The sequence below is a fragment of the Rhodococcus sp. IEGM 1307 genome (genome assembly GCF_030056915.1).
Lineage (GTDB): Bacteria > Actinomycetota > Actinomycetes > Mycobacteriales > Mycobacteriaceae > Rhodococcus_F > Rhodococcus_F opacus_D.
Genome location: NZ_JASHKW010000038.1, coordinates 1 through 42565, shown reverse-complemented (window position 1 = coordinate 42565; position 42565 = coordinate 1). Strand labels below are relative to the sequence as shown.

Genomic DNA, 42565 nt, shown 5'->3' with positions numbered 1-42565 from the left:
AGGCGGCGCCGAAATCGAAGGACGCCTCTCCCGAGATGCCGAACGTCTTGGCCTCTTTTGTGAAGAGATGCGCAAGTTCGGCATTGCGGAGAAGTGCCTTGGAGGGGATGCAGCCGACGTTCAGGCACACACCGCCCCAGTACTTCTGCTCGATGATGGCGGTGCTCAATCCCAGCTGTGCCGCGCGGATAGCAGCGACGTACCCACCGGGACCGGCTCCGAGGACAACGACGTCATAGTGTGAGGTCACGGTTGTTCAGGGTAGTCCCGTCCGGAATCGCTGTCTCCACGCGGTCGTATTACCCACGAGTAGCCTCATCTGTCACACCTTTGCCGCCGCGACCAGGCACGACACCGCCTGCAAGAATGGCGCCATGACGGATCCCTTCCTCTGGCTCGAAGATGTCACCGCGGACCGGTCACTCGACTGGGTGCGGGAGCGCAACGCCCGCACTCTCGCCGAGTACACCGAGACCGCCGAGTTCTCCGCGCTCGAGAGCCGGATCCTGGACGTGCTCGACACGGACGACCGGATCCCCTACGCCGGCATGCGCGGCGAGTACCTGTACAACTTCTGGCGCGACGGCGACCACAAGCGCGGCATCTGGCGGCGCACCACGCTCGAGCAGTACCGCACGGAGAACCCCGAGTGGGACGTCCTGCTCGACGTCGACGCCCTCGCCGAACGGGAGGGCGAGAACTGGGTGTGGGCCGGGGCCAGCGTGCTGCGACCCGAGCAGTCGCGTGCCCTGCTGTCGTTCTCGCGTGGTGGCGCCGACGCGTCCGTGGTGCGCGAATTCGACATCGAGAAGCGCGAGTTCGTCGGCGGCGACCACGCATTCGACGTCCCCGAGGCGAAGACCAGCATCAGCTGGATCGACACGGACACCGTGTACGTCGGGACCGACTTCGGCGAAGGCTCGATGACCGATTCCGGCTACCCGAGAATCGCGAAGCGCTGGCATCGCGGCACCCCGCTCACCGAGGCGGTCACCGTCTTCGAGGGCGAGACCACCGACGTGTCCGTCGGCGCCTCGTACGACGACACACCCGGATACGAGCGGCACTTCGTCGGCCGGTCCATGGACTTCTACAATTCCGAGCGCTACCAGCTGCTCCCGGACGGCTCGAAGGTCCGGATCGACACACCCGACGACGCGGGCTCGTCCGTGTACCGCGACTGGCTGACCATCCGTCCGCGCACCGACTGGGACGTGGACGGCACCGTCTACCCGGCCGGGTCGCTGCTCGCCGCGAACTACGCCGACTTCCTCGCCGGGTCACGCGAGCTGACGCCACTGTTCACCCCGGACGAGCACACGTCCCTCGAGCAGGGAACGTGGACCCGGAACCACCTCCTCCTCGTGCGACTGTCGGACGTGCAGACCAAGCTGTCGGTGCTCACACCGAACGACACCGGGTGGGAGGAGAAGCCTCTCGACGGCGTACCGGAACTCACGGCGAGCGGGATCATCAGCACCGACCCCCGCAACAGCGACAGCTTCTTCGTCAACTCCAGCGGATTCACGACACCGGCGACACTGCTGTACGGCACGGTCGGCGGACCGCTCGAACCCGTCAAGCAGGCGCCGTCGTTCTTCGACGCGGACGGCATGTCGGTGGCGCAGCACTTCGCGGTGTCCGACGACGGAACCGAGATCCCCTACTTCGTAGTGCGCCGTGACGACGTCACCGGACCCTGCCCCACCATGCTGTACGGATACGGCGGCTTCGAGAATTCGATGGTCCCGGGCTACAGCGGTTCGGTCGGGTTCGCGTGGCTCGAACGCGGTGGCGCGTACGTGGTGGCGAACATCCGCGGCGGCGGCGAGTACGGCCCGTCGTGGCACACCCAGGCGGTGCGGGAGGGTCGCCACAAGGCGTTCGAGGACTTCGCCGCGGTCGCTCGCGACCTGGTGGCCCGGGGCATCACGACGTCGAAGCAGCTCGGGATCCAGGGCGGCAGCAACGGCGGGCTCCTCATGGGTGTCATGCTCACCCGCTACCCGGAACTGTTCGGGGCGATCGTGTGCCAGGTTCCGCTCCTCGACATGAAGCGGTACCACCTGCTGCTCGCCGGGGCGTCGTGGATGGCCGAGTACGGCGATCCGGACAACCCGGACGACTGGAAGTTCATCAGCGAGTACTCGCCGTATCAGAACACCGACGCGACCGCGGACTACCCGCCGATCCTCGTCACCACGTCCACCCGCGACGACCGCGTCCACCCCGGCCACGCCCGCAAGATGACGGCACTGCTCGAGGAGCAGGGCCACGAGGTCTGGTATTACGAGAACATCGAGGGCGGGCACGGCGGGGCCGCGGACAACGCACAGGCCGCATTCAAATCGGCGCTCACGTTCACGTTCCTGTGGGAGCAGCTCACCCGCCCGTGAGTACTTATTAACCGCGGGCGGTTAATAAGTACTCACGGATCAGGTGTGGTCGTGGATCCACTCGACGATCCGGTCGACGGTGCCGGCCGGGTCGCGGATCCAGCCGTTGTGGCCCAGCGGCTTCGGCTGGTGCCACAGCGTGACGTCGGCGTTCGGGAGCTTCGCGAGGAGGTTTTTCGCCGAGGACTCCGGCGCCAGATCGTCTCCTTCGACGGTCACGGACAGCACCGGCAATTTCAGCCGGGCGATGCGTTCCTCGTAGTCGATGTCGGCGCCGTCGGGTTCGATCCTGCCGGTGCGGGCGAATCGCGACCAGTCGGTGATCAGCGCCTTCGACTGCCGCCCGAACCCGCCGATGTCGAGTTTGTCGCCGGGCCAGAACCCCGCCAGGTTGGCCGTCATCGACATCGCCGCGGCGCCCACCAGCATCCGCGGGGCGTGTATCCCGGGGAATCCCCGGTGATACGGCGACCCGGACGCGACGAGCACGATCCCACCGAGCCGGCCGCGGATCCGGGCCGCGTACATCACACCGAGCTGACCCCCCATGCTATGTCCCAGCAGGAAGGGCGTCGCGGCGGGAAAACGCTCCCGCACCACCTCGAAGATCGCGGGGAAGTCGAGGGCCACCAGTTCGTGGTAGCCGTACGTGCTGGCGCTGCTCGGACGGGGACGACTGTCGCCCTGCCCGCGAAGCTCGCCGATCGCCGCGTTGAACCCTCGGGACACGAGCTCCTCGGCGAAGGGTTCGTAGTAGCCGGCGGGAATTCCCAGGCCGGGAAACACCACGATGACGGGGGCCTCGTCCGGGCCGGGAAACAGGCGAACCGGAGTGGTGGTTCCGTCGGGCATCTGGATCGGTACTGTCTCCACGTCGTCAGACTAGACGGCTCGACCCCCGCAGATCCGGGATCTGCGGGGGTCGAGTCTCATCCGAGACCGGTGTTTACAGGCCGATCGACGCAGCGAGCATCGGCCACGACTTGTGCAGGTCTTCTTCCCAGTAGGACCACGAATGCGTGCCGACGGGCCGGAAGTCGAACGTTGCGGGAATCTGCAGTTCGTTCAGCTTGTCCGCGAGGGCGTGGGTGCACTGGTTGGTGGCCGCCTCGATGGCGCCGCCGAGGAGGATCTGGTTGGCGAGCGTTCCGACGTCGCCGTTGATCCCGGGTCCGTTCAGCTGGTCGCCGGGCCCGGGCAGTCCGGATCCGTTGCTGACGTAGATGTCGAGTCCGCGCAGCTTCTCCGCGTTGACGTACGGGTCGTTGGCCGTCCAGCCGGGGCCGTCTTCCGGCCCCCACATGTTGGAGGTGTCGCCGCCGCCGCGGCCCTCGACGACCAGCTGTACGTACGTGCGGCCGGGGTCCGTGCTGGTCATCGCGCAGCCGCTGTAGGCGCCGACGCTCTCGTACAGGTCCGGAGCCGACTGTGCCAGGCTCAGCACCGAACTACCCGCCATCGAGATACCGGCGATCGAGTTGACGCCGTTGGTGCCGAGCGCGGAGTCGACGATCGGCGGAAGTTCCTGCGTGAGGAACGTCGTCCACTTGTTGTTGCCCAGTTCCGGGTCGGTCTGCTCCCAGTCCGTGTAGTAACTGAACGCGCCCTCCATGGGCGTGACCACGTTGACGTTCTTGTCGGCGAAGAAATCGACGACATCGGTCCTGGCCTGCCACGTGGCGGAGTCCTCGCCGCCGCCCGCCCCGTTGAGCAGGTACAGCGTGGGCCTCGGCTCGCTCGTGTCCGCGGGGGTGATGACCCGCAGCGGAATCTCCCGGTCCATGGAGGCCGAGTACACCTGCATGGTCAACTGCCGGTCGTCGATCTCGTCGGTGCTCACCAGGTGGGAACCATTGTCCGCGACAGTGGCGTCTCCGGTCGGATCGGCGGAAGCGGACGCCTGGACTCCGAGGCACGGAATCGCCGCCGTCAGGGCGACCGCGAGCGCAAGCCGCACCCCGTACCTACCCGCTGCAGTGCGGTTGACCATCGTTCTCCTTCGCTGCGACGTCACCTGCCCGACTCCGAAGAGGCGAGAGCTGGAGCCCACATGATGTCATGTGGGCTCCAGCTCTCGTCGAGAAGTGGGGTCGAAACGGGGGTGTCCCTATTCCGCGACGGACCCGATGAAGTCGATCAGTGTGGTGAGCGCTTCGAGCAGAGTCAGAAAGCTGTCGGACATAGTATTACTCCTTTTCGACGCAGTGGATTTCGAACTTCCCCCCGCGATCAGGGGCTCCGTCATTTGTACCCGAGTTTGCTCCTCAAATAAGCACAAAGTGGTAAACATTTGCGATCGTTGACTTAACGACGAACCCGCAAATCAGTACTGGCTACTTCTCAATTATCTGCAGAACATGCCTATCTAGCTGGGGATATGCGATGGATACGATCTCCGAATCCACGTTCTCGTAATCGAATAGCGACGGAACATACCTCACTGCATTGTTTCCGGACTTTTTCTTGTCGCCGCACTTGAATTCCCCCGCGGAGTAACGAGGCGTGAACGAATTCGAACATCCCTTCTTTGCCCCGGTGAGCGCATCGATTTGTCTCGAATTAACAATTCGATGGCAAAAGTTTCTATTGTCACATCGAATTGACACGAAGTGTGGGATATCGAGTTTTTCGGCGCGGCGCGCCACGGGAGACGCCGAACCGACGCGCGGCCTCCGGCGGTATGGAGCGGGCACTCAGGGTCGAAGACCAGGGTCGAGATCGGGGAACATCCCGATGTGCCGGCAGATGCCGCCGAACAGAATGGACGCATGACATTCGACAGCAACACTCCCCGCCAGTTCACCCGTTCCGACAACCAGAAGATGCTCGCAGGCGTCTGCGGCGGCATCGCCGAATACTTCTCGGTGGACGTCAACCTCGTCCGACTGCTCACCGTGGTCGCCACGCTGGTCACCGGCGGCACCGCGGCCCTCGTCTACCTCGCCGCATGGATGCTGATGCCGGCCGGACACTGACACAGGCGGCAGCAGCCGAAAGCACTGTGGCCGTGGAACGAATCCACGGCCACAGCCGACACGAGATCTACCGACGCGCACACGGGAAGGGGCGGGTCACCGACAAGAAAGAGCCCGGGACACCAGATGGTGTCCCGGGCTCTTTGAGCACTTCGTGCCCGTGAGTGGCGGGCGAGTCCGAGGACTCCTCAACCACTCACGGGAGGCGTAACCGCCTTTAGAAGTCCATACCGCCCATGCCGCCGGTCGGGTCGCCCACGGGCGCTCCGGCCTTCTCCGGCTTGTCGGCGACGACGGCCTCGGTCGTCAGGAACAGAGCCGCGATGGACGCTGCGTTCTGCAGCGCGGAGCGGGTGACCTTGACCGGGTCGTTGATGCCGGCTTCGAGCAGGTCGCCGTACTCGTTGGTCGAGGCGTTGAGGCCGTGACCTGCGGGCAGGTTGCGAACCTTCTCGGCAACGACGCCGGGCTCGAGGCCCGCGTTGAAGGCGATCTGCTTCAGCGGTGCTTCGAGGGCGACGCGAACGATGTTCGCACCGGTGGCCTCGTCACCTTCGAGCTTCAGGTCGTCGAGCGCGGGAGCCGACTGCAGCAGAGCCACGCCACCACCGGCGACGATGCCCTCTTCGACGGCAGCCTTGGCGTTACGCACGGCATCTTCGATGCGGTGCTTGCGCTCCTTGAGCTCCACCTCGGTGGCAGCGCCGGCCTTGATGACTGCAACGCCACCGGCCAGCTTGGCCAGGCGCTCCTGCAGCTTCTCGCGGTCGTAGTCGGAGTCGCTGTTCTCGATCTCGGCGCGGATCTGCGACACGCGACCGGCGATGGCCTCGGGGTCTCCCGCGCCTTCGACGATGGTGGTCTCGTCCTTGGTGATGACGACCTTGCGTGCCTGGCCGAGCAGCTCGAGTCCAGCGGTCTCCAGGGAGAGGCCGACCTCTTCGCTGATGACCTCGCCACCGGTGAGGATGGCGATGTCGGCGAGCTGAGCCTTGCGACGGTCACCGAAGCCGGGAGCCTTGACGGCCACGGACTTGAAGGTGCCACGGATCTTGTTGACCACCAGGGTGGACAGGGCTTCGCCCTCGACGTCCTCGGCGATGATGACCAACGGCTTGCCGGACTGGATGACCTTCTCCAGCAGCGGCAGCAGGTCCTTGACCGTGGAGATCTTGGAGCTCACGAGCAGGATGTACGCGTCCTCGAGGACGGCTTCCTGACGCTCCGGGTCGGTGGCGAAGTACGCCGAGATGTAGCCCTTGTCGAAGCGCATACCCTCGGTGAGCTCGAGCTGCAGGCCGAAGGTGTTGGACTCCTCGACCGTGATGACGCCTTCCTTGCCGACCTTGTCCATGGCCTCGGCGATGAGCTCGCCGATGGACGGGTCGCCTGCGGAGATACCAGCGGTAGCAGCGATCTGCTCCTTGGTGTCGATCTCCTTGGCGGTCTCGAGCAGACGCACGGTGACGGCCTCGACGGCCTTCTCGATGCCGCGCTTCAGACCCAGCGGGTTGGCGCCGGCAGCGACATTGCGGAGACCCTCACGGACGAGAGCCTGGGCGAGAACGGTAGCGGTGGTGGTTCCGTCGCCGGCGACGTCGTCAGTCTTCTTGGCGACCTCCTTGACCAGCTCGGCACCGATCTTCTCGTAGGGGTCCTCGAGCTCGATCTCCTTGGCGATGGAAACACCATCGTTGGTGATCGTGGGGGCGCCCCACTTCTTCTCGAGCACGACGTTGCGACCCTTGGGGCCCAACGTCACCTTGACTGCGTCGGCGAGGGCGTTGAGTCCCCGCTCGAGGCCGCGACGGGCCTCTTCGTCGAACGCGATGATCTTGGCCATTGCGAAGTGATCCTCCGGATTGGGGGTGACACACAAGGCGACCGCTAGTCGGGTCGCCTCATTTACGCCTTCGGCCGAGTTCGGTGCCCGCGACGGACGACCAGGGGTGTCTTTGGTTCCCGGTCTCACCGTCCCGACCTGGCACTCACGCGTCGTGAGTGCCAAGTGCATTTTTAGCACTCGGACAGGGTGAGTGCAAGGTCGGGACGGAACCGGTGAGCCCGCGCGATCAGCGCATCGCGCAGACCTGGCCGGTGTTCACGTTGAACGCGAGGGACAGGGCACCGACGCAGTCGACGCCGTTCGCGTCGGCAGTCGCGCCCGAACCCCAGCCGGCGATCGCGACGGTGGTGGTGCCGTCGGCCGCACCGGAGCGAGCGATGCCGCCGCCGAGCGCGAGCGCGTAGGCCTGACCCGAGCCGGTCGACGCACCGAGCGACGTTCCGTATCCATTGGCGTACGTGGTGGCGCCGCTGCGTCCGTTGGCGACACTCACCGCGGTGCCGCTGTCCGCGGCCATCGCGTGGGCGACGCCGGCCTCGGACGCCTTGGCGCCGCAACTCGCGGTGTCCGACACCTGGACGTCGTTGGCCGACGGCGGGGAGACACAGTTGACGGGGGCGGCACCGGCGACGCCTGCACCAGCCACCGAGATTCCCGCCGCGACGCCCAGACCCACGGCCATCGCCGCTCCCACACGTGCCAGCCGTCGGCCGAACAGAGACGAGATACGAGTACGAGATGCCGAGGCGGTCGAGGTGACGGGCGTGGAGACAGCGAGCATGGAAGCTCCTTCTGGGAACGACGAATTGGAGGATTCGCCGCGAGAGTACCCGCTCACGGCCGGTTAGTCCCGGACCGCGGTCAGGCGAGTTCGTCGAGGAGCTTCGGCAGCTGCGCGACCGAGTCGACGACGTGGTCCGGTCGCTGCGGGGCGAGGTCCAGAATCGACTGGCGGAACTTGCCCGTCCGCACCAGCACGCCGGTCAGTCCCACCCGCTGTGCGGCCAGGACGTCATTCGTCAGGTCGTCACCGACCATGACCGTCACGTCCGGTTCCGTGCCCATCAGATCGGTGGCGGTGAGGAACGCCGCGAGCGACGGCTTGCCCACCGAGACGACGTTGGTCCCCGCGACCTCCTCCATACCGGGGAGGTAGGTGCCCGTGTCGATGCGCAGCCCGTCATGGGTGGCCCATGTGGTGCCCCGGTGCATCGCGACGACGGGGACGCCGTCGAGCATCAGCTCGACCACGCGGCTCAGAGCGTCGTGGGTGAATTCCGGCCCGGCGCCACCGAGGATCACCACCTCGGGGTCCTCGTCGTCCAGTTCGATCCCGGACAGATCGGCCGTGATGTCGCCGCTGTTGAGGACCCAGGCCCGCGACCCGGGGTAGGTCGACCGGACGTATTCGGCGGTGAGCCGGGCCGCCGTGACGATCTCGCCGGAGTCGGCCTCGATGCCCGCCGACCGCAGGGCGTCGGCGATCTCGTCGCACGTCCGGGACGTCGTGTTGGTGAGGTAGGCGCACGCGAGTCCGCGCTCGCGCACCTCCCGCACCGCGGCGACGGCACCGTCGATCGGATGCCACGAAGTAACCAGCACCCCGTCGATATCGAGCAGGACACCCTCGACCCCAGCCATGACAGGAGCCTATCCGCGCGGCTCGGACGGTGTCACTGCCGAGCACGGCTCGGACGGTGTCACTGCCGAGCCCGGCAGACGAGGACGGGGCAGGGTGCGTGGTGCACCAGATTCTGGCTGACGGATCCGAGCAGGGCACCCATCACTTTGCCCCGGCCGTGGCTTCCGACCACCAGCAGCTGCGCCGTCGTCGCGTGCCGCAGAAGGACGTCGGCGGACACCCCCTGTGTCGTCACCTCGTTCACCGGCACGTCCGGGTACTCGTCCCGGATGCCGGCGAGGCATTCGGACACGACGGCCTTCTCCCCTTCCTCGTAGGCGGTCCAGTCCACGTACTTCGACGCATGGGCGAGGCCGTGCTGCTTCTCGCCGCTCCACGCGTGCACCACGTCCAGACCGACGCCGAACGCGGACGCGAGCGCGAACGCCTCCTCGACGGCCTTCTCGCTGACCTGGCTGCCGTCGACGCCGACGACGATCGGGCGGGTGTCCGGTGAGGATGCCGTCGTGGACGCTCCCCGGACGACCGCGACCGGGCTGTGCGCGTGGTTGACCGTCCGGAGCACCGTGGACCCGAGGAGGTAGTCGGTGACCGCGCCGGCACCCTGCGCGCCGAGCGCCACCATCCGCGCCGCCCTCGACAACTCGATCAGGTGGGACGCCGCCGTCCCGGATCGGACGTCGCGCTCGACGGCGAGTCCGGGGTGGTCCTGCAGGACGGCGGCGGTGGTGGCGTCGAGCATCGAGTTGCCGTCCTCGCGCAGTTCCTGGATGAACTGGGCGTCGATCATCATCGCGGTGCCGTTGTAGAACGTGGCCTCGTCCGGGTAGGTGTGGGCGAGCAGGAGTGGGGCGTCGAGCCGGACCGCCGCGCCCGCGGCCCAGCGCGCCGCGTCGAGCGCGGCGCGTGAACCATCGATACCGACGACCACGGGCGCCCCTGCATGTTCGCTCATATCTCTCTCCCTCTACGGCTCGAGAACTGCTGCACCGCTGAACTTTCCGCCGGCCAGGTCGCGCAGGGCCCGGTCGGCACGGTCGAGTGGGTACGGGTGGATGTCGATACTCAGCCGGTGTTCCGCTGCGATGCGCAGGAATTCGACGGAATCCGAACGGGTATTGGCGGTGACGCTGCGGATCTGCCGTTCCCGGAACAGATGCCTCTGGTACTCGAGCGCGGGAATGTCGGTGAGGTGGATCCCCGCGACGGCGAGGGTGCCGCCGTCGGCGAGCGCCTCCATCGCGACGGGCACCAGATCGCCGACCGGCGCGAACAGAATCGCGGAGTCGAGGGGTTCGGGCGGCACGTCGCGCACACCCTGCACGGACGTCGCCCCGAGTCGCTGCGCCAGCGCACGGGCCTCCGCCCCACGCGTCATGACGTGCACGCGGGCGCCGCGGATCGACGCGACCTGGGCGGTGAGGTGCGCGCTGCCGCCGAACCCGTAGAGGCCCAGTGCGCCGCCGTCGGGGACCGCGGCACGTTCGAGTGCCCGGTAGCCGATGATCCCGGCGCACAGCAGGGGTGCGAGTTCGGTGTCCGAGTAGCCCTCCGGCAGGTGCAGCGCGTAGTCGGCCGGGACCGTCGCGAATTCGGCGTATCCGCCGTCCGCATCCCAACCCGTGTACTGCGACTGCCTGCACAGGTTCTCCGCGCCGCGCAGGCAGGCCGCGCAACGTCCGCAGGTGTGACGCAGCCAGGCGATTCCCACCCGGTCGCCGACAGCGAAGGAACCCGACACCGAATCACCCAGTGCGGCAACCTCCCCCACCACCTCGTGGCCGGGAATCACCCGGGGCCGGTGCACGGGCAGATCCCCTTCGGTCACGTGCAGGTCGGTGCGGCACACTCCGCACGCCAGCACCTTCACGAGAAGTTCGCCCGGTCCCGGCCCGGGAACGGTCTCGCGTCCGAGTTCCAGCGGGTGGCCCGCGACGGGGCCCGGCGCGACCACGCGCCACGCGGCCATCGTTCCGGTTCCGCCCTGCGCCGCCGCCATACCCCCCACAATGCCCGTGTGGGGTGGCCACCGCCAGGACCCGGAGGCCCGTGTCTCGAGGACACGGTGTCGCGGCGAAGACCGGGCCGGACCGTTCCCGGCAACTAGGCTCCCAGACATGGACCTGCGCGGTGAAGACCTGTTCACGGTGGCGGGGTCGCTGGCCGAGCTGATCGGTGCGCCGATCACGATCGAGGACGAGAACTCGACGGTTCTGGCCTATTCGAGCGGCGAGCAGGCCGTGGACCAAGCCCGCATCGAGACCATTCTGGGACGGCAGGTGCCCGGGAAGTACCGGCAACTCCTCGCGGACGCCGGTGTCTTCGAGCGCCTGCACCGCGACACCGACGTCTTCTACGTGGACATGCGGATGCCGAACATGACTCCCCGAGCGGTGATCGCGGTGCGGGACGCGGGACGGTCGGTCGGGTCCATTTGGGCGGCGATGACGTCCGCCCCCACTCCGGAACAGGAATCGATCCTGCGGTCCGCGGTGCCGGTTGTCGCCGAACACATCGCGGCGGAGCGCGAACGCGTGGACGTGACGCGCCGGATGCAGGTGGATCGGGTGGGTGCGCTGATCAACGGCGGCGAGCCCGCCTTCCGCGCCGCCGACGATCTCCGGCTGGAGGGAAGGCTGACCGTCGCGGCGGCCGCCCCGGTCGCGATCGGGCGCTCGCTGCCATCCGGTTTGCTCGCTTCCCTCGGCCTGTACCTCGACACGTTGGCGGTCGATTCGGTCGCCGCCCAGCTCGACGACGTCATCTATGTGGTCATCGCCGCGTCGGAGAAGGACGTCCGGCGCCTCGCCGAGAATTTCCTCGGTCGCGCCCGCAGCGGGGCGGCGTTCGTGGTCGCCGTCGGACGCGAAGTGACCACGGCCAGCCAGGCTCACCTGTCGCGAGGGGACGCCGACCGGGTTCTCACCGTCCTGCAGCACGCCCGGTCCGGCGGTGTCGTCGGGACGATGCGGGACAGTCTCGCGTCCGTGCTGGCGTTGCGTGTGGCAGACATCTTCGACGGCCTCGGCGAGCTCACCCCACTCGCCGCGCTCACCCGGCACGACGAGCAGCACGGGACCGATCTCGTGGCTACGGCCCGCGCCTTCCTCGCCTACGGCGGCGACGTCGCCGATGCGGCCGCCGCGCTGCACGTGCACCCCAACACGCTGAGGAACCGGCTGCGACGCTGCGTCGATTCGTGCGACGTGGACCTGTCCGACGCGGACACCCGGCTCATCCTGATGTTGCATCTGAAGCTGACGGGGCTGCGGGGCATGTGACCCCTGGCCGATTGCACAGGGGGCACTGTCGGGGACTGGCCGAACGGCTACTCCCCCGGCGCCGTCGCCGACCCATGATGGAGTCATGAGCACAGTGCAGCGCCCTGACCATGTCGCGATCGTCGGAGCAGGCGTCGTCGGATTGTCCACGGCGTGGTTCCTCCAGGAGCGCGGCGTGCGCGTCACGGTCGTCGATCGTGAGAGTGTCGCGTCGGACGCGTCCTGGGGCAACGCGGGTTGGCTCGCACCGGCATTGACGCTGCCGCTGCCCGAGCCCGCCGTGTTGAAGTACGGGCTGCGCGCGATGCTGAATCCGTCGTCGCCGGTCTACGTTCCCTTCACGACCGATCTGCGCCTGGTGCGTTTCCTCGTCGGCTTCGCCCGGCACTGCACGCCCTCCCGGTGGGAGGACGCGATGAAGGTGTACGCCGAGGTCAACCGGATCTCCCTGGGCGCCTACGACGAACTCGCGGACGGCGGCGTGCGGGAGCACACGCATCTCGCCGACCCGTTCCTCACCGCGTTCAAGTCGGACGAGGACCGCGAAGCGCTCGTCGACGAGTTCCGTCACGTCGAGGCCGCGGGCGGCGAGGTCGAGTACGACCGCGTCGACAGGGACGAGATCCACTCTCTCGAGCCGAGTCTCGGCAATGGCGTGCACTCCGGTCTGAGGCTGCGCAACCAGCGCTTCATCGACCCGCCGCGCTTCGTGCACTCACTCGCCGACGCCGTCCGGGCCCGTGGCGGCGACATCAGGTCCGGTTTCGACGTGGCCGCTGTGCAGGATCGGGGACAGTCCGGGGCCAGCCTGGTCTCGGTCACCGGCGACGCTGTCGCCGCCGATGCCGTCGTCATCGCCAGCGGCGCACGCCTCAATGCTCTCGCCCGCCCGTTCGGTGTCCGCGCCCTGGTGCAGGCCGGCCGCGGCTACAGCTTCAGCGTCCAGCCCGAGCAGATGCCGAAGAACCCGATCTACTTCCCCACGCAGCGAGTGGCGTGCACCCCGCTGCACGACCGTTTCCGTGTCGCCGGGATGATGGAATTCCGCAGTCCCGACGCGCCTCTCGACCCGCGTCGGGTCCGGGCGATCATCGAGGCCGCGACTCCCATGTTCACCGGCATCGACTGGGAATCGCGTCAGGAGGAGTGGGTCGGATCCCGGCCCTGCACCACCGACGGACTTCCGCTCGTCGGCGCCACCCGCTCCCCCCGCGTGCACGTGGCGGGCGGTCACGGAATGTGGGGCATCGCCCTGGGCCCGCTCACCGGGCGCATGATGGCCGACTCCATGACCGGCGGCGAGGTTCCCGGCGTCATGCGGCATTTCGACCCGCTGCGCTGAGCGCGGCTCACGAACGGGCTGCCCAGAATCTGCGCAGTTCGACGACCAGCTCGCGCGCACGTTCGTCGGGGAAGAACAACTTGCCACCCCGGATCTCCACGACTTCCCGTGCTCCCGGGATGAGGTCGCGCAGCCAGTAGGCCCACTTCGTCCGGAAGAACATGTCTCCGGTGCCCCACACGACGAGTGTGGGGACCTCGAGTGCCGCGAGGTCCGGCTCGACCGCGAGTAGGTCGCGTGGATGGAGGGACCCGATCCAGCGCTGGAAGAGCAACGCTCGGTCGTGGGTGCCGAGCAGCGGCTGGACGTACGACGCCACGACTTCCTCCGGCAGTGATCGCACGTTCTGATACCCACTGCCGTACAACAACTTACGAGCCCTCGACACATTCCTCGCCAGCGGTCGCGCAATCCGGGCGAGCAGTCCCGCCCGGGCGAGCAGCACGGCGGGAAGGAATGCCTTCGGCGGCACGTTGTCATGGGTCTCGCAGTTCGTCAACGTCAGCGACGACAACCTGTCGGGGTGCCGGGCCGCGAAGATCTGCGCGACCGCTCCGCCGGTGTCGTTGGCAACCACGTCGACCTCGAGCAGCCCGAGGGCGTCGCACGTGGCCGCGACGACGTCGGCGAGCGCGCCCAGCGTGAAGTCCTGATCGGGCGCGGCGGGGGTATGACCGTGCAGCGGAAGGTCGAGGGCGACGCACCGTCTTTCGCCCTCGAGCTGACGGATCACGTTGCGCCAGAGGTAGCCGGAGGTCCCGACGCCGTGGATGAAGAACGCCACACGGCCGGTGCCGGAATCGAGGTAGCTGACCGGACCACGGTCCGTGTCGACGGTCTTCCTGCGTGTGTCGAACTCCGCGAGAGTCATGAGGACCATCTCCTGCATTCCACGGTAGTTCGCAAGCCTCGAGACATCAACGCGGCCGTCGAGCGCCCCGGTCAGTCCAGCTTTCCCACCACCGACTCCGCGCTCGCGACCAGCGCGCCGGACGAGGCGAGGATGACCGCGGCCTCGATCTCCGGCGCGAGGTGACGATCGGCCCCCGGTCCGGCGACGTGCTCGCGGATCGTGTCCCGCACCGCACCCGTCGCCGGCGACGGCGCCAGCGGGGCACGCAGGTCGAGCGCACGAGCGGCCGTCAACGCCTCGATCGCGAGCACCCGGGTCAGTCCGTCGATCGCCCGGCGCAGCTTCCGGGCCGCCGACCAACCCATCGACACGTGATCCTCCTGCATCGCCGACGACGGAATCGAGTCCACACTCGCCGGCGCCGCCAGCCGCTTCAGCTCCGAGACGATCGCCGCCTGGGTGTACTGGGCGATCATGTGGCCGCTGTCCACCCCGGGATCGTCGGCCAAAAACGGGGGCAGCCCGTGATTGCGGGCCACGTCGAGGAAGCGGTCGGTGCGGCGCTCACTCATGCTCGCCACATCCGCGACGACGATCGCCAGGAAGTCCAGCACGTACCCGACCGGCGCCCCGTGGAAATTGCCGTTCGACTCCACCCGCCCGTCCAACGTGACCACCGGATTGTCGATTGCGCTCGCCAGTTCCCAGGACGCCACCCGCTCGGCGTGCGCGAGCGTGTCCCGCGCCGCCCCGGCGACCTGCGGGGCGCACCGCAACGAATAGGCGTCCTGCACCACGGTGCAGCTGGGATTGGCGTGACTCTTGACGATCTCCGAGCCGGCGAGCAACCGAACCATGTTCGCAGCAGCGCGGGCCTGACCGGGGTGCGGCCGCAGCGCCTGCAGGTCCGGGGCGAACACCCGGTCGGTGCCCAGCAGCGCCTCCACGCTCATCGCCGCGGTGACGTCGGCCAGTCGGAGGAGCCCGTGGAGGTCCGCGCACGCCAGCAGCAGCATGCCGAGCATGCCGTCCGTGCCGTTGATCAAGGCCAGCCCCTCCTTCTCCTCGAGGATCACCGGTGCGATACCGGCGGCGGACATCGCCTCTCGCGCCTGCATCTGCGCCCCGTCCGCATCCCGCACCGTGCCCTCACCGATCACCGCGAGCGCGACATGGGCCAGCGGCGCCAGATCACCCGAGCACCCGAGGCTCCCGTATTCGTGGACTACCGGCGTGATGCCGGCCGACAGGAGCGACGCGTAAACCTGCGCGACTTCCGGCCGCGCGCCGGTCCTGCCGGTGGCCAGGGTCGACAACCGCAGCAGCATCAGCGCACGCACGACCTCGCGTTCCACCTCGGGGCCGTTTCCGGCGGCATGCGAGCGCACCAGACTGCGCTGCAGCTGCGTCCGGAGCGCAGAGGGGATGTGCCGGGTGGCGAGGGCCCCGAAACCCGTCGAGATCCCGTACACGGGCTTCGGGTCCTCGGCCAGCGCCTCGATGCGCTTCCGGGTTTCCGCCATGGCCGACATCGCGTCCCGCGAGATCCGCACCGGCGCGCCGAGACGCGCCACCCGGATCACTTCTTCGGCGGAGACCGCTCCGGTTCCGACCACGACAGACTCTTCGGCTCCCACAACCCCCAGTCTCCCCCGGGGCCGGGCGGAGAGTGACGGGATTGCGGGAGCGACGACGGCGTCTACAACCGGCCGCGGAGAGCTTCCTCGATTTCGCGTGGCGTCATCAGACGTTCGAGTTTTTCACTCGGCCACGAGGACGGACGTCCTTGCAATCGGGCTGATTCGAGTAGAGGGAGAGGGCTGCGGTCCCACCGCAGGATCGAATGAACATTCACTACCGATCACTTCCGAACACCGACTCGACAACTTTCCATTTGCGCCATTGCACCGGCGACATTTCGTCGCGCTCTTGACTCATCGCCCATCGTGCCCCTTTGGTTACACGGTTTCGATGAGGCGCGCGGAAGTGCTGGAAAACTGCGGTCGGGACGAGAATTCAGTGACCTACCGCACACCTCTCCGGCACGAGCGCCTACCATGACGTCAAAGTAATTGTTACCTTACGTACCACCTTCCCTGACTGGAGACAGCCGATGGCAAACACCCTCGAAGCAAGCATCGACATCGACGCGACCCCGCAAGACGTGTGGGCCGTCGTGTCGGATCTGAATCGGATGGGCGAATGGAGCCCCCAGTGCCGCACGATGCGCGTCCTCGGCGGCGTCGTCGAAGAGGGCACCAAAACCGTCAACATCAACCGCAAGGGCTTCCTCGTGTGGCCGACCACGTCGAAGGTCGTGAAGTTCCAGCCGAACAAGACCATCGCGTTCCGGATCCTCGAGAACCGCACCATCTGGTCGTACGAACTCGAGCCGACGGCAGGCGGAACCAAGGTCACCGAGCGCCGTGAAGCCCCGACCGGGACGTCGAAGGTGTCACAGTTCCTGGTCAAGACCGTTCTCGGCGGCAACGAGGACTTCGAGGTCGACCTCGTGAACGGCATGAACACCACTCTCGCCCGCATCAAGTCGGCCGCCGAACGCACGTAGTCCGGTTGACCCTCGACCTGGTCGAGGCCCCAGCGTGGTCCGCATGGACACACCGGACGCCGTCATGGCGAGGATCGCGCAGGGACAGGAACTGGCAGTAGCGGGTGACCGGGAGGGCGCCCGACGCATCTTCGAGGAGGTGTGGGACGCCCTCGCCGGTCCCGGCGACGACACACCGGACCCGCTGCACGTCGCCACGCTGGCCCACTACATGGCGGACGTCCAGACCGACCCCGCCGAGGAACTGCGCTGGGATCTGCGAGCCCTCACCGCCGCCGACTCGCTGACCGACGACCGAGCCCGGCAGCATCACTCCTCGCTCCGGGTCGCGGGGTTCTACCCGTCGCTGCACCTCAACGTCGCGGCCGCTCATCACGCGCTCGGCCAGTCGTCCGAGGCACGCGACCATCTCGATCGGGCCACGCAGAGCTGCGAACACCTCACCGACAACGGATATGGCCGGATGATCCGCGGGGCCGTCGAGCGGCTCCGCGCAGAACTCGACGCCGAGGCTGTCGGACCGCAAGGGCAGAGTGAGCACCGTGCTCAGCATCGGTGAACTCGCCCGGGCGTCCGGTCTGTCGGTCAGCGCGCTGCGGTTCTACGACAAGGCGGGTGTGCTCACCCCACACGTGGTCGACCCGCGCACGGGTTACCGCTGGTATGCCGACCGGCACGTGGGCGCAGCGGTCCTCGTCGCCGCGATGCGCCGGGTGGGTGTGCCGGTGAAGGACATGGCGGCCGTGCTGAGCGGGACGGATGCCCACGGGCTCCTCGACCGACATCTCGGCCGGCTCGAGAAGGGGCTCGACGACGCCCGGCGCGAACTGGCAAGGATTCACCGCCTGCTCGACGCGCGAGCGGCGCGGGAGTGCACAGTCGTCCTCCGCACCACCGACCTCCTCACCGCGTTCGGCTCGGTGCGGTTCGCCGCCGACCCGGACTCGGCGTTCCCGGTGTTGCGCGGCTGCCTCCTGGAAACGGACCACAACGTGCTGCGGCTCGTCACCACCGACCGCTACCGGCTGGCGGTGGGAACGGTGCCCCTCCTCGAACCGCCGGACGCACCGATCTCCGCCGTCGTCCCGTGCACGTTCCTGGACGACGCGGCCGGGCTGCTGGGTCGCCACGACACGGTGACCGTCGTCCTCGGCGCCGACAGCATCACCCTCCGCTGCGGCGCCGAACAGCTCGGCACCCGCCTCGTCGACGGTGCGTTTCCCGACCATCGCAGTCTGTCGCCCCTCGACCGCGGAATCGAACACACCTTCTCCTCGGCGGACCTGCGTGCACTCCTCGCCGACGCCGGCGACCGAGTGGATCTCGGCGTTCTCGAGTCGGGCGAGATCGTCGTCAGCAGGCAGGGGACGGAGCAGCCCGTGCGCTTCCAGGTGCAGGTGAACACCGGTTTTCTCCTCGAAGCCGTCGACGCGCTGCCGGGTGAGCAGTTGACGTTCCAGGTGGGTGGACCCATCACCCCGCTCGCCATCCGGCCACGATCCGTTCACACATCGGACCCCGCGAGTGCGTACTCTCTCCTGATGCCGTTGCAGCCGGTAGTGCTCACGTAATCTGTGGGTGCGGCGCGATGGCGCGCAGGCAGCACGTCCGTCCGACACAGTTAGAGGAGCCCGTGGCACGCAAGCCCACACCCCCCGGAACCCCGCAATCCACGAGCGTCGGGCACATCGTCGACCTCGTCCGCGGAGCAGTTCCGCCCCTGCACCCGGCCGGGCTGCCCTTCGTCCTCGCGCCACTCGGTGTGGCCGTCCTCGGCCGCAAGCGCAAGTGGGTCCGGCGTGGAGCGCTGACCTCCGCCGCAGCGTGCGCCGCGTTCTTCCGGCATCCGCACCGTGTTCCGCCGAACCGTGTCGGCGTCGTGGTCGCACCCGCCGACGGCGAGGTCGCGCTCGTCGACTCCGCGGTCCCGCCGTCCGAACTCGACATGGGCACCGAGCCGCTCCCCCGGGTCAGCATCTTCCTGTCCGTGCTCGACGTGCACGTCCAGCGCAGTCCTGTCGGCGGTGAGGTCACGAAGGTCGTCCACCGGCCGGGTCAGTTCCTCTCCGCCGACCTCGCCGACGCCAGCGAGGTCAACGAACGCAACAGCATGCTGCTGCACACCCCGGAGGGCCACGACGTCGCCGTCGTGCAGATCGCCGGTCTGCTCGCTCGCCGGATCGTCTGCGACGCCAAGGTCGGCGACACCCTCCCGATCGGTGACACGTACGGCCTGATCCGGTTCGGCTCCCGCGTCGACACGTACTTCCCGGCGGGCACCACGTTGCTCGCCGAGCGAGGACAGCGGACGATCGGTGCCGAGACCGTCATCGCTCAACTGCCGTGATCGCCAACGCGAAGCAGCAGCGGAGGGGTCGACCCCAGCAGGCGGTCCGGCTCCTGCCGAGCGTGGTCACGATCCTCGCGCTGTGTGCGGGGCTGTCCGCCGTCAAGTTCGCGCTCGACGGCGACCTGGGAACGGCGTTGGCCATGATCGGTGCGGCCGCGGTCCTCGACTCGCTCGACGGCCGGATCGCGCGCATGCTCGACGCCACCAGCAAGATGGGTGCCGAACTGGATTCGCTCGCCGATTCCATCTCGTTCGGCGTCGCCCCGGCCCTGGTCCTCTACGTCACGCTGCTGGACGGCCAGAGTTTCGGCTGGATCATCGCCCTGATCTACGCGGTGAGCATCGTGCTGCGGCTGGCCCGGTTCAACACGCTCCTCGACGAGGACGACATGCCGGGTTACGCCAACGAGTACTTCACGGGTGTCCCGGCGCCCGCGGGTGCCCTGGTCGCGCTGACCCCGCTGGCTGCCGCGGCGCAGTGGGGCGACGGCTGGTGGTCGTCGTATCCCGTCGTCGTGGCGTGGACCGTGATCTCCGCGGCGCTGATCGTCAGCCGGATCCCCACGCTCGCACTGAAGACGGTGTCGGTGCCCCCGCACATGGCGGCCGGTCTGCTCGTCCTCGTGGCGCTCGCAGCGGCGGCTCTGGTCACCTACCCGTACATCCTGCTGATCGCGCTCGTCGCGGTGTACCTCGGGCACATTCCGTTCGCGGTCCACTCCAAGCGGTGGGTAGCCGCGCGACCCGAGACGTGGGACATCAAGCCGTCCGAGCGGCGGGCCATCCGGCGTCAGCCCGACGCCCGTGGCAGGCGATCCGCCGCACGGCTCGGACTGCGCCGTCCCCGGGCCCGATAGTTCGCTCCCGCACGTAGGCTCGACGGCGTGACCTCACCGGAACTTGCGCTCACAGTCCGACTGAACACCTCGGCCGCCGACACCCGGCGCGGCGTGGTCCGGCTGCATCCGGAAGCCCTGGCCGCGCTCGGCCTCCGCGAGTGGGACGCGATCGCCCTCGTCGGCGCGCGCCGCACCGCCGCGGTGGCAGGTCGCGCGCCGACCGGAACCCCCACCGGGACTGCACTCCTCGACGACGTGACGCTGTCCAACGCCGGGCTGACCGAGAACAGCACGGTTGTCGTGACACCGGTGACGGTGTACGGCGGGAAGACCGTGACGGTCAGCGGGTCGAATCTGGCCGTCAACTCCGTCTCCGACGTCACCCTGCGTCACGCCCTGCTCGGCAAGGTCCTCACGGTCGGCGACACGGTGTCGCTGCTCCCCCGCGATCTGGGCCCCGGCACCAGCACCGCCCCCGCGACGCAGGCACTGTCCCGGACGTTCGGTGTCGCCTGGACGTCCGAGTTGCTCACCGTCACCGGGGTCGACCCGGCCGGTGGTCCGGTGAGCGTGCAGCCCAACACCGCGGTCGGGTGGGGCGAGGGTGTGCGCGCAACGGTGTCCACGGCCCCGACCCGGCTGCCCGCGCCGCCCGTCCGGCCCGCCGAGGAGGTTCCCCCGGTTCCAGTCGAGGACCTGGTGGGTGCCCACACCCAGGCAGCCAAACTCACCGAGTGGCTCGGACTGGCACTCGACGAACCCGAACTGCTCCGCAAGCTCGGGGCCTCACCCCATCTGGGCGTCCTGGTGACCGGGCCCGCCGGTGTCGGGAAGGCGACGCTCGCCCGCGCGGTGCTCGCCTCCCGGCGACTCGTCGAACTCGACGGGCCGAGTGCCGGCGCGCTGGAAGCCGACTCACGGTTGCAGCGGGTCACCGCGGCGGTCGACGCGATCCGCAGCGGCGGCGTCCTGCTGATCACCGACATCGATGCCCTGCTGCCCGCCACCCCGGAGCCGGTGTCCGCGCTGATCGTCGAACAACTCCGCCGCGCAGTCGACACCGTCGGGGTCGCGTTCGTCGCGACGTCGGCGCACCCCGAGTCGGTCGACACCAGGTTGCGCGGGCAGGACCTGTGCGACCGCGAACTCACCCTGACCCTGCCCGACGGCTCCACCCGCCGGGCGCTGCTGGAACTGCTTCTGCGGAAGGTCCCCACCGACGGCATCGCCCTCGACGCGATCGCGGCCCGCACACCGGGGTTCGTCGTCGCCGACCTCGCCGCGCTGTGCCGGGAAGCGGCCCTGCGGGCCGCCTCACGCGCCACCAGGAAACCCGTCGACCCCGCACTCACACAAGACGACCTGCTCGGCGCGCTCGACGTCATCCGCCCGCTGTCGCGGTCGGGCAGCGAGGAACTCGCGATCGGCACCCTCACCCTCGACGACGTCGGGGACATGGTGGAGACCAAGCAGGCGCTGACCGAGGCGGTCCTGTGGCCGTTGCAGCATCCGGATTCGTTCGCCCGCCTCGGCGTCGATCCCCCGCGCGGAGTGCTGCTGTACGGTCCGCCCGGTTGCGGCAAGACCTATCTCGTTCGGGCGCTGGCAAGTTCGGGGCATCTGAGTGTGCACGCCGTCAAGGGCGCCGAGCTGATGGACAAGTGGGTGGGCGCGTCCGAGAAGGCCGTCCGCGAACTGTTCCAGCGGGCGCGGGATTCGGCCCCGTCACTGATCTTCCTCGACGAGGTGGACGCCCTCGCGCCGCGGCGCGGCCAGAGCTCCGACTCCGGGGTGTCCGATCGGGTGGTGGCCGCCCTGCTCACCGAACTCGACGGCGTCGAACCGCTGCGCGACGTGGTGGTCGTCGGCGCCACCAACCGTCCCGACCTCATCGACCCGGCGTTGCTGCGCCCCGGCCGCCTGGAGCGGCTGGTTTTCGTGCCGCCGCCGGACGGCGAGGCCCGCCGCGCGATCCTGCGGACATCCGGGAAGTCGGTGCCCCTCGCCGACGACGTCGACCTCGACGCCCTTGCCGACGACCTCGACGGCTACTCGGCCGCCGACTGCTCGGCGCTGCTGCGGGAAGCCGCGCTGGCCGCCATGCGCCGGAACATCGACGCCGCCGACGTCACCGCGGCCGACGTGGCCGAGGCACGCGAAAAGGTGCGCCCCTCACTCGATCCCGAGCAAGTGGCGCACCTCGAGTCCTATGCGCTGTCGCGCCCGTGAGTACTTGTTAACCGCCCGCAGTTAACAAGTACTCACGGGTCAGGACCAGCGGCCGAGCAGCGTGGCCGCGTGTGCGGCGAGGGCGGCCTGGAAGAAAGGCCCGAAGCTCACCCGCGCGACGCCGAGCGGCCCGAAGCTCGCCGGATCGTCCTGATCGGGCAGGCCGATGGCGTTGACGGGCAGCGGGAGCTCCGACGTGAGCCGCTTCTGGGTGGCGTCGTCGTGACGGCCCACGGGGTACAGCACGTCGGCGCCGGCCTCGGCGGCGAGCTTCAGCCGAGCGATCGCGCGGTCGACACGGTCGGACTCGTCGCCCACCTGCTTCACGAACAGGTCGGTGCGCGCATTCACGACCACGTGGACGCCGGCAGCGTCGGCCGCTTGCCGCAGCCCTCCGACGAAGTCGGCGTGCTCCTGCGGTTCGCGGAGCCGCCCGCCCTCGCTGTGGACCGTGTCCTCGATGTTCAGGCCCACGGCTCCCGCGCCGATCAGACCTTCGATCAGCCGGGCGGGCTCGAGCCCGTATCCCGATTCGATGTCGACCGACAGCGGCAACTCCACCGCCGCGGTGATCTGCGAGATGCGGTGCAGCAGCTCGTCGAACGTGATCCCCTCGTTGTCGGGCTTGCCGATCGAGTCGGATACCGGGTGGCTCCCGACGGTCAGCGCCTGAAACCCAGCGGACACAGCCAGATTCGCGGACCAGGCATCCCACACGGTGGGCAGGATGACCGGGTTGCCGGGCTGGTGCAGCCCCAGCAGGGTGGTGGCCTTCTCGTTGATCGACGTCATAGGTGGGCTCCTCGCCTCGGTTGTATTCGATCGAAGTCGTTCTCGGGCACGCCTTCGGTGCCAACGCCGGGTTCGCCATTTCCATTCCTTCCCGCTCGAGTACCGTGAGCGAATGGACTTCCGGGAACCTCTGTCGGCCGCGGCTGCTCTCGCGTCCGGCGCACTGGCCGGTTTCGTCCTCACCAATCCCCGCAACCGGGCCTGGACGATCAACGCGTCCGACCGGGAGATCGAGCGGTGGCTCAGCAGCCAGCCGACGGGTGTGGTGGTGGCTCTCGTTCTCGCCGTCGTCGCGGTGGCCGGTCTGCAACGGTCCGGCTCCCGGCGGGTGTCGTGGATCCTGGCGGCGGCGTGCGCGCTCGCCCTGATCGGCGCGCGCTGGGCGGTGCCGAATGCCGGCGGGGTCGACACGCTGATCGCCCTGCATTTCGCGAAGACCGCGACTGCCGGGTTCCTGCTGGGCGCGGCGGTCGCCGCGGTGTGGGGTCGCTGGGTTTCGCATCTGGCGCTGACTCTCGGTGTCGCGAGCGCGTTCCTTCTCGCGAGTGTGCAGCGACTGCCGCGCAGTGACACCGCGTACGTCGAGCCCGCGAGTATGAGCACCTCCGCGATCGGCGAGCCCCCGCAGTGGCTGCTGCTCGGAGTTCTCGTGCTCGCGCTCGCGTCGGCGGTGGTGGCACGGTCGCAGTTCCGGGTGCAGCGTCCGGACCGGAAGACACTGCTGACCGCGCTGGTCGGCGCCGTGGCTCTCGCCCTGCTCAACCGGTTGTTCGGGGCGTGGATCGACGATCAGGAATTCGGCGAGCCCCTGACGGTCTGGCTGATCGTCGCGTTCTCGCTCGCCGTGATTCTGACGGCCACGGTGCTGATCGCACGCCGGTTCCCGGGGATCGACGGACGCTTCCTGCTAGCCGCGACCGGTGTCACCGCTGCGGCCGTGCTCGTCCTCGACGACCTCCGCACTCCGCGGGTGACGACGCCCGCGCCGGCGTTGCTGGCGGTCGGCGTCGTCGCTCTCGCCGCGGGAATCGCGGTGGCGGTCCGGGTCCCGCCGAAGTGGCGGCGCCCGCAGTGGGGACTCTGCCTGGCCGCCGTCGTTCCGCTGCTCGCCGCCGTGTGGCCCGACTTCGGCGACGACGGCGTCGCTCTGCTGATCCGGCTGGCCGTGCTGGGTTGCGGCACGGGTTTCGCGCTCGCCACCGCTTTGCCGGGGTCGGCGCCGGTCGCGGTACTCGGTTTCGCGTTGCCGTTCGCGTCGCTGGTGTTCGTGGCGGCGACCACCGTTCCCCGCAGCCGGGTGGTCTACTCGGGCGCGAGCAGCGAACACCGTCTGCCGTCGTCGCCTGCCTCGACCGCTGCGTCCGACCATCTCGTCGGCTTCGTGATGCTGCTCGTCGTGGCGTTCTGCGTCTACTCGGTGCACGAGCGGCGCAGTACCCCGGAAGGCAGCTAGTCGAGGAGACCGAGCGACTGAAGCCGGCGGAACACGAGCATCGAGCCGGGCGCGACGTCGGGCATGGCCGCGTATTCGTCGACGGTGAAGTACCGGAGTTCGGCGATCTCGCTCGTCGGCCGCGGCTCGGCGCTCAGTTCGGCGAGGAAGCAGGTCATGTGCAGGTCGGTGCCCTCGGGATGTCCGTACGCGGGCGCCTCGAAGACCCCCAGATGTTCGAGCGTCCCATCGACGATTCGGGCGTCGAGTTCCTCCCGGATCTCGCGGTGCAGAGCCTGTTCGGCGTTCTCGCCGGGATCGATCTTTCCGCCTGCCATGTAGAACGCGGTCTTCCCCACCGATCGGGTCTGGAGGAGTTTCCGGTCGCGGATGTGGGCGAGCGCGGCGGTTCGGATCTCGGCGGGCACCGTCACAAGATAGAACAGTCCGGTCGGCCGCCCATAACACACGCGCCCCATTAGTCCGATTTGCCGCGATTGCGAGTCCGAATAACCGACCCAGTAGGATGTACCCCGTAGCCCAGTTCGCTAGCTAAGCGAACGGTCTACACGACTCGGTTCGTTTCGTTCCGACACCCCGCCGCCCGCTGACCCCCGACGGAGTGCCTTTTGCTTGCTGTTCTGCTCGCCCATGCCGTTGCCGCCGTTCTGGCTCCGCTTGTGGTGCGCAAGTTCGGCCGCAACGGTTTCTACCCTCTTTCCCTCGTCCCGCTGGCGTCGCTCGGTTGGGTGATCGCGAACTGGGGCACGGAGCAGACCGTGTCCATCGTGTGGGCTCCGGGCCTGTCGATGGACCTCGACTTCTGGTTCGATCCGCTGGCCGCGATCATGTCGGTGCTGGTGCTGGGCATCGGCACGCTGATCCTGGTCTACTGTGCGCGTTACTTCACCGACGACGAACCTCGTCTCGGCATCTTCGCCGCCGAGATGGTGGCCTTCGCCGGCGCCATGTTCGGCCTCGTCGCCAGCGACAACATGTTGCTGCTGTACATATTCTGGGAACTGACGACGGTCCTGTCGTTCCTGCTGGTCGGGCATTACGCCGAACGCGCGTCGAGTCGCCGGGCGGCAACGCAGGCGCTGCTCGTCACCACCGCGGGTGGTCTGGCCATGCTGGTCGGCATCATCATCCTCGGCCAGGTGAGCGGCACGTACAACCTGTCCGAACTGATCGAGGTCGCACCTCGCGGCTGGCTCGCCGGTGTCGCCGTCGTGCTGGTCCTCATCGGCGCGCTGTCGAAGTCCGCGATCGTGCCGCTGCACTTCTGGCTGCCCGGAGCGATGGCCGCCCCGACCCCGGTCAGCGGCTATCTGCACGCCGCGGCCATGGTGAAGGCCGGCATCTTTCTCGTGGCCAGACTGTCGCCCGGTTTCGCCGACTCGGCGCCCTGGCGGTTCACGATCATCACGCTCGGCCTGCTGACGATGGTCCTCGCCGGGTGGCGGGCGATGCGCGCCTTCGACCTCAAACTGGTGCTCGCGTTCGGCACCGTCAGCCAGCTCGGTTTCATGATGGTGCTGGTCGGCCTCGGCACCCGCGACGCCGCGCTCGCCGGCATGACGATGGTGGTCGCGCACGCGATGTTCAAGGCCGCGCTGTTCATGGTGGTCGGCATCATCGACCACACGACGGGCACCCGCGACATCCGCAAGCTCGCGCACCTCGGTGACCGTGCGCCCGCGCTCGCGGTCGTCGCCGCACTGGCCGCGGCGAGCATGGCCGGGCTTCCCCCGTTCCTCGGGTTCGTCGGCAAGGAAGCCGCATTCGACTCCCTGCTGAGCACGACCGTCCTGGCCGACCCGGCACGGATCGTCACCGTCGGCGTCGTGGTGTTCGGTTCGATCCTGACACTCGCCTACAGCGTGCGCTTCATGTGGGGAGCCTTCGGTCGCAAGCGGCTCGCGCGGCCGAGCCCGGCCGTGCAGGGCATGCACGCACCCGGACCGTTGTTCCTCGGCGCGCCCGCCGTTCTCTCGGTACTGAGCCTGGCGGCGGGACTCGCGGCGCCGCAGCTCGAGAAGCTGCTGACGCCGTACTCGCAGACCCTGCCCGCCGAGGGCGTCTCCGACTACCACCTCGCCCTGTGGCACGGCATGAACACCGCCCTGCTGCTCACCCTGCTGGTGTTCGCCGTCGGCACCGCGCTCTTCGTGGCGCAGCGCTGGGTCAACCGGTTGCGGTTCGAGCATCCTCCGCTCGGCAACGCCGACCGCATCTACGACGCGACGCTGCGCGGCATGGACGCGCTGTCGATGCGGCTGACCGGCGCCACCCAGCGCGGTTCGCTGCCGCTGACCCAGGCGACCATCCTCGGCACCCTCGTGGTGGTGCCGCTGGTACTGCTCGTCGTCGGCACGAATACGGGCGCCGACGTCCGGTTGTGGGATTCGCCGGTGCAGTTCGTGATCGGGCTGATGATGGTCGCGGCCGCGCTCGCCGCCACGGTGATGCGCAACCGTCTGGCCAGCGTGATCCTCGTCGGTCTCAGCGGTTACGGCTGCGGTGTGCTGTTCGCCCTCCACGGTGCCCCCGACCTCGCACTCACCCAGTTCCTGGTGGAGACGCTGACGCTCGTCATCTTCGTGCTCGTGTTCCGGAAGCTGCCCGCCGAGGTCGACGAGCGCCGGGCCATCGGATTCAAGATTCCGCGGGCACTGCTGGCGGTCGCGGTCGGTGCCACCATCACCACGATCGGCGCGTACGCCATCAATGCGCGGAACTCGGTGCCGATCTACGAGCGACTCCCCGACGCGGCGTACTACCTCGGCAACGGCAAGAACGTCGTCAACGTTCTGCTCGTCGACATCCGTGCCTGGGACACGCTCGGTGAGATCTCGGTGCTGCTGGTGGCGGCCACGGGTGTCGCGAGCCTGGTGTTCCGCAACCGCCGCTTCGGCAGCGCCCCCCGGGTGTCCGACGCTCCCGCGGTCACGGCCGATTCGTCGGCGTCGCATTCCGAGACCACGTGGCTGCTCGGCGGCGACCTCATCGATCCGAAACACCGGTCGCTGGTCCTCGAGGTGACGACCCGGCTGATCTTCCCGACCATCATGGTGTTGTCGGTCTACTTCTTCTTCGCCGGTCACAACGCGCCCGGCGGCGGGTTCGCCGGCGGCCTCACGGCCGGTCTCGCGCTGGTCCTGCGGTACCTCGCCGGTGGACGGTACGAACTCGGCGAAACTGTCCCGATCGACGCGGGCAAGATCCTGGGCCTCGGGCTCACGCTTGCCGCGGGCACCGCGCTGGCGTCGCTGTTCCTCGGCGCCCCGGCGCTATCCTCCGCGGTGTTCGAGGTGACGCTGCCGCTGGTCGGCCACGTCAAGATGGTCACCGCCCTGTTCTTCGACCTGGGTGTGTATCTCATCGTGGTCGGTCTCGTACTCGACGTGCTCCGCAGTCTCGGCGCACGTCTCGACGCACAGATCGAGGTGAACCAGCGGTGAGCGCGAACATCGGATTTCTCGTCATCATCGGCGTCCTGGTGTCGGCCGGCGTCTACCTGCTCATCGAACGCAGCATCACCCGCATGCTGCTGGGACTGCTGCTGTTCGGCAACGGCATCAATCTCCTGATCCTCACGTCCGGCGGAACGGACGGCAATCCGCCCATCGTCGGCCGCGAGTCCATTCACGAGTCGATGGCCGACCCGCTGGCTCAGGCGATGATCCTGACGGCGATCGTCATCACGATGGGCATCGCCGGCTTCGTGCTCGCGCTCGCGTACCGGTCGTTCAAGATCACCACGCAGGACGCCGTCGAGAACGACCCCGAGGACACCAAGGTCCTGCGGCGCCGGTCGCCCGCCGAGGCACCCGACCGCGACCGCTCCGACGACCCGGTCACCGGCGAGCCGAGTTTCAGCGGCGACGCATTCGACAAGGACGGAAACCCCATTCCCCTGGAAGAGCTGAAGAACCTCGAAGACCTCGAATGCTACGAAGACCTGCACGAGGGTGACTTCGACGACGAAGAGGACTCCGACAAGGCCGGGATCGGGGAAAAGTCGTGACCATTTCCCCGCACATGATCACGGCCCTCGCGCCGCTGCCTGTCCTCGTCCCGATGCTCGCCGCCGCGGCCACGCTGGTGCTCGGCCGTCGTCCGCGGGCCCAGCGGATCATCACGCTCGTCGCGTTGATCGGCGTCCTCGTCGTGTCCGGACTGCTGCTGTTCCTGGCCGACCGCGACGGGACGACGGCCATTCAGGTGGGTGGCTGGGATTCGCCGATCGGCATCACGCTGGTGGTCGACCGGCTGTCCGCGATGATGCTGGTGGTCTCGTCGATCGTGTTGCTCGCCGTCATGGCGTACGCCGTGGGTCAGGGTATCCGCGACGGCAGTGAGGACCAGCCCGTCTCGATCTTCCTGCCGACGTATCTGGCGCTGACGGCGGGCATCTCCAACGCGTTCCTGGCGGGCGACCTGTTCAATCTGTACGTCGGCTTCGAGGTGCTCCTCGCCGCCAGCTTCGTGCTGCTGACGCTCGGTGCGAGCGCCGACCGCGTCCGTGCGGGTGTGTCGTACGTGATGGTGTCGATGGTGTCGTCGCTGATCTTCCTGGCGGGTATTGCGTTCGCCTACGCGGCCACCGGAACCCTCAACCTCGCCGACATGGCCACCCGCCTCGACGGCATCCCGTCCGGCACGCGCACCGCCATCTTCGGTGTGCTGCTCGTGGCGTTCGGCATCAAGGCGGCGGTGTTCCCGCTGTCGACGTGGCTGCCCGACTCCTACCCCACCGCGCCCGCCCCGGTCACCGCCGTGTTCGCCGGCCTGCTCACCAAGGTGGGTGTGTACGCGATCATCCGCGCGCACACGTTGCTCTTCCCGGAGGGCGAACTCGACAACGTGCTGATGGTGTGCGGCCTCCTGACGATGCTCGTCGGCATCCTCGGTGCGATCGCGCAGAGCGACATCAAACGACTACTGTCCTTCACCCTGGTCAGCCACATCGGGTACATGGTGTTCGGTGTCGCGCTGTCCACCCAGTCGGGGCTGTCGGGCGCCATCTACTACGTGGCCCACCACATTCTGGTGCAGACCACACTGTTCCTGGTGGTCGGTCTGATCGAACGCCAGGCCGGGTCGTCGTCGTTGCGACGTCTGGGCGGGCTCGCCGCGGCGAGCCCCGTCCTGGCCATCGTGTTCCTCGTCCCGGCCCTCAACCTCGGCGGCATTCCCCCGTTCTCCGGGTTCATCGGCAAGGTCGCGCTGCTGCAAGCCGGCTCGGCGGATGCGAGCGTGCTGGCGTGGATCCTCGTCGCGGGCGGCACCCTCACCAGCCTCCTCACGCTGTACGTCGTCGCCCGCGTGTGGACCAAGGCGTTCTGGCGGGCCCGCGCCGACGCCCCCGAGGGTGACCTCGCGGACGTCAGCCCGTCGGCGCTGCTCGACGAGTCCGAGGCCGACATCTCGTTCGACGACCGCGCCGACGTGGGCCGTATCCCCGCGATGATGCTCATCCCCACCGTCGCCCTCGTCGCCGTGGGGCTGGCGATGACGGTGTTCGCCGGCCAGATCATCCAGATCAGCGATCGCGCGGCGAGCGATCTGCAGAACCGGTCCATCTACATCGACGCCGTCCTCGGCGGGCACCCCGGCGGCGAAGCGCAGGAGGCACCGCGATGAAACGCGAGAGACTTCTCCAGTTCGGCGCGCTGCTGTGGCTGATGGCGGTGTGGATCCTGTTGTGGGGCAACGTCAGCTGGGGCAACATTCTCGGCGGGCTCGCCGTCGGTGCGCTCATCATGGTGCTCATGCCGCTGCCGCGGGTGCCCGTGGAGGGCCGGGTGCACGTCCTGCCGCTGCTCCGGCTGGCGATGATGTTCGTGTACTACTCGCTCCAGTCGAGCCTCCAGATCGCGTACCTCGCGCTCCGGCCCGGGCCGCCGCCCGTCACCGGGGTCCTGCGCTACCAGCTGGGGATCAAGTCGGACCTCGTCCTGACGCTGTGCATCGACGTCCTGAACCTCATTCCGGGCACCATGGTTCTCGAGATCGACCAGGTGCGGCGGATCGTCTACGTGCACGTCCTGGACATGGGCTCGCAGAAGGCGGTCAGCCAGTTCTACCGCACGGTCGCGCAGTTGGAACGATTGTTCATCGAGGCGTTCGAACGCGACTCCGACTGGAAACCGAGCCCCTGGCACAACCGCGACCTGCAGTACGACGACCCCACTCAGGAGGGCAGCTCATGACAGTCGTCTCGGTCATATCCGGAATCATCCTGGTCGTCGCCGGGGTCCTGACGACGTTCCGGCTGCTCGACGGGCCCAACTCGCTGGACCGCCTCGTCGCTCTCGACACCCTGATCGCGCTCGCCATGTGCGGGCTCGCCGTGTGGGCCGCGTACACCGGCGACACGACGATCGTGCCCGCCATCGTCGCGTTGTCGCTGGTGGGGTTCATCGGTTCGGTGTCGGTGGCCCGGTTCCGGGTGAGTGACAAGTCGTGACCACCGTGCTGAACGTCATCGGGGCCACGCTCATGCTGTGCGGCTCCCTGCTCGCACTGACGGCCGCCATCGCCATCGTGCGATTCCCGGACACCCTGCGCCGCATGCACGCCGCCACCAAACCGCAGGTGGTCGGTCTCATCATGGTTCTCGCGGGCGCCGTCCTCGAACTGCGTGGCAACGTCGACATCTGGATGCTGATCCTCGTCGGCATCTTCACCCTGTTCACCGCGCCGGTCATCGCGCACAGCGTCGGACGGGTGGCGTACCGGGAGCAGCGAGATCAGGACGGGCTGTTGATGATCAACGAGTTGGAGCCGCCAGAACATCAGTGACCGCTGCCTTCGCGCCGCTGCCCCACCGCGCGAGTGCGGTGTCGGGCCGGGCGAAGAACGTCGCGTAGAACCCGAGGCTCATCGCGGCGAGGGCACCGAGGACGAGCGGTCCGGACACCTCGGGGAATCGGCCCATCGGCACCGCGAGGTAGCGGTAGCTGAGGAGCAGTCCGGCCAGCACCAGCGCGCCGCCTCCGACGAGACGGACCCGGAACCAGCCCCACCCCCGTTCGGGGTCGCGCAACGCGGATTCGATGGTGAGGCACAGAACGGCGCCGGCGACCAGGTCGACGCCGTAGTGGTAGCCGAACCCGAGGGTCGCCGTCAGCGTGCACACCAGCCAGAACGTGCCGCCGAGGCGCAGCCACCAGGCGCCCTGCCGGGAGTGGATGAACAGGGCGAGGGCCCACGCCGTGTGCAGGCTCGGCATGCAGTTGCGGGGGGTCGTCGAATCGAACGACATCGGTTCGGGCGCGAAGTCGGGTGTCGGGACGACGTTGGGCCAGTAGTCGCTGACCTGGAACCCCAGCCCTTCGGTGCCGAACGCGAAGATCGGTCCGACCACCGGGAACAGCACGTAGAACACGGGACCGATGAGACCGATCAGCAGGAACGTGCGCACCAGGTAGTGCGACGGCCAGCCGTTCCGCAGCTGGTAGACGGCCACCGCGATGGCCGCGACCGGCAGTTCGATGTAGACCCAGTGGAGGATGCCGTAGCCGACGGGTCCGAGGGCGTCGACGAACTGCCCCAGGTGCCACGACGGGCTGCCCAGCGCGTGGTCGGCCAGCTGGGCGTATTCGTCGAGGACCATCGGCCCGGCCATGATCGTGACCTGCAGCCAGGCGTCGCCGAATTTGGTCGCGAGAATCAGCAGCGCACCGAGGCCGACACCCTTGAGGGCGCTGCGCCGGTGGTCGCCGGTCCAGCGGACCGCCGCATACACGCCCACCCCGGTGAGTACCCAGGTCGCGCCGTTTCCGACGGTCAGCGGTCCACCGGACAGATAGCGCACCGCGGCGACCACGATATCGATGCCGGCCGCGGCGGCGAGTGCCACGACGCGCTGGCGATTGGTGAGCCCGACCATCGCCAGCGCGAGGCCGGCCCACGGGACCGACGCCGACTTGGGGGTCAGGACGTAGTCGTGGAAAAGGCTTTCGAGGGGACCCTGGAAACCCTGTATGGACGCGACCGATTGGACGACCACCAGCAGGATCGCCACCCCGAGCGCCCCGCCCGCCACGAACATGCGGGAACGATCGACGGACCCACCCGGCCGTACAACGGCAACATCGTCGATCGACACCCGCCAAGTGTAAACAACACGTGAACGGGAAGTGGACGAGTGTCCTGCCCGAGACCGTCTTTCAGGTCCCGAGCTCCTTCACCAACGCATCGACCACGGCCACAAGGTCACCGCCGGTCGCCTCCGCGACCTGACGTTGCCGCTGGTAGGACGCCCCGCGACGGGGAATCTCGGCGACGGCGGCCAATTCGTCCGCGCAGCCGAGTCGCACGGCGGTCGGGGCCAGCTTGTCGAGCAGGTCGTTCAGGTCGTCGGTGACGAGCCGCTCGTTGCTGTCCTCGTCGAGAATGATCTCGGCGTCGAGCCCGTACCGCGCGGCCCGCCACTTGTTCTCCTTCACGTGCCACGGCTGCAAGTTGGGCAGGTTCTCGCCCGCCTCGAAACGCCGGTCCAGGTCGACGATCAGGCAGTGCACGAGCGCGACGAGGGAACTGAGTTCGGCGCGGGTGGAGATGCCGTCGAAGACGCGGACCTCGATGGTGCCCCACCGCGGCGCCGGCCGGATGTCCCAGTGCATCCCGCCGATCTTGGTGATCACCCCGGTCTTCATCTGGTCGCTGATGAAATCCTCGTACTGCCCCCAGTTCGCGAACTGGTACGGCAGTCCAGCGGTGGGAAGTTGCTGGAACATCAGCGCACGATTACTCGCGTACCCCGTGTTGACGCCGGCCCACATCGGTGAGGACGCCGACAGCGCGAGCAGATGCGGGTACCGCTGCAGCAGCGCGTTGAGGATCGGGAACACCTTCTGCGGCGAGGACACACCGACGTGGACGTGCACACCCCAGATGAGCATCTGACGGCCCCACCATTGGGTGCGTTCGATCAGCTCGTCGTAATCCGGTGTGCGCGTGACCAATTGGGTCGACCACTGTGCAAACGGGTGTGTTCCCGCGCAGATCAGATCCACGCCGAGCGGGTTCGCCGCCCGCCGCAACAGGTCGAGCGACTCGTCGAGGTCGTCCATCGCCTCACCGACGGTGGAGTGGATACCGGTGACGAGTTCGACGGTGTTGCGCAGCAACTCCTTGGTGATCCGCGGATCCTCGGGACCGGCGAGATTCGCCACCGCGTCGAATACCTCCGCGGCCGTGTTGGAGAGATCCCGCGTGACCCTGTCGACCAGCGCGATCTCCCACTCGACGCCCAGTGTCGGCCGCGGCGAACCGGGAAAAGGAACTACCACGGTTTCGATCCAACCACAGGCCGCAGGGGACGGCAGCGCACCGACATCCCGGCCGAAGCCGGGATGTCACGCGACTCAGCTGGCGCCGATGACACCGCAGGCCACCCGGGAACCTGCGTCCCCGGTGTTCAGGGTTTCCTGATCGGGGGCGGGTGCGTAACGGGTGGGGATGTTGGCGAAATTGTCGGAACCCGAATGGATCATGACGGCGGTACCGCTGTCACCGTTCTTCAGGTCCTCGACCGTGAAGGCGTCGGTGGTGGTGACCAATTCGGCCGTGCCGTCGGCCAGAACCTGCAGCGAGGTGAGGTCACCGCTCGCGGGGTGCCCCGAGTGGCCTTCGGCCTGGAAGTGCCCGCCGGCGGACAGGAAGTTTCCGGGCGCACCCCCGGTTGGTGCCACGGAGTTCGTCTCACACTTGCCGACGGAGTGCACGTGGAAACCGTGGAATCCGGGTGTCTGATCCTTGACGGAAACGGTGACCTCGACGTGGCTGCCTGCCTGCTTGAACGTGGCGGTGCCCACGTCTTCGCCCTCGGCGTTCTTCAGCGCCGCGCTGACCGCGCCGCTCTCCGCGGCTTCACCGGAACCGCTCTCGGCGTCGCCGGGAACGCCTGCGGCGCTGGGATCGGCGGCGCCGGTCCAGACGGGAGGAGTGGTGCCGGGAACGTCGGTCGGCTCCTCGTTGTTACTGCAGGCGGTCAGTCCGAGTGCTGCAATGGCCACCACCGGGGTGACAATGCGCCAGGACATCCGACGGGTAGAACTCGAGGCCATCAAACCGCTCCTTTGGGGTGGCGAAGAAGTGCATCTGATCATAACCGCGGCGACGGTGCACCGACCGTCCGGTCTACTGCGCGGAGGTGACGATGACGATCACACCGGCGGACGAATCGGCGATACCCGGGAACCGCGGCTGGGCCGATACCCCGAGCTGCGCGGCGATCTCCGTGGCCGCTTCCTTCTCGGCGGCGGAAGTGCCGTAGTACACCGTGGTTTCGGAGATGGTGCCGTCGCTGTAGTTGCCGGTTTCCGACACCGTCCACCCCGAGGACATCAGTTCGGTGGCCGTCTGACTCGCGAGACCGGTGACGTTGCTGTTGTTGAGCACCCGCACCGGGACCGACGCCGCGGCGGCGGACTTCGAGGTGCTCGAGGCACCGGACGTGGTGCTCGCCGCGGACGTCGAGGTGGCGCCCGCCGCTCCGGCAGCCGTCGTCGGGCGCGCGGCGGGAGTGGTCGTGGCGGCCGCCGTGGTCGTGACGGTGGCGGCGGTCTCCTCCGAGTCCGAGCCTCCCAGGGAGGCGAACCCGAGACCCGCGAAGAGAATCGCGAGGGCGATCAGCACCATCGCGAGGGCACGTAACGGCGGGCCGGACGATTCGGGTTTCGGAGTACTCACGATGTCGACCTTAGCGACCGGGTGCTACGTGACGTCGAACCCGAGGCGACGGGCGGCGCGGGCCTTCTGCCTGCTCGCGCGCAGCCGTCGCAGCCGCTTCACGAGCATCGGGTCGGCCGCGAGTGCCTCCGGCCGGTCCACCAGTGCGTTGAGAACCTGGTAATACCGGGTGGCGGACATGTCGAACAGCTCTTTGATCGCTTCTTCCTTCGCGCCGGCGTACTTCCACCATTGGCGCTCGAAGGACAGGATGTCGTGCTCCCGACGCGAGAGGCCGTCGTCGCCGACGTCCTTGACCCCCGCCGAGTTGTCGCCGTCGATGCGCTCGGACTGGGTCCGACTACGCGCTGTTGCGCCGTCCATCTCACTCCTCGACTACTAGCTCTCGCTCGACCTCAGCGAAACCACGTTCCCCCGGCTCCTCGATCGCGTGGCCGACCGAGCAACGAATTACACCGCTGTACTTCAGCGACTATTCAACCACGACGAACGCCGCGGGCAGTGCGAACGGCTCGGGCGCGCCGCACTATCCTTGACGACCATGGCCATCCTCCCCATCCGGATCGTGGGCGACCCGGTATTGCACGAACCGACCGAGGCAGTGTCCCAGTCACCTGCGGAACTCGCTGAGATCATCGCCGACATGTACGACACGATGGACGCCGCCAACGGCGTCGGGCTCGCCGCCAACCAGGTCGGCCTGCCGCTGCGGTTGTTCGTCTACGACTGCCCGGACGTCGACGGAGACGGCACGGCGCTGCGCCGCCGGGGTTGCGTCGTCAACCCGGTCCTCGAAACGTCGGAACGACCCGAGACCATGCCGGATCCGGACGACGACGTCGAGGGCTGCCTGTCGGTGCCGGGCGAGCAGTTCCCCACCGGGCGGGCCGAGTGGGCGAAGGTCACGGGCACCGACGCCGACGGCAACGCCGTCGAGATCGAGGGGCACGGCTTCTTCGCACGCATGCTCCAGCACGAGGTCGGTCACCTCGACGGCTTCCTCTACGTCGACATGCTGGTCGGCCGCAACGCGCGCGCCGCCAAGAAGACCATCAAGCGCGCCGGCTGGGGCGTTCCCGGCCTCAGCTGGGTGCCGGGAACGGTCGAAGACCCGTTCGGGCATGACGACTGACATTCCGCTCGGAAGCCGGGTGGTGCTGCGATACCAGCTGCCACCCGGCCACAGCCATCCGATGACCGACGTCATCGGGGTGCTGGAGAGCGTCGACCCGGTGGTGATCGTCCGCGCCGCGGACGGCTCGGTCGTCGAGGTGGATCCGGAGCGGGTGGTCGCGCTGAAGGCCGTCCCCGCACGACCGGTGCGCGCGAGCGAGATCCGATCCCTCGAACTGGCCTCCGCCGACGGCTGGCCGGGTGTCGAGCACACGTGGATCGACGGGTGGCTCGCCCGCTACGGTCACGGCTTCACCGGACGCGCCAACTCGGCGGCCCCGCTCGGCGACCGTGGGCCGGTGGGCAGCCTGGACGACGCCTCCCCCGGCGGCACGCTCGACCGTCTGCGCGAGTGGTACGCCGAGCGCGACCGCCCCCTGCGGTTGCTGATCCCCGACCGGCTGGGCGAGGTGCCGCTCGGCTGGAACGTCAGCGACGAAGTGGTCGTCATGGCGGCGGACATCGACAACCTGGCACTGCCCGAGGGCCCACGAACCACCACCGTCACCGATCACCCCGATCCGGACTGGCTCGCCCTCTACCGCTACCGCGGGTCCGCGCTCCCCGACTTCGCCGTCGACGTGCTGGACTCGGTCCGCGGCGGCACCCTCGGGTTCGGCCGGATCGGCGCCGCCGACTCGACGCTGCTGGCCGTCGCCCGCGGATCCGTCACGTCCGCGCCCGACGACCGCCGGTGGGTCGGGCTCACCGCGGTCGAGGTCGCGGAGGCTCACCGCCGCCACGGAATCGGCAGCCTCATCTGCGGCGACATGATCAACTGGGGACGCGAACACGGCGCGACCCACGCGTGTCTGCAGGTCGCCGTCGAGAACGAGGGCGCGCAGGCGATGTACCGCAACCTCGGCTTCGTGGCGCACCACCGGTACCGCTACGCCACCGAACCTGGCGGCTGACGACCTGTCGGAGAGTGCCGCTAGGGTGGCTGCCGTGCGCATCGCAACCTGGAACGTGAACTCTGTTCGTGCCCGTACCGACCGGATCCTGGACTGGCTCCAGCGGTCCGACGTCGACGTGCTGGCGATGCAGGAAACCAAGTGCAAGGACGAGCAGTTCCCGTACGAGCGTTTCCGCGAACTGGGCTACGAGGTCGCACACGTGGGCCTCAGCCAGTGGAACGGCGTCGCGATCGCGTCCCGCGTCGGTCTCGAGGACGTGCAGATCGGGTTCGAGGATCAGCCCGGCTTCCACAAGGACCCGGAGGTCGCGCCCGCGCAGGAAGCCCGCGCCATCGGCGCCACGTGCAACGGCGTCCGCATCTGGAGCCTGTACGTCCCCAACGGTCGTGAGCTGACCGATCCGCACTACACGTACAAGCTCGACTGGCTGGCGAAGTTGCACACCGACGCGGTCGGGTGGCTGGGGCAGAACCCGGACGCGCAGATCGCGTTGGTCGGCGACTGGAACGTGGCCCCCACCGACGAGGACGTCTGGGATCCGGCGCTGTTCGAAGGCAAGACGCACACGTCCGCACCCGAGCGTGAGGCGTTCCAGGCATTCGTCGAATCCGGATTCGCCGACGTCGTCCGGCCGCACACCCCCGGTCCCGGTGTCTACACCTACTGGGATTACACCCAGTTGCGGTTCCCGAAGAAGCAGGGAATGCGCATCGACTTCGTGCTGGGTTCGCCCGCCCTCGCCGGCCGCGTCGACAAGGCCGAGATCGACCGCAACGAACGCAAGGGCAAGGGCGCCAGCGATCATGCGCCGGTCATCGTCGACCTCGGCGACTGAGAACGCAGCACACCGAGCGCCACAACCGCGCACCCGAATCCGATGAGCACTCCGTGCCCGATGCGCAGTGGGGCGTCGACGTAGAACTGCGGGATGAACAGCGCGAACCCCACTGCCATCGGGATCCCCGCCCACCCGGCGAGTAGCCGGGACCGGGCGATCGCCACGGCGGCAGCGGCTGCGCCGACCGCGACGAGGAGCAGACCGGTGGCGAACAGCGTCGCCTGCGCCGCCCCCATCCGCACGCTTTCGGTGAGGGTTGTGACCGCATTCTCGTCGAGGTCGCTGCCGCCCAGGGCGTGCAGCGCGAACGTTTCGGCCCCGTAATAGGGCAGCGTCAGCCCTGTCCCGATCCACGACGCCGCCACCGCGACCACCGCCGCCCGTTCACCGCCCGTCCCTTTCAGCAGTCCGCTGAGCGCGACGAGCGCAAGCCCGAACGCGATGAATCCGCCGACCGCGGCGAGGTGTGCGACGAGCCACGACGGTGAGGCGAACTCGGCCCGCCCGTCCGGCGCCCCGCCCGCTGCGTAGGGACGCACCAAGGGGTACACGACGAACAGGACGCCGGCGAGGGCGAACAGCGCCGCGGCGCAGATCCGTGCGACCCCGGTACGACTCTCGATCCGATCCGACACGGTCATGACGACTCCTCCATTGTGAGCACCGCTCTCTATGCAGAGCAGTATTCACAGCAGAGTCGCAGATGGCAAGAGCAGTGCTCTCGCGAGTGGGGCTACTCGGCAACCAGGACGTCGAGGTACTCAGGATTGAGCGCCAAGTAGCGCTGGACATACGTGCAGATGGGACGCACTTTCCAGCCACGCCGACGCGCCGAGCCGAGCGCCTCGCCCACGAGGACCGCGGCCAGCCCGCGCCCACCGAACTCTTCCTTGACGACCGTGTGCATGAACGCGACCACCTCGCCCGGCTTCGCGGTGAATCCGGGAATGTCGTCCTCGTCCCGGTAGCCGAGGATGCCGACCAACTCGTCCCCCAGCCACAGATCGAATCGTTCATGGGCAGGGTTGTCGAGCACGCGAGCATCAGCGGCCGTGATGTTCCCCGACGACTCGGAACTGTTCGAAATGTGATCCATGCCACTCATGGAATCAGTAAGGCGGCATCCTCGCGAGCGGAATCGCTGCTCCCGGAACCGTTTCGTTGCCGACGAGTGCCCGATTCGTGGCCCGACCGCAGTCAGCCATCCACCGGAACGACGAGGTCGCGGTACTCGGGATGCGCCGAAACGAAGCGCTGCACGTACGTGCACACGGGCCGGACCTTCCAGCCGTACCCGCGGGCGAGGTCGAGGGAGCGACCCACCATGAGGGCGGCGAGTCCGCGGTGGCCGAAGTCCTCCACGATCACGGTGTGCATGAACGAGACCACGGGCGCCTGCCGCCCTCGACTCTTCGGGCCCGGCGGCCGAGCGGCCACAACGCCCACGCCGGCACCGGCGCCGGGCGGGGTGTCCGCGAGGTCGAAATACCCGAGGATGCCGACCAGATCACCACTCAGGCGTAGCTCGAATCGGTTCTGATCGGCGTTGTCGATCACGTCCACAACCTGCGCGTCTGTCAGCATGGCTATCTCCTGGGGGTATGTGTCGTAATCGAAATGTGATGTTCATCACCCTTTATACCGATGCCGGGAACTGCTGTCCAAGTTTCACCCGAATGATTGCTCACAGAGATCTCGGTTACAGTTTGTGTGACAACTACACATCCACGGGGGCTCGCACCAGCGGGCTGAGAGGACGGCTAGGGCCGTCGACCGTCGAACCTGTCCGGGTAATGCCGGCGTAGGGAGCATCATCGATGAGCACACACGTATCTACAGCCACGTCCGTCACCACGGGGCCGATCGAGGGCAGCACCAAGCAGTACCTGCTCTCGGGCGACGACATCCGGGTGCCGGTCCGGCGCGTCCACCTCACCAACGGTGAACACCTCGACGTGTACGACACGTCGGGTCCGTACACCGACGCGGACGCCACGATCGACCTGGAAGCGGGATTGCCGCATCTGCGCGCACCGTGGATCGCCGGCCGGGAGGGCACCCAACTCGACGCCGCTCGCGCCGGCGTCGTCACCGCCGAGATGCAGTATTGCGCTGCACGCGAGGGTGTTTCACCCGAGACGGTGCGCACCGAGGTCGCGGCGGGACGCGCCGTGATCCCGGCCAACCGCTGCCATCCCGAACTCGAGCCGATGATCATCGGCAAGGCGTTCGCGGTGAAGATCAACGCGAACATCGGCAACAGCGCGGTCACGTCGTCGATCGCGGAAGAGGTCGAGAAGATGGTGTGGGCGACGCGGTGGGGTGCAGACACCATCATGGACCTGTCCACCGGCAAGAACATCCACGAGACACGAGAATGGATCCTGCGCAATTCGCCCGTGCCCGTGGGAACCGTGCCGATCTACCAGGCGCTCGAAAAGGTCGGCGGCGACCCGACCGCGCTCACATGGGAGATCTACCGCGACACCGTGATCGAACAGTGCGAGCAGGGCGTCGACTACATGACGGTCCACGCCGGTGTACTGCTTCGCTACATCCCGCTGACAGCACGTCGGGTCACCGGAATCGTCTCCCGCGGCGGGTCGATCATGGCAGCCTGGTGCCTGGCCCACCATCGAGAGTCATTCCTGTACACCCACTTCGGCGAACTGTGCGAGATCCTCCACCGCTACGACGTCACGTTCTCGCTCGGTGACGGTCTGCGCCCCGGCTCCATCGCGGATGCCAACGACGAGGCCCAGTTCGCGGAACTGCGCACCCTCGGGGAGCTCACGCGGATCGCGAAATCCCATGGGGTGCAGGTGATGATCGAAGGTCCCGGGCACGTCCCGATGCACAAGATCGTGGAGAACGTGCGCCTCGAGGAAGAGTTGTGCGAGGAGGCGCCGTTCTACACGCTCGGGCCGCTCGCCACCGACATCGCGCCGGCGTACGACCACATCACGTCCGCGATCGGCGCGGCGATGATCGCGCAGGCCGGCACCGCGATGCTCTGCTACGTGACACCCAAGGAACACCTGGGACTGCCGAATCGGGACGACGTCAAGACCGGGGTCATCACGTACAAGATCGCGGCGCACGCGGCGGATCTCGCGAAGCAGCATCCGCGGGCGCAGGAGCGGGACGACGCGCTGTCGAAGGCCCGGTTCGAATTCCGCTGGCACGACCAGTTCGCGCTGTCCCTCGACCCGGATACCGCGCGGGAGTTCCACGACGAGACGCTGCCCGCCGAGCCGGCGAAGACGGCCCACTTCTGCTCGATGTGCGGCCCGAAGTTCTGTTCGATGCGGATCTCCGCCGACGTGCGCGAGTACGCACAGCAACATGGACTCGATTCGGTCGAAGCCATCGAGGCGGGCATGGCCGAGAAGTCGAGCGAGTTCGTCGACGCAGGTGGTCGCGTGTATCTGCCCGTCGAGGCCGTCACCTCAGAGAATCGGTAAGGTCCCCTTCGTGAAGCTGCTGCCCCTGACCCCCGACGGCCAGACCCCCGTCCGAGTCCTCACCATCGCCGGCACCGATTCCGGCGGTGGCGCCGGGATCCAGGCCGACTCGCGGACGATGGCGCTGTGCGGCGTCCACGCCTGCGTCGCGGTCGCCGCGGTGACGGTGCAGAACTCGGTGGGCGTCAGCGGTTTCCACGAGATTCCGCCGGAGACGGTGGCCGCGCAGGTGCGGTGCGTCGTCGACGACATCGGGGTCGGGGCAGCGAAGACGGGCATGCTGGCGTCGACGGCCATCATCGAGGCCGTCGCCGCCGTGTGCACCGAGGTCGGGATCGGCCGCGACCTACCGGTCCCGCTGGTCGTGGACCCGGTGTGCGCGTCGATGCACGGAGATCCGCTCCTGCACGCCGAGGCGCTGGACGCCGTGCGGAACACGCTGATCCCGATCGCCACGGTGGTCACCCCGAACCTCGACGAGATCCGGTTGATCACCGGCATCGAGGTGGTGGACGACGCGACCGCACGCCGGGCCGCCGAAGCGCTGCACGCGCTCGGGGCGCAGTGGTCGATCGTGAAGGGCGGGCATCTCCGGACGTCGGCGTCGAGCACCGATCTGCTGTTCGACGGCGACAGGTTCCTCGAGTTCAGCAGTCCCCGCATCGACACCGGCAACGACCACGGCGGCGGCGACACCCTCGCGGCCGCCATCGCGAGCGCGCTCGCCCACGGGTGGTCCGTGCCCGATGCGGTGGCGTTCGGTAAGGAATGGGTCACCAAGTGCCTGGAGGCGTCGTACGACCTGGGCGCCGGTCACGGCCCCGTCTCTCCACTGTGGCGACTTCGTCACCCGTGAGTACTTATTAACGTCCGGGGGGCTGTTGCGGAATTGAGTGAGGGCGGTCCGGGTGCGGGTGTCT

General features: G+C 68.2%; 42 protein-coding genes and 1 riboswitch. Of the genes, 22 read left to right on the top strand and 20 right to left on the bottom strand.

What is annotated here, in order from left to right; all coding sequences use genetic code 11:
* Nucleotides 1-250: FAD-dependent oxidoreductase (locus tag QM841_RS41250; protein WP_283336531.1), on the bottom strand; the 250-nt coding region annotated here is incomplete at its 3' end.
* Nucleotides 251-317: 67 nt separating this feature from the next.
* Between QM841_RS41250 and QM841_RS41245 the strand changes: the two genes are divergently transcribed.
* The gene (locus tag QM841_RS41245; RefSeq protein ID WP_283336534.1) at nucleotides 318-2396 is read left to right on the top strand and encodes a prolyl oligopeptidase family serine peptidase; all 2079 of its coding nucleotides are present in this window, start codon (nucleotides 318-320) and stop codon (nucleotides 2394-2396) included.
* Nucleotides 2397-2435: 39 nt separating this feature from the next.
* On the opposite strand, the gene QM841_RS41240 is transcribed toward QM841_RS41245, so the two are convergent.
* Both QM841_RS41240 and QM841_RS41235 read right to left on the bottom strand, forming a co-directional pair.
* On the bottom strand, nucleotides 2436-3269 hold the full coding sequence (locus QM841_RS41240) for an alpha/beta hydrolase family protein (RefSeq protein WP_241962240.1): 834 nt from the start codon (nucleotides 3267-3269) through the stop codon (nucleotides 2436-2438).
* A gap of 73 nt (nucleotides 3270-3342) precedes the next feature.
* The gene (locus QM841_RS41235; protein WP_283336530.1) at nucleotides 3343-4386 is read right to left on the bottom strand and encodes an alpha/beta hydrolase; all 1044 of its coding nucleotides are present in this window, start codon (nucleotides 4384-4386) and stop codon (nucleotides 3343-3345) included.
* Nucleotides 4387-5164: 778 nt separating this feature from the next.
* On the opposite strand from QM841_RS41235, the gene QM841_RS41230 reads away from it, so the two are divergent.
* On the top strand, nucleotides 5165-5371 hold the full coding sequence (locus QM841_RS41230) for a PspC domain-containing protein (protein WP_005251806.1): 207 nt from the start codon (nucleotides 5165-5167) through the stop codon (nucleotides 5369-5371).
* A 217-nt stretch (nucleotides 5372-5588) separates the two neighbouring features.
* Here the strand turns inward: QM841_RS41230 and groL are convergent, their stop codons facing one another.
* The 5 genes from groL to QM841_RS41205 form a co-directional block, all read right to left on the bottom strand.
* Nucleotides 5589-7214, bottom strand: a complete 1626-nt coding sequence (groL, locus tag QM841_RS41225) for a chaperonin GroEL (protein ID WP_005251801.1) — start codon at nucleotides 7212-7214, stop codon at nucleotides 5589-5591.
* A gap of 229 nt (nucleotides 7215-7443) precedes the next feature.
* On the bottom strand, nucleotides 7444-7998 hold the full coding sequence (locus QM841_RS41220; RefSeq protein WP_283336529.1) for a DUF6764 family protein: 555 nt from the start codon (nucleotides 7996-7998) through the stop codon (nucleotides 7444-7446).
* Between the two features lie 80 nt (nucleotides 7999-8078).
* Nucleotides 8079-8858: an HAD-IIA family hydrolase gene (locus QM841_RS41215; protein ID WP_280779830.1), complete on the bottom strand. Its 780-nt coding sequence runs from the start codon at nucleotides 8856-8858 to the stop codon at nucleotides 8079-8081.
* A gap of 59 nt (nucleotides 8859-8917) precedes the next feature.
* Nucleotides 8918-9814 (bottom strand): universal stress protein, encoded by an 897-nt coding sequence (locus QM841_RS41210; RefSeq protein WP_283336528.1) that lies wholly within the window; start codon nucleotides 9812-9814, stop codon nucleotides 8918-8920.
* Between the two features lie 12 nt (nucleotides 9815-9826).
* Nucleotides 9827-10828 carry a zinc-binding alcohol dehydrogenase family protein gene (locus QM841_RS41205; RefSeq protein WP_283336533.1) on the bottom strand — a complete coding sequence of 334 codons (1002 nt, stop codon included), beginning with the start codon at nucleotides 10826-10828 and terminating at the stop codon, nucleotides 9827-9829.
* A gap of 148 nt (nucleotides 10829-10976) precedes the next feature.
* Between QM841_RS41205 and QM841_RS41200 the strand changes: the two genes are divergently transcribed.
* Nucleotides 10977-12140, top strand: a complete 1164-nt coding sequence (locus tag QM841_RS41200) for a helix-turn-helix domain-containing protein (RefSeq protein ID WP_283336527.1) — start codon at nucleotides 10977-10979, stop codon at nucleotides 12138-12140.
* Between the two features lie 85 nt (nucleotides 12141-12225).
* Nucleotides 12226-13482, top strand: coding sequence for an NAD(P)/FAD-dependent oxidoreductase (locus QM841_RS41195; RefSeq protein ID WP_283336526.1), 1257 nt, complete (start codon nucleotides 12226-12228; stop codon nucleotides 13480-13482).
* Between the two features lie 7 nt (nucleotides 13483-13489).
* On the opposite strand, the gene QM841_RS41190 is transcribed toward QM841_RS41195, so the two are convergent.
* Both QM841_RS41190 and hutH read right to left on the bottom strand, forming a co-directional pair.
* Nucleotides 13490-14353, bottom strand: coding sequence for an alpha/beta fold hydrolase (locus tag QM841_RS41190; protein ID WP_283336524.1), 864 nt, complete (start codon nucleotides 14351-14353; stop codon nucleotides 13490-13492).
* 71 nt (nucleotides 14354-14424) lie between these two features.
* Nucleotides 14425-15972, bottom strand: coding sequence for a histidine ammonia-lyase (gene hutH / locus QM841_RS41185; protein ID WP_283336523.1), 1548 nt, complete (start codon nucleotides 15970-15972; stop codon nucleotides 14425-14427).
* A gap of 476 nt (nucleotides 15973-16448) precedes the next feature.
* On the opposite strand from hutH, the gene QM841_RS41180 reads away from it, so the two are divergent.
* The 6 genes from QM841_RS41180 to QM841_RS41155 all read left to right on the top strand — a co-directional run bounded on the left by QM841_RS41180 (nucleotide 16449) and on the right by QM841_RS41155 (nucleotide 22322).
* A complete protein-coding gene (locus QM841_RS41180; protein ID WP_283336522.1) occupies nucleotides 16449-16904 on the top strand; it encodes an SRPBCC family protein in 456 nt (151 codons plus the stop codon).
* A 34-nt stretch (nucleotides 16905-16938) separates the two neighbouring features.
* The gene (locus tag QM841_RS41175) at nucleotides 16939-17463 is read left to right on the top strand and encodes a hypothetical protein (protein WP_283336521.1); all 525 of its coding nucleotides are present in this window, start codon (nucleotides 16939-16941) and stop codon (nucleotides 17461-17463) included.
* Nucleotides 17438-18475, top strand: coding sequence for a DNA polymerase III subunit beta family protein (locus tag QM841_RS41170; protein ID WP_283336520.1), 1038 nt, complete (start codon nucleotides 17438-17440; stop codon nucleotides 18473-18475). Before QM841_RS41175 ends, QM841_RS41170 begins: the two co-directional genes overlap by 26 nt.
* Nucleotides 18476-18537: 62 nt before the next feature.
* On the top strand, nucleotides 18538-19251 hold the full coding sequence (locus QM841_RS41165; RefSeq protein ID WP_005251765.1) for a phosphatidylserine decarboxylase: 714 nt from the start codon (nucleotides 18538-18540) through the stop codon (nucleotides 19249-19251).
* Nucleotides 19248-20111 carry a CDP-diacylglycerol--serine O-phosphatidyltransferase gene (pssA, locus tag QM841_RS41160; RefSeq protein ID WP_005251763.1) on the top strand — a complete coding sequence of 288 codons (864 nt, stop codon included), beginning with the start codon at nucleotides 19248-19250 and terminating at the stop codon, nucleotides 20109-20111. The genes QM841_RS41165 and pssA overlap by 4 nt, the downstream gene beginning before the upstream one ends.
* A 27-nt stretch (nucleotides 20112-20138) precedes the next feature.
* Entirely contained in the window at nucleotides 20139-22322 is a 2184-nt protein-coding gene (locus tag QM841_RS41155) for an AAA family ATPase (RefSeq protein WP_283336518.1), read from the top strand.
* 39 nt (nucleotides 22323-22361) lie between these two features.
* On the opposite strand, the gene QM841_RS41150 is transcribed toward QM841_RS41155, so the two are convergent.
* Nucleotides 22362-23114 (bottom strand): isocitrate lyase/PEP mutase family protein, encoded by a 753-nt coding sequence (locus QM841_RS41150; protein ID WP_009474832.1) that lies wholly within the window; start codon nucleotides 23112-23114, stop codon nucleotides 22362-22364.
* A 112-nt stretch (nucleotides 23115-23226) separates the two neighbouring features.
* On the opposite strand from QM841_RS41150, the gene QM841_RS41145 reads away from it, so the two are divergent.
* Nucleotides 23227-24567, top strand: coding sequence for a hypothetical protein (locus QM841_RS41145; protein ID WP_280779819.1), 1341 nt, complete (start codon nucleotides 23227-23229; stop codon nucleotides 24565-24567).
* Here QM841_RS41145 and QM841_RS41140 read toward each other — a convergent pair.
* On the bottom strand, nucleotides 24564-24980 hold the full coding sequence (locus QM841_RS41140; protein WP_280780017.1) for an NUDIX hydrolase: 417 nt from the start codon (nucleotides 24978-24980) through the stop codon (nucleotides 24564-24566). The genes QM841_RS41145 and QM841_RS41140 overlap by 4 nt on opposite strands.
* A gap of 195 nt (nucleotides 24981-25175) precedes the next feature.
* Between QM841_RS41140 and QM841_RS41135 the strand changes: the two genes are divergently transcribed.
* Genes QM841_RS41135 through mnhG form a run of 6 tightly spaced genes read left to right on the top strand, consistent with a single transcriptional unit; the run spans nucleotide 25176 to nucleotide 31356 of the window.
* The gene (locus QM841_RS41135) at nucleotides 25176-28010 is read left to right on the top strand and encodes a Na+/H+ antiporter subunit A (RefSeq protein WP_283336516.1); all 2835 of its coding nucleotides are present in this window, start codon (nucleotides 25176-25178) and stop codon (nucleotides 28008-28010) included.
* The gene (locus tag QM841_RS41130; RefSeq protein ID WP_007301319.1) at nucleotides 28007-28576 is read left to right on the top strand and encodes a Na(+)/H(+) antiporter subunit C; all 570 of its coding nucleotides are present in this window, start codon (nucleotides 28007-28009) and stop codon (nucleotides 28574-28576) included. The genes QM841_RS41135 and QM841_RS41130 overlap by 4 nt, the downstream gene beginning before the upstream one ends.
* A complete protein-coding gene (locus QM841_RS41125) occupies nucleotides 28573-30195 on the top strand; it encodes a Na+/H+ antiporter subunit D (RefSeq protein WP_283336515.1) in 1623 nt (540 codons plus the stop codon). Before QM841_RS41130 ends, QM841_RS41125 begins: the two co-directional genes overlap by 4 nt.
* Nucleotides 30192-30764 carry a Na+/H+ antiporter subunit E gene (locus QM841_RS41120; protein ID WP_280779815.1) on the top strand — a complete coding sequence of 191 codons (573 nt, stop codon included), beginning with the start codon at nucleotides 30192-30194 and terminating at the stop codon, nucleotides 30762-30764. The genes QM841_RS41125 and QM841_RS41120 overlap by 4 nt, the downstream gene beginning before the upstream one ends.
* Nucleotides 30761-31021: a monovalent cation/H+ antiporter complex subunit F gene (locus QM841_RS41115; protein WP_005251754.1), complete on the top strand. Its 261-nt coding sequence runs from the start codon at nucleotides 30761-30763 to the stop codon at nucleotides 31019-31021. The genes QM841_RS41120 and QM841_RS41115 overlap by 4 nt, the downstream gene beginning before the upstream one ends.
* The gene (mnhG, locus tag QM841_RS41110; RefSeq protein WP_005251747.1) at nucleotides 31018-31356 is read left to right on the top strand and encodes a monovalent cation/H(+) antiporter subunit G; all 339 of its coding nucleotides are present in this window, start codon (nucleotides 31018-31020) and stop codon (nucleotides 31354-31356) included. Before QM841_RS41115 ends, mnhG begins: the two co-directional genes overlap by 4 nt.
* On the opposite strand, the gene QM841_RS41105 is transcribed toward mnhG, so the two are convergent.
* From QM841_RS41105 to napA, 5 genes are all read right to left on the bottom strand, one after another.
* On the bottom strand, nucleotides 31325-32608 hold the full coding sequence (locus tag QM841_RS41105; RefSeq protein WP_283336532.1) for a phosphatase PAP2 family protein: 1284 nt from the start codon (nucleotides 32606-32608) through the stop codon (nucleotides 31325-31327). The genes mnhG and QM841_RS41105 overlap by 32 nt on opposite strands.
* A 118-nt stretch (nucleotides 32609-32726) precedes the next feature.
* Nucleotides 32727-33851, bottom strand: coding sequence for a glutamate--cysteine ligase (locus QM841_RS41100; protein WP_105421248.1), 1125 nt, complete (start codon nucleotides 33849-33851; stop codon nucleotides 32727-32729).
* 75 nt (nucleotides 33852-33926) lie between these two features.
* Entirely contained in the window at nucleotides 33927-34628 is a 702-nt protein-coding gene (gene sodC, locus QM841_RS41095; protein WP_280779814.1) for a superoxide dismutase[Cu-Zn], read from the bottom strand.
* Nucleotides 34629-34701: 73 nt separating this feature from the next.
* Nucleotides 34702-35253, bottom strand: a complete 552-nt coding sequence (locus tag QM841_RS41090; RefSeq protein WP_283336514.1) for a LytR C-terminal domain-containing protein — start codon at nucleotides 35251-35253, stop codon at nucleotides 34702-34704.
* Between the two features lie 24 nt (nucleotides 35254-35277).
* Nucleotides 35278-35616: a nucleoid-associated protein NapA gene (gene napA / locus QM841_RS41085; RefSeq protein WP_144287974.1), complete on the bottom strand. Its 339-nt coding sequence runs from the start codon at nucleotides 35614-35616 to the stop codon at nucleotides 35278-35280.
* Nucleotides 35617-35794: 178 nt separating this feature from the next.
* Between napA and QM841_RS41080 the strand changes: the two genes are divergently transcribed.
* The 3 genes from QM841_RS41080 to QM841_RS41070 are packed head-to-tail and all read left to right on the top strand — an operon-like array spanning nucleotide 35795 to nucleotide 38178.
* Nucleotides 35795-36385, top strand: coding sequence for a peptide deformylase (locus QM841_RS41080; protein ID WP_280779812.1), 591 nt, complete (start codon nucleotides 35795-35797; stop codon nucleotides 36383-36385).
* Nucleotides 36375-37340 carry an N-acetylglutamate synthase, CG3035 family gene (locus QM841_RS41075; RefSeq protein ID WP_283336513.1) on the top strand — a complete coding sequence of 322 codons (966 nt, stop codon included), beginning with the start codon at nucleotides 36375-36377 and terminating at the stop codon, nucleotides 37338-37340. The genes QM841_RS41080 and QM841_RS41075 overlap by 11 nt, the downstream gene beginning before the upstream one ends.
* 34 nt (nucleotides 37341-37374) lie before the next feature.
* A complete protein-coding gene (locus QM841_RS41070) occupies nucleotides 37375-38178 on the top strand; it encodes an exodeoxyribonuclease III (protein WP_105421297.1) in 804 nt (267 codons plus the stop codon).
* On the opposite strand, the gene QM841_RS41065 is transcribed toward QM841_RS41070, so the two are convergent.
* The 3 genes from QM841_RS41065 to QM841_RS41055 form a co-directional block, all read right to left on the bottom strand.
* The gene (locus QM841_RS41065) at nucleotides 38145-38822 is read right to left on the bottom strand and encodes a hypothetical protein (RefSeq protein ID WP_283336512.1); all 678 of its coding nucleotides are present in this window, start codon (nucleotides 38820-38822) and stop codon (nucleotides 38145-38147) included. The two genes, QM841_RS41070 and QM841_RS41065, sit on opposite strands and share 34 nt — an antisense overlap.
* Before the next feature lie 92 nt (nucleotides 38823-38914).
* The gene (locus QM841_RS41060; RefSeq protein ID WP_283336511.1) at nucleotides 38915-39277 is read right to left on the bottom strand and encodes a GNAT family N-acetyltransferase; all 363 of its coding nucleotides are present in this window, start codon (nucleotides 39275-39277) and stop codon (nucleotides 38915-38917) included.
* A 101-nt stretch (nucleotides 39278-39378) separates the two neighbouring features.
* Nucleotides 39379-39765, bottom strand: coding sequence for a GNAT family N-acetyltransferase (locus tag QM841_RS41055; protein ID WP_283336510.1), 387 nt, complete (start codon nucleotides 39763-39765; stop codon nucleotides 39379-39381).
* A 133-nt stretch (nucleotides 39766-39898) separates the two neighbouring features.
* Nucleotides 39899-40006, top strand: a riboswitch (TPP riboswitch).
* On the opposite strand from QM841_RS41055, the gene thiC reads away from it, so the two are divergent.
* Together thiC and thiD are read left to right on the top strand one after the other, a co-directional pair.
* Nucleotides 39999-41645, top strand: a complete 1647-nt coding sequence (gene thiC / locus QM841_RS41050; RefSeq protein ID WP_283336509.1) for a phosphomethylpyrimidine synthase ThiC — start codon at nucleotides 39999-40001, stop codon at nucleotides 41643-41645. It overlaps the preceding riboswitch by 8 nt.
* Nucleotides 41646-41655: 10 nt before the next feature.
* Nucleotides 41656-42501 (top strand): bifunctional hydroxymethylpyrimidine kinase/phosphomethylpyrimidine kinase, encoded by an 846-nt coding sequence (gene thiD / locus QM841_RS41045; protein WP_105421232.1) that lies wholly within the window; start codon nucleotides 41656-41658, stop codon nucleotides 42499-42501.
* Nucleotides 42502-42565: the final 64 nt, after the last annotated feature.

Bases quoted from the DNA above. Each gene is read 5' to 3' on its own strand.
- QM841_RS41055 (WP_283336510.1), bottom strand. From the start codon at position 39,765: ATGCTGACAGACGCGCAGGTTGTGGACGTGATCGACAACGCCGATCAG.
- QM841_RS41180 (WP_283336522.1), top strand. From the start codon at position 16,449: ATGGCAAACACCCTCGAAGCAAGCATCGACATCGACGCGACCCCGCAA.
- QM841_RS41060 (WP_283336511.1), bottom strand. From the start codon at position 39,277: ATGGATCACATTTCGAACAGTTCCGAGTCGTCGGGGAACATCACGGCC.
- QM841_RS41220 (WP_283336529.1), bottom strand. From the start codon at position 7,998: ATGCTCGCTGTCTCCACGCCCGTCACCTCGACCGCCTCGGCATCTCGT.
- QM841_RS41195 (WP_283336526.1), top strand. From the start codon at position 12,226: ATGAGCACAGTGCAGCGCCCTGACCATGTCGCGATCGTCGGAGCAGGC.
- groL (WP_005251801.1), bottom strand. From the start codon at position 7,214: ATGGCCAAGATCATCGCGTTCGACGAAGAGGCCCGTCGCGGCCTCGAG.
- QM841_RS41065 (WP_283336512.1), bottom strand. From the start codon at position 38,822: ATGACCGTGTCGGATCGGATCGAGAGTCGTACCGGGGTCGCACGGATC.
- QM841_RS41120 (WP_280779815.1), top strand. From the start codon at position 30,192: ATGAAACGCGAGAGACTTCTCCAGTTCGGCGCGCTGCTGTGGCTGATG.
- thiC (WP_283336509.1), top strand. From the start codon at position 39,999: ATGAGCACACACGTATCTACAGCCACGTCCGTCACCACGGGGCCGATC.
- sodC (WP_280779814.1), bottom strand. From the start codon at position 34,628: ATGGCCTCGAGTTCTACCCGTCGGATGTCCTGGCGCATTGTCACCCCG.
- QM841_RS41080 (WP_280779812.1), top strand. From the start codon at position 35,795: ATGGCCATCCTCCCCATCCGGATCGTGGGCGACCCGGTATTGCACGAA.
- QM841_RS41230 (WP_005251806.1), top strand. From the start codon at position 5,165: ATGACATTCGACAGCAACACTCCCCGCCAGTTCACCCGTTCCGACAAC.
- QM841_RS41200 (WP_283336527.1), top strand. From the start codon at position 10,977: ATGGACCTGCGCGGTGAAGACCTGTTCACGGTGGCGGGGTCGCTGGCC.
- QM841_RS41075 (WP_283336513.1), top strand. From the start codon at position 36,375: ATGACGACTGACATTCCGCTCGGAAGCCGGGTGGTGCTGCGATACCAG.
- QM841_RS41145 (WP_280779819.1), top strand. From the start codon at position 23,227: ATGGACTTCCGGGAACCTCTGTCGGCCGCGGCTGCTCTCGCGTCCGGC.
- QM841_RS41150 (WP_009474832.1), bottom strand. From the start codon at position 23,114: ATGACGTCGATCAACGAGAAGGCCACCACCCTGCTGGGGCTGCACCAG.
- QM841_RS41105 (WP_283336532.1), bottom strand. From the start codon at position 32,608: ATGTTCGTGGCGGGCGGGGCGCTCGGGGTGGCGATCCTGCTGGTGGTC.
- QM841_RS41235 (WP_283336530.1), bottom strand. From the start codon at position 4,386: ATGGTCAACCGCACTGCAGCGGGTAGGTACGGGGTGCGGCTTGCGCTC.
- QM841_RS41115 (WP_005251754.1), top strand. From the start codon at position 30,761: ATGACAGTCGTCTCGGTCATATCCGGAATCATCCTGGTCGTCGCCGGG.
- QM841_RS41205 (WP_283336533.1), bottom strand. From the start codon at position 10,828: ATGGCCGCGTGGCGCGTGGTCGCGCCGGGCCCCGTCGCGGGCCACCCG.
- napA (WP_144287974.1), bottom strand. From the start codon at position 35,616: ATGGACGGCGCAACAGCGCGTAGTCGGACCCAGTCCGAGCGCATCGAC.
- QM841_RS41210 (WP_283336528.1), bottom strand. From the start codon at position 9,814: ATGAGCGAACATGCAGGGGCGCCCGTGGTCGTCGGTATCGATGGTTCA.
- QM841_RS41215 (WP_280779830.1), bottom strand. From the start codon at position 8,858: ATGGCTGGGGTCGAGGGTGTCCTGCTCGATATCGACGGGGTGCTGGTT.
- QM841_RS41190 (WP_283336524.1), bottom strand. From the start codon at position 14,353: ATGACTCTCGCGGAGTTCGACACACGCAGGAAGACCGTCGACACGGAC.